General features: G+C 55.9%; 62 protein-coding genes and 1 riboswitch (2 of these 63 running past the window's edge). Of the genes, 26 read left to right on the top strand and 36 right to left on the bottom strand.

The genetic code is table 11. The features are described 5' to 3' along the window. The 3 genes in view from MY069_RS07365 to MY069_RS07355 are tightly spaced (at most 5 nt apart) and all read right to left on the bottom strand, a layout consistent with a single transcriptional unit that may run on beyond the window. Positions 1–155, bottom strand: partial view of a DUF58 domain-containing protein gene (locus tag MY069_RS07365; RefSeq protein WP_482796425.1) — the start only. Its footprint begins 709 nt before the window's first position; only the first 155 of its 864 coding nucleotides appear in the window; it begins with the start codon at positions 153–155; its stop codon lies beyond the left edge, outside the window. 1 nt (position 156) lies between these two features. Continuing rightward, positions 157–549 (bottom strand): hypothetical protein, encoded by a 393-nt coding sequence (locus MY069_RS07360; RefSeq protein WP_482796424.1) that lies wholly within the window; start codon positions 547–549, stop codon positions 157–159. 5 nt (positions 550–554) lie between these two features. Beyond that, positions 555–1,544: an AAA family ATPase gene (locus MY069_RS07355; RefSeq protein WP_482796423.1), complete on the bottom strand. Its 990-nt coding sequence runs from the start codon at positions 1,542–1,544 to the stop codon at positions 555–557. Between the two features lie 67 nt (positions 1,545–1,611). Between MY069_RS07355 and MY069_RS07350 the strand changes: the two genes are divergently transcribed. The 4 genes from MY069_RS07350 to MY069_RS07335 are packed head-to-tail and all read left to right on the top strand — an operon-like array spanning position 1,612 to position 4,413. After that, entirely contained in the window at positions 1,612–2,196 is a 585-nt protein-coding gene (locus tag MY069_RS07350) for a DUF1285 domain-containing protein (protein ID WP_482796422.1), read from the top strand. Next, on the top strand, positions 2,196–2,816 hold the full coding sequence (locus tag MY069_RS07345) for a CoA pyrophosphatase (RefSeq protein WP_482796421.1): 621 nt from the start codon (positions 2,196–2,198) through the stop codon (positions 2,814–2,816). Before MY069_RS07350 ends, MY069_RS07345 begins: the two co-directional genes overlap by 1 nt. 12 nt (positions 2,817–2,828) lie before the next feature. Beyond that, positions 2,829–3,236: a hypothetical protein gene (locus tag MY069_RS07340; protein ID WP_482796420.1), complete on the top strand. Its 408-nt coding sequence runs from the start codon at positions 2,829–2,831 to the stop codon at positions 3,234–3,236. Continuing rightward, entirely contained in the window at positions 3,199–4,413 is a 1,215-nt protein-coding gene (locus tag MY069_RS07335; protein WP_482796419.1) for a CCA tRNA nucleotidyltransferase, read from the top strand. The genes MY069_RS07340 and MY069_RS07335 overlap by 38 nt, the downstream gene beginning before the upstream one ends. Here the strand turns inward: MY069_RS07335 and MY069_RS07330 are convergent. After that, positions 4,390–4,827 (bottom strand): TspO/MBR family protein, encoded by a 438-nt coding sequence (locus tag MY069_RS07330; protein ID WP_482796418.1) that lies wholly within the window; start codon positions 4,825–4,827, stop codon positions 4,390–4,392. The genes MY069_RS07335 and MY069_RS07330 overlap by 24 nt on opposite strands. Positions 4,828–4,952: 125 nt before the next feature. Here MY069_RS07330 and MY069_RS07325 point away from each other — a divergent pair, with 125 nt between their 5' ends. After that, positions 4,953–5,180 carry an AbrB/MazE/SpoVT family DNA-binding domain-containing protein gene (locus tag MY069_RS07325; RefSeq protein WP_482796417.1) on the top strand — a complete coding sequence of 76 codons (228 nt, stop codon included), beginning with the start codon at positions 4,953–4,955 and terminating at the stop codon, positions 5,178–5,180. Further along, positions 5,177–5,563, top strand: a complete 387-nt coding sequence (locus MY069_RS07320; RefSeq protein WP_482796416.1) for a type II toxin-antitoxin system death-on-curing family toxin — start codon at positions 5,177–5,179, stop codon at positions 5,561–5,563. Before MY069_RS07325 ends, MY069_RS07320 begins: the two co-directional genes overlap by 4 nt. On the opposite strand, the gene hemF is transcribed toward MY069_RS07320, so the two are convergent. Beyond that, positions 5,560–6,438, bottom strand: coding sequence for an oxygen-dependent coproporphyrinogen oxidase (hemF, locus tag MY069_RS07315; RefSeq protein ID WP_482796415.1), 879 nt, complete (start codon positions 6,436–6,438; stop codon positions 5,560–5,562). The two genes, MY069_RS07320 and hemF, sit on opposite strands and share 4 nt — an antisense overlap. A gap of 248 nt (positions 6,439–6,686) precedes the next feature. On the opposite strand from hemF, the gene petA reads away from it, so the two are divergent. The 5 genes from petA to MY069_RS07290 all read left to right on the top strand — a co-directional run bounded on the left by petA (position 6,687) and on the right by MY069_RS07290 (position 11,674). Further along, a complete protein-coding gene (gene petA, locus MY069_RS07310) occupies positions 6,687–7,256 on the top strand; it encodes a ubiquinol-cytochrome c reductase iron-sulfur subunit (protein WP_482796414.1) in 570 nt (189 codons plus the stop codon). 18 nt (positions 7,257–7,274) lie between these two features. Then, positions 7,275–8,717 (top strand): cytochrome b, encoded by a 1,443-nt coding sequence (locus MY069_RS07305; protein WP_482796413.1) that lies wholly within the window; start codon positions 7,275–7,277, stop codon positions 8,715–8,717. 13 nt (positions 8,718–8,730) lie between these two features. Beyond that, positions 8,731–9,672: a cytochrome c1 gene (locus tag MY069_RS07300; RefSeq protein WP_482796412.1), complete on the top strand. Its 942-nt coding sequence runs from the start codon at positions 8,731–8,733 to the stop codon at positions 9,670–9,672. Between the two features lie 80 nt (positions 9,673–9,752). Beyond that, a complete protein-coding gene (locus MY069_RS07295; protein WP_482796411.1) occupies positions 9,753–10,631 on the top strand; it encodes an S-methyl-5'-thioadenosine phosphorylase in 879 nt (292 codons plus the stop codon). Between the two features lie 110 nt (positions 10,632–10,741). Next, positions 10,742–11,674: a ribose-phosphate pyrophosphokinase gene (locus MY069_RS07290; protein WP_482796410.1), complete on the top strand. Its 933-nt coding sequence runs from the start codon at positions 10,742–10,744 to the stop codon at positions 11,672–11,674. Here MY069_RS07290 and MY069_RS07285 read toward each other — a convergent pair. From MY069_RS07285 to MY069_RS07275, 3 genes are all read right to left on the bottom strand, one after another. Continuing rightward, positions 11,671–12,189, bottom strand: a complete 519-nt coding sequence (locus tag MY069_RS07285) for a M23 family metallopeptidase (protein WP_482796409.1) — start codon at positions 12,187–12,189, stop codon at positions 11,671–11,673. The genes MY069_RS07290 and MY069_RS07285 overlap by 4 nt on opposite strands. 116 nt (positions 12,190–12,305) lie before the next feature. Then, entirely contained in the window at positions 12,306–13,688 is a 1,383-nt protein-coding gene (locus MY069_RS07280; protein WP_482796408.1) for a peptidoglycan DD-metalloendopeptidase family protein, read from the bottom strand. Between the two features lie 3 nt (positions 13,689–13,691). Beyond that, the gene (locus MY069_RS07275; protein WP_482796407.1) at positions 13,692–14,072 is read right to left on the bottom strand and encodes a BlaI/MecI/CopY family transcriptional regulator; all 381 of its coding nucleotides are present in this window, start codon (positions 14,070–14,072) and stop codon (positions 13,692–13,694) included. Between the two features lie 213 nt (positions 14,073–14,285). Between MY069_RS07275 and MY069_RS07270 the strand changes: the two genes are divergently transcribed. Continuing rightward, positions 14,286–14,939, top strand: coding sequence for a 50S ribosomal protein L25/general stress protein Ctc (locus MY069_RS07270; protein WP_482796406.1), 654 nt, complete (start codon positions 14,286–14,288; stop codon positions 14,937–14,939). A 95-nt stretch (positions 14,940–15,034) separates the two neighbouring features. Beyond that, the gene (gene pth, locus MY069_RS07265; protein WP_482796690.1) at positions 15,035–15,628 is read left to right on the top strand and encodes an aminoacyl-tRNA hydrolase; all 594 of its coding nucleotides are present in this window, start codon (positions 15,035–15,037) and stop codon (positions 15,626–15,628) included. A 54-nt stretch (positions 15,629–15,682) separates the two neighbouring features. Here pth and MY069_RS07260 read toward each other — a convergent pair whose 3' ends face one another. After that, complete coding sequence (locus tag MY069_RS07260) at positions 15,683–16,567, bottom strand: hypothetical protein (protein WP_482796405.1); 885 nt, start codon at positions 16,565–16,567, stop codon at positions 15,683–15,685. A 139-nt stretch (positions 16,568–16,706) separates the two neighbouring features. Between MY069_RS07260 and ychF the strand changes: the two genes are divergently transcribed. Both ychF and MY069_RS07250 read left to right on the top strand, forming a co-directional pair. Next, the gene (gene ychF, locus MY069_RS07255; RefSeq protein WP_482796404.1) at positions 16,707–17,804 is read left to right on the top strand and encodes a redox-regulated ATPase YchF; all 1,098 of its coding nucleotides are present in this window, start codon (positions 16,707–16,709) and stop codon (positions 17,802–17,804) included. 94 nt (positions 17,805–17,898) lie between these two features. Then, positions 17,899–19,215, top strand: coding sequence for a DNA recombination protein RmuC (locus MY069_RS07250; protein WP_482796403.1), 1,317 nt, complete (start codon positions 17,899–17,901; stop codon positions 19,213–19,215). A 410-nt stretch (positions 19,216–19,625) separates the two neighbouring features. Here the strand turns inward: MY069_RS07250 and MY069_RS07245 are convergent, their stop codons facing one another. Continuing rightward, positions 19,626–20,045 carry a DoxX family protein gene (locus MY069_RS07245; RefSeq protein WP_482796402.1) on the bottom strand — a complete coding sequence of 140 codons (420 nt, stop codon included), beginning with the start codon at positions 20,043–20,045 and terminating at the stop codon, positions 19,626–19,628. Between the two features lie 177 nt (positions 20,046–20,222). On the opposite strand from MY069_RS07245, the gene def reads away from it, so the two are divergent. The 5 genes from def to MY069_RS07220 all read left to right on the top strand — a co-directional run bounded on the left by def (position 20,223) and on the right by MY069_RS07220 (position 24,098). Beyond that, a complete protein-coding gene (gene def, locus MY069_RS07240) occupies positions 20,223–20,747 on the top strand; it encodes a peptide deformylase (RefSeq protein ID WP_482796401.1) in 525 nt (174 codons plus the stop codon). Between the two features lie 48 nt (positions 20,748–20,795). Then, positions 20,796–21,749: a methionyl-tRNA formyltransferase gene (gene fmt, locus MY069_RS07235; protein WP_482796400.1), complete on the top strand. Its 954-nt coding sequence runs from the start codon at positions 20,796–20,798 to the stop codon at positions 21,747–21,749. Next, positions 21,746–22,237 (top strand): GNAT family N-acetyltransferase, encoded by a 492-nt coding sequence (locus MY069_RS07230; RefSeq protein WP_482796399.1) that lies wholly within the window; start codon positions 21,746–21,748, stop codon positions 22,235–22,237. Before fmt ends, MY069_RS07230 begins: the two co-directional genes overlap by 4 nt. Before the next feature lie 3 nt (positions 22,238–22,240). Continuing rightward, positions 22,241–22,984, top strand: coding sequence for a tRNA pseudouridine(38-40) synthase TruA (truA, locus tag MY069_RS07225; protein ID WP_482796398.1), 744 nt, complete (start codon positions 22,241–22,243; stop codon positions 22,982–22,984). Between the two features lie 109 nt (positions 22,985–23,093). Beyond that, complete coding sequence (locus MY069_RS07220; protein WP_482796397.1) at positions 23,094–24,098, top strand: SDR family oxidoreductase; 1,005 nt, start codon at positions 23,094–23,096, stop codon at positions 24,096–24,098. On the opposite strand, the gene MY069_RS07215 is transcribed toward MY069_RS07220, so the two are convergent. The 5 genes from MY069_RS07215 to MY069_RS07195 all read right to left on the bottom strand — a co-directional run bounded on the left by MY069_RS07215 (position 24,095) and on the right by MY069_RS07195 (position 28,433). Then, positions 24,095–25,174: a glutathione S-transferase family protein gene (locus tag MY069_RS07215; protein WP_482796396.1), complete on the bottom strand. Its 1,080-nt coding sequence runs from the start codon at positions 25,172–25,174 to the stop codon at positions 24,095–24,097. The two genes, MY069_RS07220 and MY069_RS07215, sit on opposite strands and share 4 nt — an antisense overlap. A gap of 51 nt (positions 25,175–25,225) precedes the next feature. Continuing rightward, positions 25,226–26,254, bottom strand: coding sequence for a Holliday junction branch migration DNA helicase RuvB (gene ruvB, locus MY069_RS07210; RefSeq protein ID WP_482796395.1), 1,029 nt, complete (start codon positions 26,252–26,254; stop codon positions 25,226–25,228). Beyond that, positions 26,251–26,874 (bottom strand): Holliday junction branch migration protein RuvA, encoded by a 624-nt coding sequence (gene ruvA, locus MY069_RS07205; RefSeq protein WP_482796394.1) that lies wholly within the window; start codon positions 26,872–26,874, stop codon positions 26,251–26,253. Before ruvA ends, ruvB begins: the two co-directional genes overlap by 4 nt. Next, the gene (gene ruvC / locus MY069_RS07200) at positions 26,871–27,377 is read right to left on the bottom strand and encodes a crossover junction endodeoxyribonuclease RuvC (RefSeq protein ID WP_482796393.1); all 507 of its coding nucleotides are present in this window, start codon (positions 27,375–27,377) and stop codon (positions 26,871–26,873) included. Before ruvC ends, ruvA begins: the two co-directional genes overlap by 4 nt. 66 nt (positions 27,378–27,443) lie before the next feature. Then, a complete protein-coding gene (locus MY069_RS07195; RefSeq protein ID WP_482796392.1) occupies positions 27,444–28,433 on the bottom strand; it encodes a LysR family transcriptional regulator in 990 nt (329 codons plus the stop codon). A gap of 167 nt (positions 28,434–28,600) precedes the next feature. Here MY069_RS07195 and MY069_RS07190 point away from each other — a divergent pair, with 167 nt between their 5' ends. Continuing rightward, a complete protein-coding gene (locus MY069_RS07190) occupies positions 28,601–28,804 on the top strand; it encodes a hypothetical protein (RefSeq protein WP_482796391.1) in 204 nt (67 codons plus the stop codon). Positions 28,805–28,810: 6 nt separating this feature from the next. Here MY069_RS07190 and MY069_RS07185 read toward each other — a convergent pair whose 3' ends face one another. From MY069_RS07185 to MY069_RS07175, 3 genes are all read right to left on the bottom strand, one after another. Beyond that, on the bottom strand, positions 28,811–29,221 hold the full coding sequence (locus MY069_RS07185; protein WP_482796390.1) for a Ros/MucR family transcriptional regulator: 411 nt from the start codon (positions 29,219–29,221) through the stop codon (positions 28,811–28,813). Between the two features lie 167 nt (positions 29,222–29,388). Beyond that, on the bottom strand, positions 29,389–30,240 hold the full coding sequence (locus MY069_RS07180; protein ID WP_482796389.1) for an enoyl-CoA hydratase-related protein: 852 nt from the start codon (positions 30,238–30,240) through the stop codon (positions 29,389–29,391). 17 nt (positions 30,241–30,257) lie between these two features. Next, positions 30,258–32,051 carry a flavin-containing monooxygenase gene (locus tag MY069_RS07175; protein WP_482796388.1) on the bottom strand — a complete coding sequence of 598 codons (1,794 nt, stop codon included), beginning with the start codon at positions 32,049–32,051 and terminating at the stop codon, positions 30,258–30,260. A gap of 188 nt (positions 32,052–32,239) precedes the next feature. On the opposite strand from MY069_RS07175, the gene MY069_RS07170 reads away from it, so the two are divergent. Then, complete coding sequence (locus MY069_RS07170; RefSeq protein ID WP_482796387.1) at positions 32,240–33,469, top strand: cytochrome P450; 1,230 nt, start codon at positions 32,240–32,242, stop codon at positions 33,467–33,469. Here the strand turns inward: MY069_RS07170 and MY069_RS07165 are convergent. From MY069_RS07165 to MY069_RS07145, 5 genes are all read right to left on the bottom strand, one after another. After that, complete coding sequence (locus tag MY069_RS07165; RefSeq protein WP_482796386.1) at positions 33,466–34,044, bottom strand: GNAT family N-acetyltransferase; 579 nt, start codon at positions 34,042–34,044, stop codon at positions 33,466–33,468. The two genes, MY069_RS07170 and MY069_RS07165, sit on opposite strands and share 4 nt — an antisense overlap. 82 nt (positions 34,045–34,126) lie before the next feature. Then, positions 34,127–35,287, bottom strand: coding sequence for an acyl-CoA dehydrogenase family protein (locus MY069_RS07160; RefSeq protein WP_482796385.1), 1,161 nt, complete (start codon positions 35,285–35,287; stop codon positions 34,127–34,129). Beyond that, positions 35,284–35,706: a bleomycin resistance protein gene (locus MY069_RS07155; RefSeq protein WP_482796384.1), complete on the bottom strand. Its 423-nt coding sequence runs from the start codon at positions 35,704–35,706 to the stop codon at positions 35,284–35,286. The genes MY069_RS07160 and MY069_RS07155 overlap by 4 nt, the downstream gene beginning before the upstream one ends. 10 nt (positions 35,707–35,716) lie before the next feature. After that, the gene (locus MY069_RS07150; protein ID WP_482796383.1) at positions 35,717–36,262 is read right to left on the bottom strand and encodes a GNAT family N-acetyltransferase; all 546 of its coding nucleotides are present in this window, start codon (positions 36,260–36,262) and stop codon (positions 35,717–35,719) included. 8 nt (positions 36,263–36,270) lie between these two features. Then, complete coding sequence (locus tag MY069_RS07145; protein ID WP_482796382.1) at positions 36,271–37,188, bottom strand: homoserine O-succinyltransferase; 918 nt, start codon at positions 37,186–37,188, stop codon at positions 36,271–36,273. Positions 37,189–37,245: 57 nt separating this feature from the next. Next, positions 37,246–37,323: riboswitch (SAM riboswitch) on the bottom strand. Positions 37,324–37,491: 168 nt separating this feature from the next. On the opposite strand from MY069_RS07145, the gene MY069_RS07140 reads away from it, so the two are divergent. Beyond that, the gene (locus MY069_RS07140) at positions 37,492–37,815 is read left to right on the top strand and encodes a UrcA family protein (RefSeq protein ID WP_482796381.1); all 324 of its coding nucleotides are present in this window, start codon (positions 37,492–37,494) and stop codon (positions 37,813–37,815) included. A 58-nt stretch (positions 37,816–37,873) separates the two neighbouring features. Here MY069_RS07140 and MY069_RS07135 read toward each other — a convergent pair whose 3' ends face one another. From MY069_RS07135 to MY069_RS07120, 4 genes are read right to left on the bottom strand one after another with little or no spacing between them, the layout of a single operon-like run. Then, positions 37,874–38,635, bottom strand: coding sequence for a crotonase/enoyl-CoA hydratase family protein (locus MY069_RS07135; RefSeq protein WP_482796380.1), 762 nt, complete (start codon positions 38,633–38,635; stop codon positions 37,874–37,876). A 3-nt stretch (positions 38,636–38,638) separates the two neighbouring features. Further along, complete coding sequence (locus MY069_RS07130; protein WP_482796379.1) at positions 38,639–39,451, bottom strand: enoyl-CoA hydratase/isomerase family protein; 813 nt, start codon at positions 39,449–39,451, stop codon at positions 38,639–38,641. A 2-nt stretch (positions 39,452–39,453) separates the two neighbouring features. Continuing rightward, positions 39,454–41,493 (bottom strand): alpha/beta fold hydrolase, encoded by a 2,040-nt coding sequence (locus tag MY069_RS07125; protein ID WP_482796378.1) that lies wholly within the window; start codon positions 41,491–41,493, stop codon positions 39,454–39,456. Positions 41,494–41,532: 39 nt separating this feature from the next. Next, complete coding sequence (locus tag MY069_RS07120; RefSeq protein ID WP_482796377.1) at positions 41,533–42,561, bottom strand: NADP-dependent oxidoreductase; 1,029 nt, start codon at positions 42,559–42,561, stop codon at positions 41,533–41,535. 186 nt (positions 42,562–42,747) lie between these two features. Here MY069_RS07120 and cysD point away from each other — a divergent pair, with 186 nt between their 5' ends. Both cysD and cysN read left to right on the top strand, forming a co-directional pair. Continuing rightward, on the top strand, positions 42,748–43,650 hold the full coding sequence (gene cysD / locus MY069_RS07115; protein ID WP_482796376.1) for a sulfate adenylyltransferase subunit CysD: 903 nt from the start codon (positions 42,748–42,750) through the stop codon (positions 43,648–43,650). Between the two features lies 1 nt (position 43,651). Beyond that, a complete protein-coding gene (gene cysN / locus MY069_RS07110; RefSeq protein WP_482796375.1) occupies positions 43,652–45,559 on the top strand; it encodes a sulfate adenylyltransferase subunit CysN in 1,908 nt (635 codons plus the stop codon). A gap of 12 nt (positions 45,560–45,571) precedes the next feature. Here the strand turns inward: cysN and MY069_RS07105 are convergent, their stop codons facing one another. From MY069_RS07105 to MY069_RS07095, 3 genes are all read right to left on the bottom strand, one after another. Then, positions 45,572–46,936: an alpha/beta hydrolase gene (locus MY069_RS07105; RefSeq protein ID WP_482796374.1), complete on the bottom strand. Its 1,365-nt coding sequence runs from the start codon at positions 46,934–46,936 to the stop codon at positions 45,572–45,574. Positions 46,937–47,136: 200 nt separating this feature from the next. Further along, on the bottom strand, positions 47,137–48,918 hold the full coding sequence (locus MY069_RS07100) for an ABC-F family ATP-binding cassette domain-containing protein (protein WP_482796689.1): 1,782 nt from the start codon (positions 48,916–48,918) through the stop codon (positions 47,137–47,139). Positions 48,919–48,943: 25 nt separating this feature from the next. After that, complete coding sequence (locus MY069_RS07095; RefSeq protein ID WP_482796373.1) at positions 48,944–49,777, bottom strand: ABC transporter permease; 834 nt, start codon at positions 49,775–49,777, stop codon at positions 48,944–48,946. Positions 49,778–49,981: 204 nt separating this feature from the next. Here MY069_RS07095 and MY069_RS07090 point away from each other — a divergent pair, with 204 nt between their 5' ends. Continuing rightward, positions 49,982–50,509, top strand: a complete 528-nt coding sequence (locus tag MY069_RS07090) for a GcrA family cell cycle regulator (RefSeq protein WP_482796372.1) — start codon at positions 49,982–49,984, stop codon at positions 50,507–50,509. A gap of 179 nt (positions 50,510–50,688) precedes the next feature. On the opposite strand, the gene MY069_RS07085 is transcribed toward MY069_RS07090, so the two are convergent. From MY069_RS07085 to MY069_RS07060, 6 genes are all read right to left on the bottom strand, one after another. Beyond that, entirely contained in the window at positions 50,689–51,357 is a 669-nt protein-coding gene (locus MY069_RS07085; RefSeq protein WP_482796371.1) for a TorF family putative porin, read from the bottom strand. 276 nt (positions 51,358–51,633) lie between these two features. Further along, the gene (gene egtD / locus MY069_RS07080; protein ID WP_482796370.1) at positions 51,634–52,587 is read right to left on the bottom strand and encodes an L-histidine N(alpha)-methyltransferase; all 954 of its coding nucleotides are present in this window, start codon (positions 52,585–52,587) and stop codon (positions 51,634–51,636) included. Between the two features lie 2 nt (positions 52,588–52,589). Further along, positions 52,590–53,849, bottom strand: a complete 1,260-nt coding sequence (gene egtB, locus MY069_RS07075) for an ergothioneine biosynthesis protein EgtB (RefSeq protein WP_482796369.1) — start codon at positions 53,847–53,849, stop codon at positions 52,590–52,592. A gap of 56 nt (positions 53,850–53,905) precedes the next feature. After that, positions 53,906–54,451, bottom strand: a complete 546-nt coding sequence (gene thpR / locus MY069_RS07070; RefSeq protein WP_482796368.1) for an RNA 2',3'-cyclic phosphodiesterase — start codon at positions 54,449–54,451, stop codon at positions 53,906–53,908. A gap of 89 nt (positions 54,452–54,540) precedes the next feature. Continuing rightward, positions 54,541–54,873, bottom strand: a complete 333-nt coding sequence (locus MY069_RS07065; RefSeq protein WP_482796367.1) for a DUF2853 family protein — start codon at positions 54,871–54,873, stop codon at positions 54,541–54,543. 104 nt (positions 54,874–54,977) lie between these two features. Continuing rightward, positions 54,978–55,536: the 3' portion of an aldo/keto reductase gene (locus MY069_RS07060; protein WP_482796688.1), read on the bottom strand. It continues 491 nt past the right edge of the window; the window shows 559 of its 1,050 coding nt (coding positions 492–1,050); its start codon lies off the right edge, out of view — the gene reads right to left on this strand; it ends in the stop codon at positions 54,978–54,980.

Here is a 55,536-nt window from a genome sequence, read left to right as displayed (position 1 = left end):
CGTCGATATTGCCAGAATTGCTCTCCAGAGCCTGCGCGTTTTCGGCCGGCAGCGCCAGGATGGATGACATCCGCGGCGGCAGCTTGCAGCGATAAGCCCGGCAATTGGCGGACCAGCGCCTCAGCATCCGCGCGCAAGGTGGAGAGCGAGATCATGTCAGCTCTGACCCTCGAAATCGCAATTTCGTCCAAGCTCTAGCGTTTCCATCATAATTTGCTTGGCCTCGGGGTCCTGGTCAGGCGCGCGTAGCGCCGCTTCAATCTTTTGCAGCCGATGATTGATGTCATATTCTAGAAATGCGTCATCCATGCGGCCAGAATACCGAGCTTCCAGCTGTTTGCGGGCGGCTTGGATTTGAGCGTCCGGGATGTCGGCGAGCTCGTCAGGCGAGGCGCCATTCTCAGTGCCGTCACGAATGGCCTCAGTGATCGCGATCACGGTCTGAGAGGCGAGGCAATCAATGTCGGCTCGTTCTGCATCTGAGATCGGATCCACGGGGCTACACGCCGCGGTCAATGCCAAGAGTGAGGCAACAAAAGCGAGACGCATCGAGACTAGGCGGCCTTTTTGACAAGATCGTCGATCAGGTGCTGTAGGCCTGGCGCTTCGCCGGTTGGGTCATACCGCATGCCCATCCGGTGGGCGAGACATGGTTCGGCCAAGGCCTCGACGTCTTCTAGGCTGGGTGCGAGGCGGCCTCGGAGCAGGGCGCGGGCGCGGCAAGCGAGCATCAAGGCTTGGCCAGCGCGCGGGCTTGGTCCCCAATCGACGAAACGGCGAACCCGCTCATCGCCGGTCTGTTCAGGTCGGGCATCGCGAACTAGGCTGAGGATGGCATTGAGTACGCTCTCACCGACTGGCATTTTGCGGACGAGAGCCTGCAGGCCCATAAGGTCTTCTGCTGATAGGGCGGTCTGAACCACCTGTTCGTCACCGCCTGTTGTTTCGACGAGGATTTTCCGTTCGGTGTCGAGATCAGGATAGGTCACATCCACTTTCAACAAGAACCGGTCAAGCTGGGCTTCTGGCAGCGGATAGGTGCCTTCTTGCTCAATCGGGTTTTGGGTCGCGAGCACGTGGAATGGGGCAGGGAGGTCGTAGCGAACCCCGGCCACGGTGACATGTTTTTCCTGCATCGCTTGTAAGAGCGCAGATTGGGTGCGCGGTGAGGCGCGGTTGATTTCATCTGCCATCAGGAGCGAGGTAAAGATCGGGCCTTTGATGAAGCGAAACGCGCGGCTGCCATCGGCGCCTTCATCCAAGACTTCTGAGCCGAGAATATCGCCCGGCATCAGGTCTGGCGTGAACTGAATACGCGCATTATCGAGCCCAAGCGCGGTGCCAATCGCTTCGACCAATCGGGTCTTTGCCAGCCCCGGCGCGCCGATCAAAAGCGCGTGTCCGCCAGCTAAAATCGCAGACAAAGCGAGTTCGATCACGCGCTCTTGTCCAAACACTGCTTTTGCGATCTCAGATTTTACTTTTTCGAGCGTGTCGCCAGCGGCTTCTGCCTGCGCCACAATGGCCGGATTATCGGCTGCCATGAGCTCTCCATCTTCACTATCTACATCAGTCGCACTAGGTCTAGGCGAGAACAAGGCGGAGTGCCACATGAAAACAGATGGAAATTCTGTCATTTCCTTGGAGCAGGTCTTAGCGGCCATCGCCCCTGATGGGATTGATGGGCCTTTGCCGCCTGTTCATCTATGGAATCCGCAAAATTGCGGCGATATTCAAATGGAAATTCGCAGCGATGGCAGCTGGTGGTATGAAGGCTCAAAAATCAAGCGCGACCGTTTGGTGAAGCTGTTCTCGCGGATCCTGCGCAAAGATCCGGATGGCGAGATTTATCTGGTCACGCCCTACGAAAAAGTCATCGTCCATGTTGAAGACGCCCCGTTCACGGCGGTGCGGGTCGATCGGGTCGGCGCGCCGGGGCGAGATCAGACATTGGCCTTCACTACCAATCTTGGCGATGTGGCTTTAGCCGGACCTGAACTGCCGCTGCGGGTTGAGACCGATGCAGATACGCTCGAACCCAGCCCATACGTGTTGGTACGCGGCGGCTTGGAAGCGAAGCTTTCACGTCCGGTATTCTATGAGCTTGCAGAGATGGCCGAAGCCTATGAAGGCTGCGCGGGACAGCTGGGTGTCTGGTCGCAAGGCCAGTTTTTTGCGTTGGGGCCTGCCGCCTGATGAGTTTTTCGACTTTAGATGATTTCCTGCAACGGGCGACGGATCGCCTCGATCCAATCAGCGGTGATGGCCAGCTGGGTGAGGTTGGCGATCTGGATTTTGTCGATGAGGATCATATTGAACTGATCCGCCCGGCCGCCGTTTTGATTCCAGTGATCCCGCGAATAGAAGGCCCAACCGCGCTTTTGACCCGCCGCCCAGACACTATGGCGTCGCATCCTGGGCAAGTCGCGTTTCCAGGCGGAAAGGTCGATCCGGTCGATGCCGATGAGGTCGCCGCAGCTTTGCGTGAGGCCGAAGAAGAAGTTGGCGTGGTCCCCGACACAGTCGAGCTGGTTGCCCGATCTGCGCCTTATGTCACCGGAACCGCGTTTCGGATTACGCCTGTGATCGGCGTGCTACCATATGATTTTCAGGCGCAACCAGATCCAACCGAGGTCGCGGATGTGTTTGAGGCCCCGCTAGATTTTCTATTCAATGCCGCCAATCACCAAACCGGCACCGCCTTTTATAAAGGCAAGCACCGATCTTTCACAGAAATGCCTTGGCAGGGCTTTCGGATCTGGGGTGTGACGGCGGGCATCATTCGTGATCTATACGCAAACCTATATGAGACTTGAGGAGATTGCCGCGTGGCACCCCGTATTTTCGTCCAACTTGTCCTCTTTGCGCTGCCATTCATCCTGTTCGCGCTGTATCGGATGGCGATCACTGAAGCCGAACAGGAAGGTCGCAAACCGTGGCCGATCCGGCTGCTATTTGGCGCTGGTTTGGTCTTAGCCGTTGGCTCTTGGCTTATTCTGATCCTTCTCGATCGCGGTGGGCGCGAAGAATGCTACCGCCCGAGCCAAATCGTCGATGGTGTGCTTGTGCCGGGAGAAACTTATCCTTGTGAGAAAGATCTTGGGTCCATCGGGCTGCCGCGCGCGGAAGACCCGGGCGGGACCGCAGAAGGGGTCGGCGAACCGCGCAATTTTGACGGAACGCCGATTGAGATTGACGATGACACGGCAGAAACCCTTGAAGATCCTGAACGCTGATTGGCTGACCGCTGAACCGACTCGAAACGTCATAGCTGCGCTCGAGGCTGAACGGTCCGGCTGCGCAAGGTTCGTGGGCGGCTGCGTGCGCAATACCATCATGGCCAGGCCTGTGGACGATATTGATATCGCTACCCAACTTGAGCCCGAACAGACACTCAAAGCGCTTGAAACCGCAGGTATACGCGCCATCCCCACCGGTATCGACCATGGCACAGTGACAGCGGTGGTGGAGCATCAGCCATTTGAGATCACCAGTCTTCGCCGCGATGTCGAAACCGATGGCCGCCGAGCTGTGGTGGCGTTCACCGAAGATTGGGAAGAAGACGCGCAACGCCGCGACTTCCGGCTCAATGCGCTTTATGCCACCCCGGATGGTGAAGTGTTTGACCCGGTTGGTGGCGGTTATGATGATGCGCTGGCGGGCCGGGTGATCTTTATCGGTGATGCCGATCAGCGCCTGCGCGAGGATTATTTGCGCATCCTGCGCTTCTTCCGCTTCAATGCGTGGTATGGCGCCGGGATCGATGCTGACGGCCTCGCCGCCTGCGAGCGGCAGAGCGAGGGCCTATCAAAAATCGCGGCTGAGCGGATTTGGAAAGAGTTCAAGAAACTCCTGGCCGCTGAGATGCCGCGAGCTGCGGTGATCGCGATGAGCAAAAGCGGCGTGCTGGATGAAGTGTTACCTGAGCATAAGGGCGCGGATGGTCTGCATGATTTGGAGCTGACTGAGCAACTGACCGGCGTTCAACCCGATCCCATGCTGCGATTAATGGCGCTGCTGCCGCGCTCGGCGCTGGCCGTGCAGCAGACCGGACAGGCTTTGCGCCTGTCAAATGACGAGACAGCGAGACTGACCATGTGGGCGGCTGATAATCTGCCAGAACCGGTTGGGATGAAGTCCAAGGAATTGCGGGCGACGCTATACTGGCATGGCAAACAGGCGGTGGTGGACCGGGCGATGCTGGCAGGTGCAGATGTCCGAGACCTGTTGGCCGCGGCGCGGGCTTGGCGCCGACCCGAGTTTCCAATCAATGGCGATGATGCCTTATCGGCAGGCCTCAAAGGCCGCGCGATTGGCGAGGCGCTGAGCCGGGTGGCGAAAGTCTGGGTCGAGAGCGATTTCGATTTGGATCGAGATGCGCTGCTGCCGCTATTGATTGAGCAACAGAATTGAGCCGTTCAAATAGCCGGCGAAACTGATCCACAATAAGTATGGCACTTGCAGGATTGCGGCGGCTTTAGAGTGATTTGCAAACGCGCGGATCATCGCGAAGATCAGGATCCAAAGGGCAACCAGCACGATCATCGCGATCAGGACTTGGTGGAAGCCGAAAAAGAGCCAGCTCCAAGACAGGTTTAACGCGAGCTGGGTGAAATAGAGCCCCAGCGCGGCTGAACTTGCGGCAAAACTCCCGGCTTTGATCCTCACTAGGATCGCGCCAAACGCCATGAGCACGAACAGGATAGGCCACACCACAGCGAACATGATATCGGGCGGGGTTAAGCCCGGTTTTTCCAGCGCGAAATACCAAACATCCTCGCTGCCCCCTGAAACAGCGGCGCCTAATCCGGCGGTCGCGGCGGTCATAATCGCGATGAGGATAGTAATAAGAGTCGCCGGACGGGATTGAGTCATGCCCGAGGCGTAACAGAGCCCGTTTCCATCGTCACCTGAAATGTGTTATAACTTTTGTTGTAACAGTGGAGTAAGGTATGTCAGACCGACTCAAAGTCAGAAAAATCGGCAACTCTTTAGGCGTTGTGATCCCTTCAGAAGCTTTGTCCCGGTTCAAAGTTGGCGAGGGCGATGAGCTCCTCCTCACGCTGACGCCGAATGGGTATAAGCTTGATGTCTATGATCCGGAGGTTTCTGAACAAGTCAAAGCGGGACGGGAAATGGCGAAGCGTTATCGCAACACTTTGCGAGAACTTTCCAAATGACGGCCAAATGGCTCAAACTAGAAACGCTTCTGATCCTTCATTCTGAATGCCTCGCTGAACATGGCGGACCTGAGGGTGTCCGCGATTTGGGATTGCTCGAAAGTGCGCTCGAGCGCCCGGTCAATCGGGCGAATTATGGCGACGGCGACTTATTTGATTTTGCTGCTGAGTATGCGTTCGGGATCGTTCGCAATCATCCTTTCGTGGACGGAAACAAGCGAACTGGCTTTTTGTCAGCAGCGACGTTCCTACTGATCAATGGCCAGATGCTGGTGGCCAGCGAAGCTGAAGCAACTCTTAAAGTGTTGGCATTAGCTTCCGGCGAAATTGATCAAACCGATTTTGCGGAGTGGCTCCGCGAGCATGTCGAGCCGCTCGCTTAAGGCCATTTCACCACGGGCGGCATTGAGGACAGAATGCTGGTCACATTGCCGCCCGTCTTGAGGCCGAATGTTGTGCCGCGGTCATAGAGTAGGTTGAACTCAACATAGCGGCCGCGGCGGATCAGTTGTTCGTCGCGCTCGGCTTCGGTCCAACCTTCATTCATGCGGCGGCGGGCGAGTTTCGAGTATATTTCGGCGAATTGTCTGCCGACATCTTGTGTGAAGGCGAAGTCGCGTTCCCAATCGCCTGTATTGTGGCGGTCGTAGAAGATGCCGCCAGTGCCGCGCGGTTCGTCGCGATGGGCGAGGTGGAAATACTCATCGCAGCGCTGCTTGAAGTCTGGATACCAGCTTTCATCATAAGGATCGCAGGCCGCTTTCATCGCTTGGTGGAAATCCACTGTATCCGGAAAATCGGGCTTGCGTTGATAGTCTAGCAAAGGGGTAAGGTCGCCGCCGCCGCCAAACCAACTCTCAGACGTGACCAGCATGCGGGTATTCATGTGTACCGCTGGAACACGCGGATTATGCAGGTGTGCGATCAGCGAGACCCCTGCCGCCCAGAACTGGCCATCTGATTCGTCAGCGCCCGGGATTTGCGCGCGAAACGCTTCGGAGAATGAGCCATAGACCTCTGAAAAGTGGACACCGACTTTTTCGAAGAACTTACCGCGCATAATCGCCATGCGGCCGCCGCCCAGGTCTTCGCCACCATCGCCGCGGGTCCATTCGGTTTTCTCAAACCGGCCAGGAGTACCAGAATAAAGCGGACGTCCCGCTTCGTCCTCTAAGGCTTCGAATCGTGAAATGATGTCGTCTTGCAGGCTCTTAAACCAAGTGGCAGCGCGGTGCTTTTGGGTCTCAAGGTCCGTCATGAGGGGTCTCTACTCTTAAATCTGCGGCAGCGCTAAAACTCTGTTGGGCCCAACCCTATCGGTAAAGTCCCGTATCAGGGGTGGAAATTGTGTCGCATCCTGTGCGGTTTCAACCGCTTGAAAACATTTGCGAGGCAGGCTAGGCGGGCAGAGTTAATGGGGAGGAAGCTTGCGGCGCTGCGCCGCAATGATGCTTTTCCCCAATCTGTGTATTTAGGCTGCAAAGTTATGCCGAAGGAAGAGAAGACGTGAGCGCATCTGATACGACGGCCCCGGAACAGGTAGATGAAGAACGCCGGGATTTCATCCACATCGCAACAATTGCGGCGACTGTCGGCGGGGCAGGGCTCGTTGCCTATCCATTCATCGACCAAATGAATGCTGCGGGCGACACCAAAGCGGCCTCAAGCTTGGAAGTCGATATTTCAAAAATCCCCATGGGCGGCGAGATTCGCGTATTGATCGGCGGTAAGCCCTTCTTCCTGCGCCACCGCACCCCGGAAGAGGTAGCTGCAGCGGTAAATACCGACGTGGCCAAACTTCCAGATCCAGAAACCGATGAAGAGCGCTTGGTTGAGCTTCCCGACGGGACTTATAATCCGGCGATCCTGATCACCTCTGGTGCCTGTACCCACCTTGGTTGTGTGCCGGTTGGTCCAGCGCAAGGCAGTGTCGGCGACTATGGCGGTTGGTACTGCCCGTGCCACGGCTCGCACTATGATACATCCGGCCGTATTCGGAAGGGCCCAGCTCCTTCGAACCTGCCAGTTCCAGATTATGAGTGGGTTTCGCCCACGCTCGTAAAGATTTCACTCTAAAGGAAGGACAAGAGACCGATGAGCGGACACGAGTCCACCTATAAGCCAAATACTGGCATCGAAAAATGGCTTGATGATCGCCTGCCGATCATCCGCCTGGCGCATGACAGCTTTGTCGATTTTCCAACACCAAAGAACCTGAACTATTGGTACACATTCGGCGGCATCTTGGCCGTCTGTTTGGCGGTCCAGATCATTACCGGCGTGGTCTTGGCCATGCACTATACCGCAACCGTCGATCAGGCCTTTGGCTCGGTTGAGCGGATTATGCGCGATGTGCCATTTGGCTGGCTGATCCGAAACATTCACATGGTCGGCGCGTCGATGTTCTTCCTCGCCGTCTATGTCCACATGTTCCGCGGCCTCTATTATGGCTCTTACAAAGCCCCGCGCGAAGTCTTGTGGCTTCTCGGGTGCGTGATCTTCCTGCTGATGATGGCGACAGCCTTCCTCGGCTATATGCTGCCATGGGGACAAATGTCGCTGCACGGCGCGAACGTGATCATCAACCTGTTCGGCGCTATTCCGCTGGTTGGTGAAGGCATTCAAAGCTGGCTGATGGGTGGTCCGTCTGTAGGCAACCAAACCTTGCAGCGTTTCTTCTCGCTGCACTATTTGCTGCCCTTTATGATTGCGGGTGTTGTGATCCTACACATCTGGGCGCTGCACGTACCTGGTAACAATAACCCAACCGGTAAAGAAGTTCAGGACGTCGAGAAAGACACGATCCCGTTCCACCCTTATTACACGGTGAAAGACGGGTTTGCGATTGTCGTTTTCCTGATCATTTTCGCGGCTTTTGTCTTCTACGCACCAAACGTTCTTGGCCACGCAGACAACTATATCGAAGCGAACCCGCTGGTGACCCCAGCGCACATTGTGCCGGAATGGTATCTCTTGCCGTTCTACGCGATCCTGCGGGCGATCACGTTTAATATCGGTCCAATCGAAGCGAAGCTTTTGGGCGTGATCTTCATGTTCGGCTCGATTGCGGTTCTGTTCCTGCTGCCTTGGCTCGACACGTCTAAAGTGAAGTCGATGCGTTATCGCCCAGTGGCGAAACAGTTCTTCCTTGGCTTTGTCGTGGCCTGTTTGCTGCTCAGCTGGTGCGGCGCGTCAAACCCGGATGACCCGGTCATCTCAATGGGTGAAGACAAGCTCGTGGTCAGCTATACAGATGCTTCAGGTGTCGAAGGCACGCGGGTTTTCGAAGCCTATGAAGCGGCGGCTCAATTCCGCGATGAGCAAAATGCTGCGGGTGCAACCGCGTCGCTCGGCATTCAGCCAGCACCGGCCTTCCGCTTCTTGCACTTGTCGCAAATCATGACGGCTTACTATTTCGCCTACTTCTTGTTGATCCTGCCAATCCTGGGTCTCAGAGAGCGTCCGAAAGGCGAGCCAGATTCCATTCACCAGTCCATTCTTGGACATGACGCGCCGGCGGCGGCGCCAGCCGAATAAGGATATCACGGATATGAAACTCTTCCGTCCTCTCCTCTTAGGTCTTGGCGCGATGGCTCTGGGACTAACCGCTTCCGCGGCAGGTGGATCCAAGCACGCGCACGCGCCTGAAGAAGGCTGGCCTTTTGCGAAAGTGCCTGCTGGTCAGGTCGACAAAGAAAGCGTTCAGCGCGGCTTCCAGGTCTATCAAGAAGTCTGTTCGTCTTGCCACGGCATGAAGCTTCTCTCTTACCGTAATCTCGGTGAGAAAGGCGGGCCGTTCTATAGCGACGAGTATAAGAACGCGAACGACAATCCGCTCGTCAAAGCGATCGCCGCCGAGATTGAAGTTCTCGATCCAAATCCTGATGATGCTGGTGATCCAGTCTATCGTCCCGCCATCCCAGCCGACACATTCCGGTCACCGTATCCGAATGACCAAGCGGCGATGGCGGCAAATGGTGGCGCCTTGCCGCCAGATCTTTCGGTGATCACCAAAGCGCGCGGACATGGCGCTGAAGGTGAAGGCGCGTCTTACGTTTACTCGCTGATGACCGGCTATAAGGACGACAAAATCAAAACCAAAGTCGGCGAAGATGGTCTCAACGTGAACTATCTCGAGTTCGACGAAGGCGAGACAGTCGGCACCCTCACCCAGCCGACAGGTCTTTACTACAATCCGTACTTTGCCGGTGACGCGACCCCGCAATGGGATGGTGACCCCCGTCACGTGCCGTATGGCGGTTTCCTCGCTATGGCACCGCAGCTGCCGGATGGCCGCGTCGAGTATATCGACGGCACAGAGGCAACCACGGCTCAAATGGCCTATGATGTCGCGCAATTCCTGCACTGGGCAGGTGATCCAAAACAAAGTCAGCGTAAGTCTCTGGCGCTGCCAGTGATGCTGTACCTGGTGCTGCTATCGATCCTGCTTTGGTTCTCATACAAGCGAATTTGGCGAAACGTAGAGCACTAGTCTGCAACACGGCCACGTGAATTGACGACCCCGCCCTGGATTGCTCCAAGGGCGGGGTTTTCACATCAAGGAGTTACACGATGTCAAAATGGCGGATCGGGGTGATTGGGGGGTCAGGCCTCTACGAAATTGATGGGCTTGAGGGCGCTGAAGAGGTCCGTGTCGACACGCCGTGGGGCGCACCATCTGATGCTTTGATCCAAGGACATGTCGGCGAGGTTGAGTTCGTCTTTCTGCCCCGACACGGCAAAGGCCATCGTTTGACGCCGACCACGGTGCCGTATCGCGCCAATATTGATGCGCTCAAACGTTTGGGGTGTACCGATGTGCTGTCGATCTCGGCGTGCGGATCTTTGCAGGAGCAATATGCCCCTGGGCAGTTTGTTATGGTCGATCAGTTCATCGACCGCACTTTTGCTCGCGAGAAGAGCTTTTTTGGCCCCGGCATGGTCGCGCACGTCTCTGTGGCGGATCCGATTTGCGCGCGGCTCTCCGGTCTTGCCGGAGATGCCGCGACAGCAACTGGCGCGACGGTTCATTCAGGCGGGACCTACCTCGCCATGGAAGGCCCGCAATTCTCATCGCGTGCCGAAAGCCATATGTATCGCGCGTGGGGCTGTGATGTGATCGGCATGACCAATATGCCAGAGGCCAAGCTCGCGCGGGAAGCTGAATTGCCTTATGCGACGATCGCCATGGTCACCGATTATGATTGTTGGCGCGCCGACGAAGCGCATGTTGAGGTCACGAATGTGCTCGAAGTGATGGCGGCCAATACCGCGAAAGCCAAACAGACCGTGGCCCAGCTCGCGGCCAATCTACAGGGCGTGGCCCGGACCCCGTCACCCCACGGGATTGAGACCTGTCTTGATTACGCGATGATTACTTCGCCGGATGCGCGCGATCCCGCTATGCTGGCCAAGCTCGACGCGGTTGCAGGGCGGATTCTCGGCGACTAAGCCACACCGGCTGCGAAAAGCGGGTACTTCAATCAAGAGTCATCTTGCGACTCAGCGGGCCTTCGTCTTTAAGCCAGAGACAGGTGATGTCGGGCAAAGGTGGCAATCGAATGAAACTCATTTCCTGTAATGCAAATCGTCCACTCTCTGAGGCGATTGCGGACCATCTCGATTGCCCTCTGACAGATGCCGAGGTAAAAAATTTCGCCGACAATGAAATCTTCGTCCGGATTAATGAGAATGTCCGCGGCGAAGACGTGTTCGTGATCCAATCAACCTCGCGACCGGCGAATGACAATTTGATGGAATTGCTGATATGTATCGATGCGTTGCGTCGCGCGTCAGCGGCGCGGATCACTGCGGTGATCCCGTATTTTGGTTATGCTCGTCAGGATCGTAAGACCGATGGCCGCACGCCGATTTCGGCCAAGCTGGTTGCCAATCTGATCTCGGCCTCGGGCACCGACCGGGTGCTGACCATGGACCTGCATGCCGGTCAGATCCAAGGCTTCTTTGATATCCCAACCGACAATATGATCGCGCTGCCGGTCATGGTGGATGACATCCAGCGGCGCATGGGGGCGGACAAATTAATGGTCGTTTCGCCGGATGTTGGCGGTGTGGTTCGAGCGCGATCTTTTGCCAAACGGATTGGCGCTGATCTTGCCATTGTCGACAAACGTCGCCCTGAAGCGGGCAAGTCAGAAGTAATGAACATTATCGGCGATGTTGAAGGCCGCAAATGTATCTTGGTTGATGATATTTGCGATTCCGGCGGCACGCTTTGCAACGCGGCTGCGGCGCTAAAGGAAAAAGGCGCAACTGCGGTGAGCGCATATATCACTCATGGCGTCTTATCAAATAATGCGGTTGGCCGGATCGAGAAGTCGGTCATGGACGAGTTGGTGATCTGCAATACGATCCAACCCGAAGCGGCCGATCTTAAATCCAAGAAATTGCGCGTTCTCTCTGTCGCTCCGCTCCTGGGCGAAGCGATCCGCCGGATTGCCAATAATGAAAGTGTGTCGAAACTGTTCGACTAGCCGCCGCGCTGCTTCTCGATCGCGTAGAATTGCAAGTTCCGCAAATCCGCTGGATTGTATTGTTTGTCATCAAATCGTGCTTCGAAGTGGAGATGCGGGCCTGATGATCGCCCGTTGCTACCAACGTATCCCAAAACAGTGCCAGACTCTATCAGATCACCGGACTCGACGTTGACGGATTTCAAATGCGCAAAGCGAAGAATCCAGCCGTCTGAAATTTTCAGATCTACCATTGTGCCATAGCCAGCTTTCTTCCCTGCGAAGACGACTTCGCCCTTTGAGGGGGCAAAAATATCGGCATCCCAGGCCGCGCCCAAATCCATGCCGCCATGCCACCCCGGGCGCTGGGTGAACGGATCCTTGCGCATGCCAAACTTTGCGGTGATGCGGGCTTCTTGCAACACCGGATGCTCAAATGAAATTCCCTCAGTGGAGGGAACCTCTTTTGCGCTCACGGATTGCGGGACGAGGCTTGTCGCGAGCGACAGTGCGAGGACAGATAGTGTGCGTGACATGAAAAACCCTCTTATGCTTAATAAGGATCAAGCATAAGAGGGGCATATTCTGAAGTGAGAATAATTTAAACTTCTCAATTAAGGTCTTGTTAGCGAGTTTTGCGCGCTGGGCGTGATCAAGACTTGTAGAATACCAGGCCTTTGACCTTTTCAGGGTTCACATGTTCGCCGTCTTTATAGACTTCGAGATGCAGGTGCGGGCCGGTTGCGTTTGATGCGGTCTTCCCGACTTTACCGATCGTGTCGCCGGCTTTGAGTTTCTGGCCTTTCTTTACCAAAATCTTAGACAGCGAGGAGAAACGAAGTTTCCGGCCATCTTCGATCATGATGTCGACGGTATAACCGAACCCGTCTTTCTTCCCGGCCCATAAGACTTTCGCATGAGCTGGGGCGTAAATGGCCGTCCCTTTTTTGGCTTTCAGATCGACGCCATAATGCCAGATTTTTTGATCTTCCCACTCATAATAGACCTCGCCAAACGGCGCCGTGATTTTAGATGAGGTCATCAGGATCGGGTGGGTGAAGACAGAGCTGTTCACGATGCTGGTCGCTTGCGCCAGCGAGAGCGGCGCTAGAACCAGGCCTGCGGCGAGCGCCATGATTGCCATGCGCTGACGCGGTTTCCGGGCATCTCGCTCGAGAAGCTGGGTCAGCCGTTTCTTTAGCGTCTCGTGGCGCGGTAGAATGAAGGCCGCCACAGGCAGGGCCTGCGTGGGTTGCGGGCGCGTGACGCGGGCGGTGTTGGCGAGAGCGCGAGCATAAGCGAAATTATCCCCGGTCAGCGCCGCGGTTTGCTCATCGCAGGCCGCTTCGCGCCAATAATCGAGCTCGCGCCGTATCATCCATGCAAAGGGCGAGAACCAAAACACGTCCGCTACCAAACGCTCGAACGGACGAGTGATCAGATCTCCGCGCGAGATATGGGTGCATTCATGCGCCAAAATAATGTCGGCATCGCGTTGGTCAGAGATTGCTTCGGGCAGATAGATTGTCCGTTGGCGAATACCCGCAAGGAAAGGGGACCCTTGCGGAATACTCGCCGTGGCTGGGGTCTGCCGAAGACCCAGCTTTTTGGCCCAGATTTGAGCGCTAACCTTATCATTGGCGCTGGCCATGCCTTTTATGTTCTGCAACCGGATCTGACAGAGTGCATTATAGCCAATCCGCCCGAGCCAACCGGCAATCAGCAGCGCGATCAAGATAATGGAGATAATCGGTGCCGCAGACGACTCGGTGGCCGCTTGCATGGCTGCATTGGTTGAAAGGGCCTCAGCGGCGCCGCCAATATAAGGCAGGTCTGGAATTGGCGTTGCCATCGGATCTGGCAAGAGCGCATAGGCGCCGTAAATGATCCAAGGCAGAAACGCTAAAAACGCCGCGCCGCGCCAAATCGTGTGGGCAAAACGGGCTGGCACGGGTTCGCGGCTCAAGACCTGAGCGCCCCCCGTCAAAAGCCCGGTCCAAATCAGCGAGAACGCAATGAACCAGAGGGCTGACATACTTTACTCTCCGTTTTCTTTCGCTTCTGCAGCGTTGATAATGGTATCCAATTCGTCGAGCTCATTGTCCGACAGGTGCGGGCTTTCCGCGAACATGGTGGCTGGGATCGGGCCGTCCATATCGAGCACTTTACGGGCCAAATGCCGGACCAGACTTCCGAGGGTTTCAACCCGGTCGAGCAGGGGTTCGAAGGTTACTGGATCAACGTCGCCATTGCGTTGAACCCAGCCTTTTGCTTCCATCCGCCCAAGCACGGTGCGTGTGGTGGACAATTGCCAATCTTGAGATGGTCCGACAGCCTCGTGTAATTGACGCGCTGTCTTCGCGCCGCTGTTCCAGAGAAATTTCAGAATAACCAGTTCAGACGGGTTTGGATTAGCCATGGCATTCCCTCTTTTGAGACCCAGATCGCACTACACTTGTAAAACTACGCGTGTAAAGCACACAGAGTCAAGTTACATGAAACTCAGGTGTTGCCGCGTCGAAGCCTTTCCCGTATAGGCAGCGCCTTAATGAAAGGACGGCGCGAGGCCGTACCTGTCAGGCTGTCACTCCAGGATAAGATTGGAGCGGACTTCAGGGCGAAAGGAAAAGATATGTCTTCTGATATTACGTTTAACGTGAGCGTGCGCGAGCGCACTGGTAAAGGTGGCGCGCGTGAAGCCCGGCGTTTGGGCTTGGTGCCTGGTGTACTTTACGGCGGCGGTGAGGATCCAGTTGCGATCAACCTCAAGCAAAATGAGGTGGTTAAGGCGATCAATACAGGTCAGTTCCTGTCATCTACCGCGACTTTGGTTCATGACGGCAAAAAGCAAATGGTGATCCCACAAGCGATCCAGATGCACCCTGTGAGCGACCAGCCTCAGCATGTCGATCTGTTCCGGGTTAAGAAAGACCAGATCATTACCGTTGAAGTGACCGTGAACTTCCTCAATGAAGAAGAGTCTCCAGGTCTCAAAAAGGGCGGCGCGCTGAACGTTGTGCGTTTTGCGGTTGAGCTGAACGTCCGTGCGGACAGCATTCCAGATTCTCTCGACGCTGACCTGACCGGTCTCGATATTGGTGACAATGTCAAAATCTCTGACATCAATCTGCCAGGTGGCGCGGAGCCAACGATTACCGATCGTGACTTCACCATCGCCTCGATTGTTGGCCGCGGTATTGCTGCCGATACTGAGGAAGAGACAGAAGCGCCAGAGGCTGATGAAGTCGAAGCGACGAAACAAGCTGGCGACGACGCCGAAGAATAGGCGTGATCAGAACGCTTTTAAAATCAATGGCGGGATGGCTTCGCGGCCGTTCCGCCATTATTGATTCTGATGGGCCAAATAAAGAGGATCCCGTGATGCACATCTTGGTGGGGCAGGGCAATCCAGACGCGAAATATTTGCGCAATCGGCACAATTTTGGATTCCAAGTTCTGGACACGATTGCGGCCGATCATAGCTTTGGGCCCTGGCGCGGAAAGTTTCAAAGCCAAGTCTGTGAGGGCCGGGTCGGCGGCGAAAAAGTGCTCTTGATGAAACCAGAGACCTATTACAATGAAACCGGCCGCGCGGCCCAAGCCGCGATCAAATTTTACAAGCTGAGCGCCGAAGACGTCACCATCTTCCACGATGAAATCGATCTGGCGCCTGGGCGCCTGAGAGTGAAGCGCGGCGGTGGGCATTCGGGCAATAATGGCATCCGTTCCATGATCGCACATGTAGGCGCAGAGGTCCGGCGTATCCGGATGGGTGTCGGCCATCCCGGCGATAAATCTCGGGTCATGCCGTATGTTCTGTCTGACTTTTCAAAAGCAGACGAAGCCTGGCGCGACGCCATGATCGAAGCCTGCTCACGCGCGTTGCCGCTTTTGTTTGAACATGGCGACGAGCGGTTTCAGACCGAAGTGATGCGTCTAGCGCCTGCCCCGAAAAACGATCCGAAACAGGTTTAGGTAAAACCTAAGCAGCCCTCATCCTTCGACGTCGCTCACGACAAGGCAAAAGGGTTATTCGGTATCGTCGATAATCGGGCCGGGCTCGAGAACGGGCGGATTTTCCTCATCCAATAAATAAGATGGGATCTGCCCTTCCGGACACTGCGCGACCAATGTTGGCACATTTGTGCCAGCGATTGCTGGCAGGCCTGCTTTGGTCCGCATCGCCGCGCTCATGATCAGCATGGCAATCAGGACAAGTCCGACGGCTGCGAGCATGATGGGCCCCAGCACATCCTCGGTTTGTTTCGGCACAGTTGGCGGCGTCATCTCGAGGGGCGGAGCTTTCTGCCTTGGCGCAGTGGTTTGCGCCGGTGTGGTGGCGATGTCAGCTTGCGGGTCGACAATCGCTGCGACCGGTTTGGGTTTCGCCGCGGTTTTGGATTTCGGCGCCTGCGAAAGCGGATCGGTAGGGTGGTTGTCTTTCCAGGCTGCTTTGCCGTCTTTGTCGCTGGCTTTAAGCTCGATCCAGGCGCGCAAATCCTTGCGGCCATCCCGGCGACCCAATTCTTCGACCAGATCGAAATAGCCATTCACCAATTTGCGTGGCCCCATGCCGCTTAAGGCATAGCGCTTATCCTCGCTAAACGGCTCGTCAGGGACGGTTTTGTCCAAACCTACTTGCAGCAATACGCCAGGCTTAGATCGCGCATGATGGGCGATCGCATGCACCCAATCACTGTCGCTCTGATCGGTATCACAGGCCTCTTTCGACCATAAAACGAGAACAGACTGAGAATTATCAGCGTCGCGATAGTCTTTGGGGGTCGGGGTTGTGTGCTCGCGCTTCTTGTCATGGCGTACTTTGAATTTCAGTGCGCGTAAGCGGCGAACGATCAGATCAGCTTTGTCCTGATCAGCCAGGGCATTTACCAGAAATACGTCATAGCGGGCCATAGGTCGTCCTTGATGTTTCACGCAATTTCATCATCTCCGTAGCCGTTTGGCCAGTGGATTCCAGTTAAAGGCGAGAAAACCCTCTAGTCTTCGCCCCAAAATACGGTAAGCCGCGCCAAACACTTTTGTGGAGGCACAAATGGGCTTCAAATGCGGAATCGTTGGACTGCCAAATGTCGGCAAGTCGACTTTGTTTAATGCGCTGACCCAAACGGCAGCCGCACAGGCAGCAAACTATCCGTTCTGTACGATTGAACCGAATGTTGGCGAAGTGGCGGTGCCAGAGCCGCGCCTTGGCAAACTGGCAGAGATTGCGGGCTCCAAAGAAGTTATCCCGGCGCGGATGAATTTTGTCGATATTGCCGGCCTGGTTGAAGGTGCTTCAAAGGGCGAAGGACTGGGCAACCAATTCCTAGCCAATATTCGCGAAACCGATGCGATCATCTATGTGCTGCGCTGCTTCGAAGATGACGACATTACGCACGTCTCTGGCAAGGTTGATCCGATCGCCGATTTGGCCGTGGTCGAAACCGAGCTCATGCTGGCGGACCTCGAGAGCCTTGAAAAACGCAAAGTGAACTGGGTCAAAAAGGCGAACTCCGGCGAGAAAGAAGCGAAAGCGCAAGTGGCGCTGATCGATAAAGCGCTGGCCGAATTGAATGAAGGTCGCCCCGCGCGCCGCGCCGATGTCGATGATGACGAGCGCAAAGCCTGGAACATGTTGCAGCTTCTCACTGCAAAGCCTGTCCTCTATGTCGCGAATGTCGATGAAGACAGCGCAGCGGACGGTAATGACTATTCCAAACGCGTGCTCGACTATGCAGCTGAGGAAGGCGCTCAAGCAGTGGCGATTTCAGCGCAGATTGAAGCTGAGATTTCGCAATTAGAAGACGAAGAGCAAACCGAGTTTCTCGAGACCCTCGGGCTCGAAGAGCCGGGCCTCAACCGCCTGATCCATGCCGGCTATGCGCTGCTTGGTCTGCAAACCTATTTCACCGCGGGGCCCAAAGAGTCGCGCGCTTGGACCATCCGCCAAGGCTGGACGGCGCCGCAAGCTGCGGGCGTCATCCATGGCGACTTTGAAAAAGGTTTTATTCGCGCGGAGACCATCGCGTTCGAAGACTATGTCGCAAATGGCGGCGAGACCGGCGCCAAAGATGCCGGCAAAATGCGCGCTGAAGGCAAGGATTATGTGGTCCAAGATGGCGACGTCATGTTGTTCCGGTTCAACGTTTAATCCTGCTCAGGCGCCGCGTGGCCAGGAATTAATTGGTCTCACTCTCGACAAAGTTCTGTATATGTTCTAGCCCGAATCGGGTACAGGATAGTGTATGAAACCCATCATTTTTATCGGCGAGACCGGGCTCGACTTCATTCACCTGATTGCGATTGTGCTCGCATTGGGTCTTGGGGCGGCGTGTTACAAGTTTCGAGAGTTGCTGATCCAAGAGCGCACGACGCGCGAAGAGGCTGAAGTCGATCTCGCGCATGCCCAGCAAGATTTGCAGACCCAGCGCGCCCTCGCCGATGAAAGCAAACTTCAATTGGCGGAGCTGCGCGGCCAGACTGCAAAACAAAAAGAAGCGTTTGGCGAGATTGCGCGCGGGGTCATGCAACAGACCCAACAACATTTCATCGCCATGGCGGATGAGACTTTCAAAAAACACCAGGCGGGCGCCAAAGGTGAGTTGAGAGAACTGATCAAACCGATCGGAGAGAACTTCACTGAGTTCAAAAAGCGCGTCGCGGATATCGAAAAAGTCCGCGCGGAAGACAAATCCGCGATCCAGGAACAAGTCAAAGCGATCGGGGAAAGCCTGCACCGCAACACCGCCGAGACGGGCAAACTGGTGAATGCGCTGACCGCCCCGAAAGGCGGAGGGCGCTGGGGCGAGATGACACTCCGCAATGTTATGGAACAGGCGGGTCTTTCCGGGCATTGCGATTTCAATGAGCAAGTGAATGATCAAACCGAAGAGGGACATCAGCGCCCGGATGCGGTGATCCATTTGCCGGGCGGGCGCCAAATTGTGGTCGATTCGAAAGTTTCGCTCGAAGCCTATATGGCCGCTGCTTCTGCTGAGGACCCGACCCAGCGAAATGTCCATTTGAAAAGCCATGCAACGAATGTTCAACGCCATGTCGATACGCTGGCCTCAAAACGCTATCAGGCGAATTTGGATGAGCGAGTGGATTTCGTCGCGATGTTCATTCCTGGCGAAAACTTCTTCGCCGCAGCGCTTGAGTCAGCTCCAGATTTGCTGGAACGCGCCTATTCCAAAAATGTCATTGTCACCACGCCTTCGACTTTGATCGGCTTGGCGAAAACCGTGGCCTATGTTTGGCGCCAAGAGAAAATGACCCAAAACGCTCGCGAAGCCGCCCAATTGGGCCAGCAGCTCTATGAGCGGATCGCCACGATGGCGAGCCATATCGAAAAGCTTGGCAAATCGCTCAACACGTCCGTGAGCCACTTTAATGCGATGAACAGCTCGCTCGACAAACGCGTCATGCCGACCATGAAGAAATTCCAAGAGCTCTCCATCGCCCCACCCGATAAGCCGATGCCGGACCCGAAGCGGATCGAAGTCACCGCAGACGCGGGCAGCGGCGCGCAATTGGAACTGATCAAGAAAGCGAAGGCTTAGAGGAGCGCGGGAGCGGGCTGCTTGTGTCGGCGTCGGAGCGTATACCAGGAGTAACGCGTCATCCTCGACCGCGTAGCGGTCTGAGGATCCAACTCCTAAATTTGCATCGCGCGGATCGTTCCGAAGATGGGCCCTCAGACAGCCTGTGGCTGTCGAGGGTGACGCACGTCGCAAGAACATCTCGATCAGCCTCATCCTGAGCGAAGGCCTGCCCTGGCGTAGGCCCAGGGTCGAAGGACGAGGCGGGCTCACGATAAAGTCCGGGGTAGCACAGCCCTTTATCCTTCGACTTCGCTCAGGATGAGGGCCTAATGATGTTATACCCGCCATCTTCAGCGATCATCTTCGGTATTTGGCTCGCAATCCTAACCTGCCTGCTTCAAAAGCCTGGTGCTGGAATGATCAAGCGCTCAGGTGCTTGCGAAAAATCTGTCAATCGCGTGCGTGCCCGCGCCGCGCGTCACAAAATGCAGATTCACAAATATCAACGCCAAGACCGGAAACATGCCGCGAAAATCATCGCCAAGGTGGACCATGATCAATGCGACAATGAAATTGAACACCATGATCAATGCGGCCCACCGTGTCAGCAAACCCAAGACCAAAAGCAATCCGCAGATAAATTGAGCGCCTACGCTCAGCCATGCCATCGCGACGGGCGCAACGAATCCATTTGCGGTTAGGAAGGTCACAAATTCTGCCATATCATCGGGATGCAGCAGGTTGTCCGAGACCCCCCATACGAGAAAGCTTCCAACACATATCCGCAATGCAAGCAGGCTGAGATCGTCGAAGGCTTGGAGCTGATTTAGGTTCAGAAAGGACGGCATCTTTTTGTTCGCGGTTTTGTGAGGCAACAGAGCTAACATGATAAAGAGCAAGAACCTAGACGATGGGAGATGCGCCATAAGCGGTGACTGAGCCAAACATCGAACCGCCTGCCCATTCAGAATTTCTATGCCTGCTTAAATATTGACGTTCGGGCTTTGCGCTCATACTTGAGGGCCATGGCTTTACGAGAGATCATCACAGTGCCCGATGCGCGGCTGAAACAGGTGTCAGATCCTGTTGAGGGCGGCGTGACCGACGAGATCCGTGCGCTCATGGATGACATGTTGGAAACCATGTATGACGCGCCGGGCATTGGCCTTGCTGCCATCCAGGTCGGGGTGCCTCTGAGAGTGATCGTAATGGATCTGCAAGAGGACGAGGAAAAGAATCCGCGTTTCTTTGTGAATCCAGAGATTTTGCCGCTGACAGAAGATCTCGCGCCGTACGAAGAAGGCTGCCTCTCTGTACCGGATGTGTTTGACGAGGTTGAGCGGCCCACCGAATGCCGCGTGCGTTATCTCGATTATGATGGCAATCAAGTTGAAGAGGTCGCGACCGGCCTATTCGCGGTCTGCATTCAGCATGAGATGGATCATCTCGAGGGTACGCTGTTTATTGACCACCTCTCGCGTCTGAAACGTCAGCGCGCGGTCGACAAAGTGAAAAAAGCCAAACGCCTTAAAGAAAAGAATGCGGCCTAAGGCGCCGCGCCTCTTTATCCGCGTCACATCACAGGCTACAGCCCGCTCATGACGAACCCGCTCCGCATTGCCTTTATGGGCAGTCCCGATTTTGCAGTTCCTGTGCTTGCGGCCTTGGCGGACGCGGGACATGAGATTGCCTGTGTCTATTCGCAGCCGCCGCGACCGGCGGGGCGCGGGAAAAAGCTCCGCCCGACGCCGGTGCATCAATGGGCTGAGACACGCGGTCTCGATGTGCGCACTCCGCGCTCGCTCAAAAAGGCACCTGAGCAGGAAGCGTTTGCCGCGCTTAAGCTCGATGCAGCAATTGTCGTCGCCTATGGGCTGATCCTGCCGCAAGCGGTGCTCGATGCGCCGCGTTTGGGATGTCTGAATATGCATGCCTCTTTGCTGCCGCGTTGGCGCGGAGCGGCGCCGATCCACCGGGCGATTATTGCAGGCGATGAGAGGACCGGCGTGCAGGCGATGATGATGGAAGCTGGGCTTGATACCGGCCCTGTCCTGGCGACTGAAGAAACGCGTATCCTTCCGTCCGACACGACCGGCAGTGTACATGATCGCTTGGCGGGTCTTGCCGCACCGCTCGCGGTGGCATCGCTTGCAGGCCTCGCCGATGGCAGTCTTGTCCCGCAGGAGCAGTCTGAAGAAGGCGTCACTTACGCTCATAAGATTACAGCTGAAGATCAGCGCATCGATTGGACCAAGCCTGCGAAAGAGGTGGATTGTCTGATCCGCGGCCTGTCGCCTTTCCCAAGCGCTTGGTTCTATTACACCCCAGATGGCGAGAGCGAGCCGCTGCGCATGAAGGCGTTGATGAGCAGCCTTGAATCCGGCCAGCCCGATGCGGCGCCGGGTGAAGTGCTCGATGAGTCTTTGTTAGTTCAATGCGGAGACGGCCAAGCGGTGCGCCTGTTGCGGGCGCAGAAGCCGGGATCAAAAGCGATGGATGCGGCGGATTTGTTGCGCGGTCTACCCGTCCCAAGCGGAGCGCGTTTCGAATGAACAATCTCTGGATCCGCCCCGCGACACCCGACGATGCTGAAACGATCACCGAACTCACCGATGCCGCCTTCGGTACGCCGGAAGAAGCGCAGATTATCACCCAACTGGCGGCCGATGGAGATAGTCTAGCTTCCTTGGTCGCGCATAATGACCGAGAGATTCTTGGCCATATTCAATTCTTCAAAGTGTGGGTCGATGGCGAAGATATCGCCTGCGGTTTGGGGCCGGTTTCTGCGCGGCCAGATGTCCAGCGCCGCGGCATTGGCGCGGGTCTCATACGCTTTGGCCTCACGCTGATGGAAGGGGCCGAGCGATCACATTGCTTCTTGCTTGGACACAAAGAATACTATCCCCGATTTGGATTCTCTGCCGAGCTCGCTGCGCAGTTTAGCGGCCCATGGTCTGGACCCCATTTCATGGCCAAGTCTCTAACCGCAACCGGACCAAGTGGAGGCGCGCTGACCTATCCGGCGGCGTTCGGGGCGTGATCCATGCAGCGCTATAAGATCACGCTCGAATATGATGGCCGGCCGTATTTTGGCTGGCAGCGCCAAGACGGGCAGCCATCGGTTCAACAAGCCCTGGAAGAGGCGGCGGCAGTTCTCGACAATGCACCGGTGCTGATGCAAGGCGCTGGGCGGACCGATCGCGGCGTGCATGCGACCGGGCAAGTGGCGCATTTCGACTTGCAGAAACCGCGCCCCATTCACAAGATCGCTGACGCGCTCAACTATCATTTACGGCCCGAACCTGTGGCCGTTCTCAACGCTGAAGAAGTGGCGCCAGATTGGAGCGCACGGTTCAACGCCACTTTGCGCGCCTATCGCTATGTGATCCTCAATCGCCGAGCCGATCTGACCATCGATAAAGGCCTTGCCTGGCGTGTGCCGTTTAAGCTCGATGCCAGCGCCATGGACCGCGCTGCCAAAGCCCTGATTGGCCAGCATGACTTCTCGACCTTTCGCGATGCCGAATGCCAAGCCAGGCATCCGATCCGCACGCTCGATAAGATTGATGTCGCCCGCTATGGCGACGGTTTAGAGATTACCGTTGAGGCGAAAAGCTTCCTGCACCGGCAGGTGCGCTCCATTGTCGGCTCCTTGGTTGAAGTTGGCCGCGGCGCACGAAACGCAGACTGGATGAGCGAAATCCTTGAGGCCCGTGATCGCGCTGCCTGCGGCCCGGTGGCCCCGCCGGATGGTCTATTCTTGGAGCGGGTTGAGTACGCGCTCTAAGTTTCGGTTGACCCGGCGACCTCTTGATAAAAGATCATTTCGAGTTGGACTTGTGGGCCAGGGTCCACCATTTATTCCATCAGAGATGAGATAAAACCGGAGACCCGCCATGTCAGACACACCCAAGATTGATCGCCGCCAAGCCTTAGCGCTCGGTGTCGGAGCTGCTGCGCTGGCGGGACAGGCCGCTTATGCGGAGCCAACTGCCGGGCCAGTTGTAGGACCTGATCTCAGCGGAAAATCGATCCTGGTTACAGGCGCATCTTCAGGCTTTGGGCGCCTTGGGGTGGAGTATTATGCCCATCTTGGCGCCAAAGTGTTTGCCACGATGCGAAATGTCCCGCGGCAAGAAGCGGATGATCTAAAGGCGATCGCGGGAGCAGAAAATCTCGACATCAGCGTGATCGAAATTGATGTCACCTCAGATGAACAAGTCGAGGCCGGGGTCGCTCAAGCGCTTGCCGCGAATGATGGCAAACTCGACGTTCTGATCAATAATGCGGGCATCTCTGTTGGTGGCCCGGTTGAAGTTCAGGATATGGCGGCGACCGAGCTGATCTTCGACACGAACGTCTATGGCTGTCATCGCATGGCCCGCGCTGTGTTGCCGAGCATGCGCGTCAATGGCGGTGGGCATATTTTCAATATCTCTTCCCAACTTGGGCGCGTGATCATTCCTGGTTTTGGGCTCTATTCGGCGTCGAAATTCGCCGTTGAAGCGATGAGTGAGCAAATGGCTTATGAGCTTGTGCCGCATGGCGTGGATGTCACCATCATTCAGCCCGGCGGTTATCCGACCCGGATCTGGGCGAACAATAATGCCAATTCAGCCCCGCTCAAAGAACGCACCAGCGAAGAGCTGCTCGGCGCCTATCCCGAACTGACCGCGGGCATGGGCGAGCGCACAGGTGGCGGCTCCACCGATCCAATGGATATTCCGCGTAACATTGCAGAGATCATTGCGATGCCAAAAGGCACAGCCCCGCTGCGCCGCGCCGTGCACCCGGTTGCGCGGCCGCAAGAGGCGATCAATGAGGTTTCGTCGCAAACGCAGCTTGCGGTCTTGGGCGAGTCGCAACTCGGGCCTTGGGTGAAAGACGTGCAGGAGCGCTAGGGCGTGCCCTCGCCATAGACATTGATCGCGGACCCATAAGGTAGGTGGCGATCGGCGTTATAGGTTGAAGGCGCGATGTCCGTATCTGACCATAAGATGTCAGCGCCCTCGAAAGGGAGCGCCTGTTTCACATCGGCTTGCTGCTCGGCGGTCAGGGCAGCGAAGGCGGCGCGTAATTCCTCAAGACAATAGACCCGGTAACGCGAGACGGGCATGCCGGTATAGTGACAGCCTTGAACCGTCATCTCAAACGAAGAGGCTTGGCGCGTACAGGCATCCGCATTGGCGCGGAGCTGGACGAGATGAGTCTCGCACGCCTCGCGCAGGAGCGGCTCCAGGCTGGAATCTACCGCTTGGATGAATGTGCCGGAAGGATTGGGCTTGGTGCGCCACATCCGGGCAACCCATTCATAGACCAAAGGCGCCTCATTGCGCATGATCTCTTCGGGTTCTGGGTCCTGGCTGAAATGCCGGAACATTGGCGCCATCAAGCCGAAATCGGCGAGTGAGGGCTGGTCGCCAAGCAAGAAGGGTCTTGTCTCGAGGACGGCGCTCATCGCCTGCAAGGCTTGCAAATATCCCTGTTCCACGTGATCGCGGGTTCGCGCATTGACGCCATCGCGCGTGGTGAAGAATTTGATCTGACGCCGCCGGATCATACGTCGAACAATGAAGCGCGGGAACGGCATGGGCGTTGAGATCTCGTCGACCAAAATGTTCGAGATCAGCTCGCGGCCATAAGGAAAGCTCCAACGATAATGCATGGCCGCGCGCCACAGCCATTCATCGCCATAATCCTCGATCAGCCGCGCGATAAAGGCCATGACCGGGTCTGCGGGCAAGATTGGTGCGTTAGGTTGTTCTTTTTCCAGCTCCATCAAGATCGGCGTCGTGTCCGACATCCATCGCCCATCCTCACGATCGACGATCGGCATTTGGATGGCGCCGACTTTCGCTTTCAGCATTTTGGCTTTGTCATACGGCATGCCAAGCAGCGTGTAGGGGACGCTTTTATAACGCAGATAGGCTTCGAGCTTGCCGGTATAATAGGATACCCGAGATCCATAGACTTTCATCAACCCCTCCCAATCTGTTTGACCCATGTAAAGGTCTGACGGGGCGTGCGTCTACTCGTCTAAGAAAAGACCGCCTTGCAAACCGTCTTGCGGCGCGGGCAGGCCGAGGCGCTTATAGGCGAGCGGGGCGGCCACCCGGCCCCGCGGCGTGCGGGCGACATAGCCCTTTTGCATCAGGTAAGGTTCGATCACGTCTTCGACCGCATCGCGGGCTTCGGACAGCGCGGCCGCCAAAGTATCTGCACCCACTGGGCCGCCAGCATAAGTCTTGACCAAAGCGTCGAGATAGCGCCGGTCGAGCATGTCCAGTCCATCATCATCGATCTGAAGGCGGGCGAGGGCGCTGGACGCGGCCGCCTGGTCTATATTATTGCCATCGGCTTCGGCAAAATCGCGGACACGGCGCAAAAGGCGCAGCGCAATCCGCGGCGTGCCGCGGGCGCGTTTGGCGATCTCAACGGCGCCGTCTTCGGTGATCGGCGCGGATAGCTTGCGCGCCGCCGCCATGACAATCGTCGCCAAGGTTTCAGGCGTATAGAAATCAAGCCGCAGCGGGATACCGAACCGGTCCCTAAGCGGTGTGGCAAGCAGCCCAGCGCGGGTCGTCGCGCCAACTAGCGTAAACGGACTGAGGTCCAAGCGCACTGAACGCGCTGCGGGGCCTTCGCCGATCACGATGTCGACGGCATAATCTTCCATCGCGGGATAGAGCACTTCCTCAACCGCCGCGGGCAGGCGGTGGATCTCGTCAATGAAGAGGACATCATTTGGCTCAAGATTGGTTAGGATCGCGACCAAATCTCCGGCTTTGGCAATCACCGGGCCTGAGGTGGCGCGAAAGCCGACGCCCAATTCCTTGGCGAGGATTTGCGCGAGCGTGGTCTTGCCGAGGCCGGGAGGGCCAAAGAGAAGGGTGTGGTCGAGCGCTTCGCCGCGCCGCCGAGCGGCATCGACATAGACGCGCAGATTGGCTTTTAACTCATCTTGGCCGACATAATCGTCAAAGCTTTGCGGCCGCAATGCCCGATCGAGCGCCTCGCCGGTCTGCATTTCAGGGTCGGTTAGCGTGCCGTCTCTCATGCTGGGCTAAGCTCTTTCAATGCCGCTTTGATCAGCGTGCCTGTGTCTGCATCAGGCGCATCGCGGGCGCTCGCAGCAACTGCGCGGGCCGCTTCAGACTGGGAATATCCAAGGTTAATCAAAGCCGACACCGCTTCGCTGCGTGCGCCGGTTTTAAGCTCCGCAGCGGCGGCAACGCTTCCGGTTGGATCGGTGGTAAATTTGCCGAACCGGCCCATTGGCGGCGGCTTGCCCGAGAGCTCGCCGACAATCCGCTCGGCGAGTTTTTTCCCGACGCCCTTGGCGCGGGTGATCGTGGCGGTGTCACCCAGCGCGAGCGCATCCATCAATTCGGTCGCGCTAATCGCATCCATAATCGCCATGGCAGATTTACCGGCGACGCCTGGCACATCTTGCAGACGCACAAACCAGGCGCGTTCATCATCGCTGGCAAAGGCGAACAGGGTGATGGAGCTTTCGGTCACGCGGGTTTCGATGAAGATCTCGGCCTCGGCGCCAACCGTAAGTTTTGAGAGGAGGCGCGTGCCCGCCAGAGCGACATAGCCGACGCCGTTAACATCCACCATCACGGAATCTGTGCCCAGCGCCGCAATCGTGCCGCGCAACCTGCCAATGATCATGCTGCGGCTCCTTTAAGCTGTTTGGGCGGGAGATTGTGCGCGGTGCAGATCGCGCAAGCCAGCGCATCGGCGGCGTCTGCTTTCATCTCGCCTGCGCGCGGTAGCAATCGAGCGACCATGAACTGGACCTGCTCCTTGTCGGCTTTACCGGTGCCGACAATCGCGCGCTTGATTGCGGTTGGCGCAAACTCCGACACTTCGAGGCCATGAAACGAAAGCGCGGTCATTGCCGCGCCGCGCGCCTGGCCGAGCTTCAGCGCGGAGCGGGGATTGGCATTGACGATCGTCTCTTCACAGCCGCTATGGTCAGGGGCGTGGGTTTTGACCAGCTCGCCAATCGCGTAGAAAATACCAGCAAGACGATCGGCCATTGGTAGATCGGGATCGACATTGATCACGCCGTGCCCGACATGGCTTAGCCGGGATCCGACCAAATCAATCACGCCCCATCCGGTATGCCGCAGCCCCGGATCTATCCCCAGAATTCGAATCGCTTCGCTCATACGCTCTGTATTAGCGCGTATGGTTAAGAAGGTCTTGTTGTTTTCGTGCTTTGTTCACGTCGCCGATCACATCAATTGCGATACTGACTCCGGCAATGCAAATGAGGGGGCTTCTGAATTTGCGCTTGGCAAATCTTTCGGCGCGATGAACCGGTCTCCGAAACACGGATAATTGGATCCGTGAAAGATCGATAGCATCCATTCCAGCGCGGCCATGCCTGCAGGGTTGCGGCGAACCCGTTCGGTATAAGTGATCCAGAATTGGATCGGGGCAGCCGACGGCAAATCCAGCGCGACAAGATTGGTCCCGAGCAGAGAGACATAGCTCGGCATTAAAGCGATCCCGCCGCCATATTCGCAAAGTGTTTTGAGCGCCGTGCTTGAATTTGTGATGGTCGAATAGTCGATGAAGTCTTTGACTTGTTTGATGTTTTCAGACCAGCGTTCGACTTGATGCACATAGTCTGTGTGCATCAGCAATTTGTGGTCTTTAAATTCGTAAAGATTGCTCGGCTGCCCGTTCTTTTCGATATATTCTTCCGACGCATAGCAAACATAATGCAGCGTTCCGAGCCGTTGAGAGATGATTTCGGGGTGACTGGGCTGTTCAAAGACAATTGCCAAATCAGCTTCGCGGTCGACGACTTCATGTTTTGAAAGGCCAATGTCTAAGTCGATCTGTACATTTGGTAGGTCGAGATGGAATTGCGGAAGATGCTGGGCAATCCAATACGGACCAATACCATCACTGGCTCTGAGCTTGACCGCGCCTTGTGCGGATTTGTCATCAAACGCGACTTGAGTGCCGACATCATCCACCAGACTTTGCATCTGTAAGACCAGGTCTCGTAGGCGTTTTCCGGCGGCGGTCAGCTCGACGCCGCGTTTCGAACGGAGAAACAGTTTGGTTCCGAGATCGCGCTCTAAATCATTTATACGGCGACTAACCGTTGGGGTGGACTCGCCAAGCGCGCGGGCAGCACTGGTCATGCTTTTGGCATCAGCAACCAATCGAAAAACCCGCAGCCGGTCCCAGTTAAATCGCTCGGAAAGCAACTTGTCTTAACCCCTTACTAAATTATTAAGGCAAAGTGTTGCTCAGGTTTCCGGGATAATCCAGTCAATAACTGTATTTGGCTGGTCCTGATCAGATCAATCAACTCTATTAAACTTTTCGACACGTCTCTCTGTTTTTTACAGGCAAAACGGAGCGGGCGAACAGAATGATGAAACGGGCTGGCGAATCCAAGCAATTGGATCGAATTCTCATGATAATGAAATTGCTGCAAAGTCACCTCGAAGAGGCGAACTTTGACATTACTGAGTTCGAAGAGGTCGAAATCTTCTTAGACTTAGCAATTGCAGCTGGTGAAAAGCAGGCCGGACCGGCGCTTGCTTTGGTCGGCGATGAGCTGTTGGCGCGCTGATCGCTTTTAGCTGGCAGACTTACCGAGACCGATCTTTTTCGCAAAATCTGACCGGCGACGCGCATATTCAGGCGCAACCATCGGATAGTCAGCGGGCAAGCCCCAGCGCTTGCGATATTCGTCCGGTGTAAGATTGTAGCGCGTTCGCAAGTAACGCTTGAGCATTTTCAACTTCGCGCCGTCTTCGAGACAAATGATATGGTGATCGGTGACAGACTTTTTGATGGGTACCGCCGGTTCTAGCGCTTCCGGTTCTTTCGCATCCGTCGCCAGTTCTTCTAGCTTGGTGTGAACCGTTTTCAGCAGATCCGGCAGATCTGTCGCGCTGATCGCATTATTACTGACATAAGCAGTAACAATATCGGTTGCTTGAGAAAGTAAGTTTAGTTTGGAAATAGGTTGCGCTGTATCTGTCATAATGACTAAGACGTAGCGATTGAGGTCGCTTTTTGTCCATTTGATTACACAGTAAAATCCTTGGATTTCAAATATTTTGAGTTCTACACTTCATCGTTTCAAAATATATGTAACGAATACTCAAATCTGAAGGGAAATCATTTGCGCCAGGCGGGGTGTACGGAGTTTTACTCCGGTTTTGATCCGTCGTGAGCGTTAGGTTTAGCGGGCCATTTGGGAAGTCGTTTCTCTAGAAACGCTTTGATGGCTTCTTTATATGCCGGTTGTTTGACCATTTCCGACAAAAGTTGATTCGCCTCTTCAACGGAGCTGCCAATATCGCGATGATAATCGAGATAGGTTTGCCGTTTTGACTGATGCAAGGCCTCGGGTGAGACGCGCGCGATCATGTCTTTCACATAAGAACGCGTTTCATCCAGGAGTTGGGATGGCTCAACCAATTGATGCACCAAACCCATTTCATGGGCTTCGTCGGTCAAAAATTTGCGGCTCGATAGAAGCAGCTCAATTGCGCGGGCGCCGCCAATTAGGCGCGGCAGCAGCCAAGACAAACCATACTCTGCTGGCAAGTTTAGCGGCCCGTGGGCTGTGGTGAGTTTCACGCCTGGGACGGCGAAGCGAATGTCAGCATAGCAAGCCATTACAAGGCCAACGCCCGCGGCGGCGCCATTGATGGCAGCAATCACCGGTTTTGATAGCGCGAAATGATAGGCAAAGTCGGCGCGAAAACTGGCAAAGCTTGGATCGCCAGGTGTGACGAGATCAGGTGCGGTGCCGGCATCATAGGATCCGGCCTTTGAGTGTCCCTCAAGCGCCTGGGAATCCCCGCCGACACAGAACCGGTCGCCTGCACCGGTGACGATGATCGCGCGAACGTTTGGATCTTTGTCGGCTTGATCGAGCAAATAGCGGTACTCGGTGTGCATTCGCCCGGTCCAGGCATTGCCGCGATGGGGCCGGTTTAAGACAATCGTTGCGATCTGGTCCGCCATCTCGTAGCGGGTGGCTTTAAGCTCCATCTTCGCATCACCACGTGTCACGAGAAGTCGAGACCTGTGAATGCGCCGCTGTCTCGCCAGGCAGCGATGTGCGCGAAGAAGGCTTTGGCGCCGCCCGGGTGACCAAGGCCATGCCGGTTTTTCTCTGTCAGGCCAGCGCCCTCATTATTGTAATAGCCCGGGGTGCATTCGGTACTGCCGATCAGCATACCTTGCCCACTCAGCACCATTTCAACCCACGCATCTTGCGCCGCTTTGCCGGGTTCAACCCTAGAGAATTCATTCTTCTCAGCGTGCGCCACAACCGTGCTGATCGTATCGGCATGATCGACGATATTATGCGGCACATTTGAAATCAGATTGGCCGCTTGGCTCGGTTGGACAATGAAGGCGTTCGGAAAGCCGTGTACGTGCACCCCATGCAAGGTTTGCATACCGTTCTCCCAGGCCTCCGACAGGGCCAACCCATCGCGGCCGATCGGGTCAAAGCCTGCGCGTTCTGTGTATTCAGACCCAACTTCAAAGCCGGAGGCGTAGACGATACAATCGACTTCGAACTCTTTGCCATTCGCGATCAGGCCTGACTCCGTGATCCGCTCTACGCCTTTGCCATCCGTGTGCACCAGCTGCGTGCCGGGTTCGTTAAACGCCTGCAGATACTGATCATGAAAGCAAGGGCGTTTGCAGAGCTGACGATACCAAGCTTTTAGTTCTTCGGCGGTTTTCTCATCCTCAACTACGGCTTCGCAGCGCGCTCGGATTTCTTCCATCTTTTCGAAATCGGCATCTTCAAAGGCCTGCAAGAGCGATTCAGGCGTCCATTCGGTAGGCGGCATTTGCCGGACTTTCTCTCGGATGCGGCGAGACAGTTCGGTCCAGCCGTCCATGACGAAATCTTCTTCGGGGAAGCCTTGGGATTGGTTCTCGACAAAATTGTCGTACCACCGTTTCTGCCAGCCTGGCGTCGCGATGGAGTTGAACCATTCTGAATCGATTGGTTCGTTATTGCGGACATCGATTGAAGACGGGGTGCGCTGGAAGACCAACAATTCTTTGGTTGCTTTGGCAAGATGTGGCACCGCTTGAACCGCGGTTGCACCGGTGCCAATAATCGCCACGCGCTTATCGCCTAGTTTGTCCATTGGCGCGCCGTCCGGGCTGCCCCCTGTATAATCATAATCCCAGCGGCTGGTATGGAAGGACTTGCCTTTGAATGTTTCAATGCCGGCGATGCCCGGCAGTTTCGCAACGTGCAGCGGGCCGGTGCCCATGCCAATATATTTGGCCGTGAACGCATCGCCGCGTGAGGTTTTGACCAGCCAACGCGCGGTGTCTTCTTGCCATTCGAGTCCCGTGACTTCGGTATGGAAGAGCGCGTCCTTATAGAGGTCAAATTGGGTGCCGATCCGGCCGCAATGCGCACGAATTTCCGGGGCATGGGCATATTTTTCGGTCGGCATATGGCCGGTTTCTTCAAGCAGCGGCAGATAAATCATCGAGGCCGTATCGCACTGCGCGCCGGGATATCTGTTCCAATACCAAGTGCCGCCAAAATCCCCGCCTTTTTCGACAATCCGTACACTGTCAATGCCAGCTTCTTTGAGGCGCGCGCCAACAACCAGGCCCGCAAAGCCGCCGCCAATGAATGCGAATGTGACGTGATCTGTTACCGGCGCGCGGTCCTTCCACGGCGTATAGGGGTCCGCCGCGAGATCTTCGAAACGCCCCTCGAGCCGAACATATTGATCATTGCCGTCAGCGCGAAGGCGTTTGTCGCGCTCTTCCGCATACTTCTTTTTCAGAGCGTCTTTATCGAGCGTTTTTACGGTCATGTTTTCCTCCGGAACGGTCCTTCTCTTCCAATGCTTACGGCAGGGAAGCCAAGCCAAAACCGGTCATCCAAAGGAGCTGACCTAGCGACAGCCTGTGCTGGTGGATGTTTTTTCGGTACATTACCAAGGCCCGCGGTCACCAAAACAAACAAAAATCCCGCGGCGATATTAGGTCCTGGGAGGACAAGATGAGTGTTTCCGATGAGGGCAAAAAAGCCCCGCGCTCGATTATGGAAATCTCGGCCTTAGACGCCGAAGCGCGCGACAACCCACATCCCAAGCTCAAACAATTACGCGAGACCCATCCGGTTCTACGCGACGAGCCATTAAAGACGTGGCTCCTCTCGCGGTATGAGGATGTGCGCGCGACGGTGAATGATCGCAGCTTTGATCGTCACCCGACCAATGCTGAACCTGGCTCAATGATGAGCATGCTTGTCGATCCCGAAGACCCAGAAGGCAGGCGGTCCAGCATTCTATTTCTGGATGACCCCGACCATGCCCGCAATCGCTTGCCTTTGGTCAAAGCCTTCTATGCGCGGATCAAGAAAATGGAGCCGGACATCGAAGCGATCATTGATCGCATTATTGATGCGGCGCCTGCTTCAGGCCGGTTCGATCTCATGGAACACATCGCTGTGCCGCTGCCGATTGCGATTATCGCGCACATTCTTGGTGTGGATGAGACTCGGTTGGAAGAGTTCCGGCACTGGTCTGAAGGCGTGATCTTGGGCCTCAACCCGCTTCGATCAGACGAAGAAACGGCCTATTTGATCGACAGCGCCGAAAAACTGAATGCCTATTTCACCGAGCAGATGGCGGCGCGCCGCGTCGAACCGAAAGACGATTTGATCAGCGACATGGTTCAAGCCCAAGCCGCCGGCGGCGACTTTGATGATGAAGAGTTGCGCACCAATTTGCAGGCGCTCCTGGTCGGCGGCAATCTCACCACGACTGATCTGATTGGCAATGGCGTGTGGTTATTCCTCACCCATCCGGAGCAGTTGGAAGCGTTGAAGGCTAATCCTGATTTGGCGAGCCAAGCGGTTGAAGAAGTGCTGCGCTATGAAGCGCCAGTTCAAGCCACCTCGCGTGTGGTTTCGGAAAATCGAGAGGTCGCCGGATGCCCCATGAAAAAGAGTCAGCCGGTCTTCATGTCGCTCGCGGCGGCCAATCGAGATCCAGAAAAATTTGTGGCGCCAGAGAGGTTTGACATCACCGAGAAACGGGCCTCGCACATCTCATTTGGCGGCGGTGCGCATATTTGCATTGGGGCACCATTGGCGCGGATCGAAGCGCGGCGCGTCTATCAAAAACTGTTTGAGCGCTATCCCAACATGACCTTGCCCGATCAGGATCTCACTTGGCGCAGCTTGCCTTTCTTCCGCGGCATCGAGCGTTTAGACGTAGAGGTTTAAACCGGCAGGGTCTGTCTTAACCGGGTCATCACTTCGACCATTTCAGGTCGGGTCAATGAGAACACGATTTTGTCGACCCAGGCGCCGTCTGCATTTCGCTCATAGTTTCGATAGACCGCTTCTTGGGTGGGGCGGATCGCCGACAGGCCGTCCAAAATATAATTGTTTCGCGAATTGACCTGCCATTCAATTCGCTTGGCTTTCCATGCATGAGCGCGCTCAATCATCGCGAGTTGTCCCGCAAGATAGAGTTCTTGCGAGGTCAGCGAAGGTGGGTGCCAGGTCAGAGCGTTGCGGACGCGGCGATGGATTTTATTGATCTCGCTGAATCCGGTGACGCCTACGAACATGCCATCGCTTTGCCGGAACAAAACAAAGGTCGCGGCTGCTCCGGACTTTTGCAGATCCAAGATGAGTTTGAAATAGTTTTTAAGCGTGCTGCCACCGCGCAGGGCGGGCATCCATTTCCAAATCGAATCCTCCATTTCGGAATCAAAGATCACGTCCCGATGTGCTTCTGTGATCGGGTCCAAGCGAACCATCGCGTTCTGTAGTCCAGGCGCTGAGAGTTCCATGACTATCTCATTGAAGTGAATTTTAGTTCAGCACGCAGAAATTGTACCCGCAAGGGATTCGTCCCCAATCTTCCAAAAAAACCTAGAGGCGCAACAGGCTGGCGAGATTGTTTTTCTGCATATCTGAAGACCCGCCGACAATTGGCATGCCGAGCAAATCGCGGACATGGCGCTCCATGTCATAGGCGTCCGACATGGCGTACGCGCCCATGACTTGCTGGCATGTGGTGGCGATTTCGACCGCTGTGTCGGCCACAAATAATTTCGCCATCGAGGTTTCAACGCTGCAAGGTTGACCTGTCTGCGCGAGATAAGCGCCGTGATAGAGCATGTGTTTGGCGGCTTGCAGTTTCGTGCGTGCGGTGACCAGCTTGTGTCGGATCGCTTGGTGCTGCGAGATTGGCTTGCCGAACTGCTCGCGTTCTTGCGCATATTGCCAGGCCTCTTCAACGGCGGCGCGCGCGATGCCATAGGCGACCGCTGTAATCTCGATTTTCTCGACATCAAGCGCGCGGCCGGCCAGCAATTTCCAGCCTTTATTCCAATTGTCTTCGCCGCCGACAATCGCTGACTTTGGCAAACGGACATTGTCGAAATAGACGTCCATGGATTTGGTGTAGCGCAGGTTGGAATGCTCAATGGCTTGCATCGAGACGCCTGGCGCATCGGTGGGAATCAGCAAGAAAGTCAGGTTCTTGTAGCGGTTTTCAGGCGGACCGGATCGAGTCAAACAATAGATATAGTCCGACCAATCCGCGCCCGTGCACCAGCGCTTGGCGCCATTGATGACAATCTCATCACCGTCCATCGCGCTGCGCGTTTCAACGCTAGCGAGATCGCCGCCAACATTTGGTTCGGACAGGCCATAACAGAGGAACATCTCGCCGCGCGCAAGCTTCGGGAGGAGCTCCGCTTTCTGTTCCTCCGAGCCGTTTTCAGACAAGTTCATCCCGCCATAGAAGGCGGCGTGAATATAAGGTCCGGCGAGGAATGCGCCCGCTTGGCAAAGCTCATCAATCACCGCCGTCGCGCCGATAATGTCTTGGCCCATGCCGCCATATTCTTCTGGAATGGTGAGACCGATGAGGCCCATTTCCGCGATTTGTTTGAACGTGTTCCGCGGCCAAGTGGATTGGCGATCCCAGTCCCGTCTTTTGTCGCGCGGGGCATGCTCGGCGACAAAGCGCTGCAACTGGCGGCGGATTTCAGTGATATGGTCAGGTTCAGTCGCGAAATAGCTCATTCTTCGGTCTCTTTTGGTTCAGACGCGCGAATTTCCGCAAGCCTGATCAGGTAACCGTCTGGGTCTTGCACAACAAATTGGGTCTGGGAAACCGTGTCGTCGCGTCGCCGGTAGGCTTTGGTTTCGAGCGGTTGAATGATGCGGACCGGAGTACGCTCGCAAGCCGCATAAAGGGCCCGCACATCCTCGACCACGATCTGTAAATTGATGCCGCGCCCATAGGGCGCCTCAAGCGGCGCCGCGAGCCAAGTTCGCCCGATCGGTTCCTCCAACATCAAAGCAGCGGTCCCGCGCTTCAGAAAGGCAAACCGGTCCTCGGGGCGGGCATAGTCAATCGCGAAGCCAAGCGTGTCGCAATAAAATGCGACGCTGACTCGCAGGTTCGAGACATAGAGTTCGGGGACGAGCGCCGGAGACATTCTTTCGTCCTTAGCCGATGCTGAGGACGGCTGAAACCGGTTGGATCGGAGCAGGTGGCGCTTGCGGCTCGGCCAAAGGTATGGCCCACCAAGTCGTGTCGCGCCAAGCGCCATCCTTGTAGCCAACGTTTTTGTAAGTCCCAACCTGCTCAAAGCCGACCGATCTGTGCAAACCAATTGAGGCTTCGTTCGGCATTGCGATCCCGCCAAAAGCCATGACATAGTTTTGCGCGGTCAGGACCTCGATAAGTTTTTTGTAGAGCGCCTTACCAACCCCTTTCCCGCGCGCGGCGGCCGCGCAATAGATGGCGGTATCAACGGAGGTTTGATAGGCGAGCCGCGACCGGTGCGGTGAGGCATAAGCGTAAGCGAGCGGTTTTCTGTCTTCGGCGATCAGCCACGGATATTGATCGCCCGCGGCATCCATTCGTGCGCTGATCGTCTCGGCGCTTGGCGGCGTCAATTCAAACGAAGCCCAATGGTCTTCAACAAAAGGCCGATAGGTTTCGGCAATGAAATCGGCATCTTTGAAAGTCGCGCGTCGGATTTGGATCATGCCAGATCCTAACGACCGATCGCCTCGCTGTCATACGGGACGGTTTGATAGACCTGATTAATCCAATTGCCGAACAAAAGATGGGCATGACTGCGCCAACGGTTTTGAGGCATGATGGTGACATCATCGCCGGGGAAATAACCATGCGGCGGCTTAATCGGTTTGCCGGCGGCGATGTCGCGATCATACTCCTCTTTTAGCGACGTGGAATCATATTCAATATGGTTGAAGCAATAGAGGCTTCGCGCCTTGGCGTCTGATAGCAAGCAAGGGCCGGTAAAATCGCTGTCCATCAAGATTTGTAGATCAGGCGCTTTGGCGATGTCGGCGGCGCGCACTTCTGTCCAGCGTGAGACCGGGATTTGGAAATCATCGCTGAACCCTGACAAGTAAGGCGAGGTGGATGCCAGATTGCGGTGGCGATAAACCCCAAACGCCTTGTCAGCGAGCTGATGTTTCGGAACGCCGTGGAAGTGATAAGCGGCGGCCATCGCGCCCCAGCAAATGAAGAAGTTTGAGTGCACATGCGTGCGCGTCCATTCGAAGATTTGCGTCAGCTCATCCCAATAGGTCACGTCCTCGAAGGGCAGCGTTTCAATCGGTGCGCCGGTGATGATGAAACCGTCAAATTTGCGATGTTTCACCGCGTCCCAGTTTTGATAAAAACTGATCAGATGTTCCTGGCTGGTATTCTTGGGCGTGTGTCCACCGACCATGATCAGCGTCATTTCAATTTGCAGGGGACTGGCGCCAATCAAACGAGCGATTTGCGTCTCGGTGCGGATCTTGTTCGGCATCAAATTGAGCAAGCCGATTTGTAGCGGACGGATATCCTGACGGATCGCATCAGAGTCGGACAGGACCGCAACGCCTTCATCAATCAGCGTATCGCGCGCGGGCAACGTATCTGGAATTTTGATCGGCATCTGCCTCTCCAGTGATAATCTTTCGCTGTCAGGAAGGCGGTCGAGGGCATATCCCCTGTCGAGATCCGCACGGCCTTTTAGCGACTTGTTTAACGTGGCTGCAAGCCGACCGGCCAAATCACCACAATGACGGTCACATAGGTGAGAATATTGATCAGGTCAAATCCTCATCAGTTCTGAAAAAGACGTCTCAATTTCAAAAAAGCGCTGTCATTTTCGCGATTGCGGAGCGTTTGCCGCGAAATTTTGGTGTTCTGAATTCGCAGCAACGACCTGCATCAATCTAATAAAGGAACAACAAACATGCGTACTCCCAGAATTCTTGCCGCCCTCGCTCTTGGTCTCACTGGGTTAGCAGCCACTCCGGCACTCGCTGATGAGAAGTCGGTCCCGGAAACCGTAAAAATCACGGTCGATTTGGACGCGTCCGCAGACGAGATCTATGCCAGTATCCGTAGTCAGGTCTGGGAGGCTTGTAAGCCGGAACGTAGTAGTCACCATATGGCGGCTCGTATGAAAGCTCGGCGCAAGTGTCAGAAAGCGATGATCTCGGACGTGGTTGAAGCGCTTGAGGCGCCAGAAGTTACCCGTCTCGCGGAAGCTGACCGTATGTGCCTTCCAAGCTAAGACGCTTTCCTCCCACAAGGACGCGCGGCCACACGGTCGCGCGTTTTTTTGTTCGTTCTTAGATGTTTCCGAAATCACCGCCGCGGCCTTTGCCGCTTGCGAACCGGGCGGCCCCTGAACTGGCCCCCGCACGCAGGGAGTCGCGACCGATTTCAGCTTCGAAACTCAGAGCATCTGTGAGGGGAAGCGACCATTGCTGCATCGCGCTCAGCCGATCATTGCGCATACAGGTTTGCGGGAACGCAGCGATCTGCTCAGCGAGAGCGATCGCTTCGGTAAGGGCAGAGCCTTCTGATACGACTCGATTGGCGAGGCCAAAAGACAAAGCCTCTGCAGCGCCTACGCCGCGGCCGGTTAGGATCATGTCCATGGCGCGCGATTGCCCAATCAAGCGAGGCAAACGAATGGTGCCACCATCAATCAAAGGCACGCCCCAGCGCCGGCAATAGACCCCAAAAGTAGCTGCTTCGCTGGCAACGCGCAGATCGCACATGATCGCGAGCTCTAACCCGCCAGCAACAGCATTGCCTTCCACCGCAGCGATGGACGGCTTTTTGAGGTCGAGCCAGGTCGGCCCCATGGGGGCTTCGCGTTCGAATCGTTCCTGTTTTGCCACCGCTTTGAGGTCAGCGCCTGCGCAAAAATGCCCGTCAGCGCCGGTCAGAATATGGACCAGAACCTCATCGTCCGCTTCGCCCGCCACGAACGCGGCGCGCAGCTGCGCGGCGGTCTCAGGGTTCACCGCATTGCGGGCCTCAGGGCGGTTGATCGTGATGATCTGAACCGGCCCGTGGCGATCGATCAGCACCAATTCGGCCATCTCTTAGTTCCCGGTTAGTTTTGGATCACGCTTCTCGCGGAACGCATCTACGGCCTCTTTGCGGTCATCCATATAGTTCGAGACGCTTTCCCAACCGACGCTGGCATCCATCATTTGCGCGGCGAGGGCGCGAAGCGGGATATTAGCAACGGTCTTGGTCCACCGCACTGCCCATTTCGGATTGCCCTGCAGCTTGGCCACGAGCTCTGCGACTTTGGCGTCGAGTTCTGCGGTTGGCACTGCATAATTAATCAGGCCGAGGTCTTTGGCTTCAGATGCGGTGAGAAGGTCGCCCGTCATCAAGAGCTCTTTGGCTTTGGCAAAGCCGATCAATTGCGGCCAGATCACCGCGCCGCCATCCCCGGCGACCAGGCCGACTTTCACATGCGGGTCGCCAATCAAGGCTTTGTCGTCCGAGATGATTATATCGCAGAGCAGCGCAATGGTCGCGCCAAGCCCAGCCGCAGCACCATTCAGGCGGCAAATCATCGGCTTTTCCATATCCAAGATCGAGGTCACGATCCGTTTGGCTTCCCAGGCGATATCGCGGAACTTGCTCGGGTCAGAGATTTGCTCATCGAACCAATCAAAATCGCCGCCTGCACAAAAGGCTCGGCCTTTGCCAGTTAGGATAATGATATCGCTTCCGCTGTCGCGCTGGAGATCGGTAAACACCCGTCCCAGCTCTTCATGCATGGCCGCGTCAACGCCATTGACCGGATGATCGGAAGTGATCGCGGCGGTCAGCACACGGCCATCCCGTTCAAAAGTGAAACGCGAATACTGGGCGCTGGTAATATCAAAAGGGCTGGTCACGGTTAGAAGGGTCCTATGCCAAGAGAAAACAGGAAGATGAGGATGCCGAGCGCGGACAGGCAGGTCACCACCAGTCCGATTGATGCGCCCAATTGGCGCCGCCCGAACCCGTCGCTCGTCAGGCCGCGATAGAGTGCAAAAGCGGTCAGCGCAAAGCCAAGCAGGCCGAGCCAAAAGCCGTAACCGGTGGAGGGCAGTACACCAATCGGCAGCGCCATCGGGTGTGTGGTCGCGGTCGCCAGGATTTGTTTGATCGTCCAACCTAAGCCACCAAGTGCGAGCAGCGCGCCGCCCCATGTGATCGCACGGGCATAGTTGAGACTTGGCCCACCTGCGCCTTGAACTTTGCGGGCGATCCAGCCGATCGGGAACATAATCACGCTGATCAGAAGCAAGCCGGCGGCGAGGATGACGCCATAAGGATATTGCCCGGATTGGAGCCCCCGCGCGAAATGATACGGCGCTTTGGTCTCAATCACGCGGGTGAGGAAATTCGGGGCCGCGACCTCGGAAAGACAGGACATGTCGAGGGGCGCGTTCGGGTCTTTGACGAAAGCGAGCCAGATCTCTTGGCCGCATCCCGGAGAATTGCTGAACAAAGCGCCATGACCGGTATGTGGGAACTCAATGTATTGCCCATTGGCGAGGCCAGACATGATGGATTGGCTATAATTGGGCGGTGTAATCGGATCGACGGACCCAGCGGCGACCAAAATAGGTATGTCGGTGACAACGCGTTTCACCGTCGGGTCGGGGTTCATTTGATAGACGGCAGCACAGACTTCATCCCATTCCACAGTGTCGGTCCACCGAGAGAGTTGGGGTTCGGCCCGGCGCATGGTTTCGAATTGTTCGTCACTGACCGCGATCGCGCCGCGGCAATTGGCAACCAGTTCCAGACCGTTTCCGGCGCTGTGATCGATAGGACGGCCAAGGACTTCAAAACAGGCCTGTATGGCCTCTAAATCACGGTTTTCAAGGGCGGTAAGCAGGCTTGGAAAATCGGCATAGAGCTGGTTTGAATAGAGCGCCTGAAACACCGCGCCGCCGACCAGATCTCCATCGATGACCACGGTGCCATTAAGGACTGAACCATGGTCCATCGTGTCCATAATGATTGGATCTTCGTCATAGGCTTCAAAGGTTGCGATCAACCGCTCCCGGAAACTACCGATATCGCGCGCGCAGGCAGGACTCTTAGCGCAGTCTGCATCAAGCGCGTTAAGCGCTGAGCTAAATCCATAGGCGGTCGCTTCCCAGCCGCCAGTCTCAAGCGGTTCAGCGGGCACGACGCTATCCAAGATCGCGGCGCGGACGCCGTCTTCATCGACTTGCAAGATCGCTTGGCCGAGCGAGGTGCCGTAAGAGACCCCAAACAAGGTCCACTGGTCATAGCCGAGCGCTTTGCGAATATCGCGAACATCGAGCGCGTTCTGCCAAGTCGAATAGCCATCTACTTCGATGCCGCGCGCCCGGGCTTCACGGAGGCATTTTTCGAAGGCGGCTTTGGACTTCTCAACGCCCTCTTCAATTGAAACGCCAAATTGGAAGTTACGCGGCACAGCGCGGCAGAAATGGCCTTCTGAATAACCAATGCCGCGCTGGTCGAAGAAGATTAAATCCGCGGCTTCACGGTAGCCCTTTGTGTTCGGGCCTTGATAAGCACGGATGCGTCCGGCGCCGAGCGAGGGTCCACCTGGGCCGCCCGTCAGCCGCATGACGGCGCGCCGCTCCGGATTTTCAGAGGTAGATTTTATCTTCAGAACGGACAGTTGGATCAACCGGCTGTCGGGCTTGGTTCGATCTTCCGGCACCAGCACATAGCCGCAGCGGAATTCTTCCGGATCATATTCTGGAGCCGCAGCATGAAACGGGCATACATAGGGCGTGAATTCCGGCTCAAAATCGAGCCAGTTGGCATGCACGCGGTCCGGATCAAGCACAGGCAGAGCAGGAAGGTCGGGGTCGTCTTGAGCAAGTGCCAATGGCGTCAACAAGACCGTGAACAATGCTAAGACGACCGCTTTAAGATGACCCATCATAACCCGCTCCCACTGCGATTGGTTTGTCTTCCCAGGACCCTAAGCTTCGACGCCGACTTGCACAACGCGGCGGCCAAAATTCTCACCGCGGAACAGGCCGCAAAATGCTTCCGGCATTTTATCGATGCCTTCAAAGCGCTCTTCTTTGAGCTTCAGCTCGCCATTGCCAATTAGTGTCGCCATTTCGTTCAAAGCGACCGGGAACTCGCGGGCAAAGTCAAACACAACCAGACCCTGCATTAGGACGCGATGGGTGATGAAGGGTTTGGTGTTGACGATGCCAGGGGTTTCCTCTGGCGAGAGATTGTAGTCGGCGACTTGGCCGGAGATGCAGATGCGGCCGTTGAGGCGCATTTTTGGTAAGACGCGATTGACCATCGCATTGCCGACATTGTCGAACAGAAGATCTACGCCTTTGGGCATCGCCTCACTGATCGCGGCATCGAGATCGGGCGTGGTCTTGTAATTGATCGCGTGATCAAACCCAGCTTCTTCGACCAGCCATTGGCATTTGGTGTCGCTGCCGGCGATGCCAATCACTTGTTCAGCCCCGCCTGCTTTGGCGAGCTGGCCCGCGGTTGCGCCAACCGGGCCGGCTGCGGAGGTGACAAGCACGCGGTCACCGGCTTGAAATTTGGCAACCGATTTGAGACCGAACCAGGCAGTGAGGCCGGGGACACCGAGCACGCCGATCCAAAGCGAGAGCGGCAGCGGAACGCCGTCCGGCACTTGGCCAATAAAGCCTTTGCCGTTTTGGATCGTGTGGGTGCGCCATCCGCCAGCGCAAAAGACTTTGGTGCCGACCGGATAGGCCTCGTTTTCACTGGCATCCACAATACCTACGCTAAACCCATCAATTGGCTTTCCAAGCGGTAAAGCGGCGGCATAAGAGTCTCCACCTGACAGGCGAGAGCGGGTGCCTGGATCGACGGAATTCCAAATATGGCGGACCCGAAATTGGCCTTCATTGGGAATTGGCAATTCTTTGCTGACAAGGTCGAAATCGCTGGGCTTTGGGGCACCCTCGCAATATTGTTTCAAGACGATTTGCTGCATATGATCACTCAAGTGGAACTCTCCGCATTTTTTGCCTATGGACCACTTTCAAGCGCGAAAGACCAGTAAGGACGTTGCGGCAACATGGTTTGCGAAAGATCGTTGAGTGATGCTAACGATTGGGCGCAGTTGTCCGTAAGCAGCGGCGCACCTAGGTGGAGCGCTGAATTCATGTCAGATTTTAAATAGGCAAGTTTAGTGACCTCCTTGACCCATCTTGATCGGCTTGAGGCCGAGGCGATTCATATCATTCGCGAAGTCGCCGCCGTCGCCGAGAACCCGGTAATGCTGTACTCAGTTGGTAAAGACAGTGCGGTGATGCTGCACCTTGCGATGAAGGCATTCTATCCGAGCGTTCCGCCTTTTCCGCTGATGCATGTCGATACGACCTGGAAATTCCGTGAAATGATCGAGTTTCGCGATCGCAAAGCCAAAGAGCTTGGCATGGATCTGATCGTGCATTCCAACCAAGAGGGCATCGATGCCGGGATTGGCCCGTTCTCGCATGGCTCGTCCGTTCATACTGATATTATGAAGACCCAAGCGCTGAAACAGGCCTTGGACAAATATAAGTTCGATGTCGCTTTTGGCGGGGCGCGTCGAGACGAAGAAAAATCTCGCGCTAAAGAGCGCGTCTTCTCGTTCCGCACTTCAGAGCATCGCTGGGATCCGAAGAACCAACGGCCTGAGCTTTGGAACCTCTATAATGCGCGGATCCATAAAGGGGAGAGCATTCGCTGCTTCCCGATCTCGAATTGGACCGAGCTTGATATTTGGCAATATATCCGCCGCGAGCAGATTGAGATTGTACCGCTTTACTATGCTGCTGAGCGCCCTGTCGTAGCCTGGGAAGGCTCACAAATCATGGTCGATGATGAGCGGATGCCGAAAGAGCTGCGCGACCAAGCGGTAATGAAATCTGTCCGCTTCCGGACGCTGGGCTGCTACCCGCTGACCGGCGCGGTCGAAAGCACGGCAGACACGCTTGAAGACATTATCCAGGAAATGCTGCTGACCACCTCGTCTGAGCGCCAAGGCCGGACGATTGACCGGGATCAGTCGGCCTCGATGGAGAAAAAGAAACAAGAGGGGTATTTCTAAAATGTCTCATATTGATGCCCTGATCTCTGAAGATATTTCCGCTTATCTCGAAGCGCACGAGAATAAATCGCTGCTCCGCTTCATCACGTGCGGCAGCGTTGATGACGGCAAGTCCACCCTGATTGGGCGTTTGCTCTACGATTCCAAAATGATCTTTGAAGATCAGCTCGATGCGCTTGAGAGCGACTCCAAAAAGCATGGGACGCAAGGCGAGAATATCGATTTCGCGCTCTTGGTCGATGGCCTTTCAGCCGAGCGCGAGCAAGGCATTACGATTGATGTCGCCTATCGGTTCTTCTCGACCGATCGCCGGAAGTTCATTGTCGCCGATACGCCTGGTCACGAACAGTATACCCGCAATATGGCGACTGGCGCGTCGACCGCAGATCTCGCCATTCTGATGATTGATGCGCGCAAAGGCATCCTGACCCAAACGCGCCGCCATAGCTTTATCGCAAGCTCGCTCGGGATCCGAAAACTCGTGCTGGCGATCAATAAGATGGATCTCGTTGATTATGACGAGGCGGTCTACAATCGGATCGAGCAAGACTTCCTCGAATTTGCGCAAGAATTATCGGCTGGCATTGAGATCCAAGCGATCCCGATGTCGGCCCTGGCAGGGGATAATATCACCGCCAATTCCGACAATATGCCGTGGTATCAAGGCCCGCCTTTGATGGAATATCTTGAGACCGTCCCGGTGGATGATGAGCGCACCAATGCGCCCTTCCGGATGCCGGTCCAATGGGTCAATCGCCCGAATTTGGACTTTCGCGGCTTCTCGGGCCAAGTCGCATCCGGCCGGATCAAACCAGGCGACAAAGTCAAAACGCTGCCAAGTGCGAAGGAGACCACGATCGAACGGATTGTGGTTCATGGCGGCGACTTAAAAGAGGCGGTGGCCGGACAGTCAGTGACGCTGACCTTTGCCGACGAAGTCGATACCTCCCGCGGCGACGTGATTTGCGCCGCCGGGGCGCCCGCCGAGGTTGCGGATCAATTTCAAGCGCGCGTGCTTTGGATGGCAGATAGCGAGATGCTGCCCGGGCGGCGCTATTTGCTCAAAATCGGCGCCAAGACCGTCACCGCGACCGTACTCGACCTGAAGTTCGGGATCGATGTGAACACGATCCAAGACAAGCCGGCGAAAACGCTGGGGCTGAATGATTTCGGTGTGATCACTTTGGCGCTCGACCAACCCATTGCGTTTGATCCTTATGACCAAAACCGCGAGACGGGCGGCTTCATTCTGATCGACCGGCTGAGCAATAATACGGTCGGGCTCGGCTTGATTGATTTTGCGCTGCGTCGAGCCGGGAACATTCATTGGCAAGCTTTGGATGTCGATCGCGTTGCCTTGGCCCAACAAAAAGAGCAAAAGCCTGCAGTGCTTTGGTTTACCGGCCTATCAGGCTCAGGAAAATCGACCATTGCTAATGCGCTTCAGCAGAAACTGTTCGCCATGGGCAAGCACACTTTTGTGCTCGATGGCGATAATGTCCGGCATGGCCTCAACCAAGATCTCGGCTTCACCGATGCCGATCGTGTGGAAAATATTCGCCGGGTCTCGAATGTCTCGAAATTGATGAGTGATGCGGGCCTGATCACACTGGTCAGCTTCATCTCACCGTTCCGGTCGGAGCGGCGTATGGCGCGCAATCTGATGGCCGAGGGCGAGTTCGTCGAGATCTTTGTCGACACCCCGCTCTCTGTCGCGGAAGAGCGCGATGTCAAAGGGCTCTACAAACGCGCCCGGGCCGGCGAGATCAAGAATTTCACGGGTCTCGACAGCCCTTATGAGGCGCCGGAAGATCCAGAGATCGTGATCAATACCGTCGAGCAAAGCGCAGAAGAGGCCGCCGACAATATCATCAAATGGATGCGCGATCGCGGCTGGTTTGAGGTTTAAACAGCCGCCCGCCTAACTCGAACCAGGGCAGTTTTTGGCGCGATATCTGGCGGCTTTCTTGTCCGACATATAGGTCCAATGATCGTCTTCCGGACACAGGCGTTTGAGCCGTGGAGACCGTTCGCTTGGGTCACTGAAGGGGTGATCAAATAGATAGCGGATATCGTCTGTAATGGCTTTTGACTCGGCATAAACCGAGTGGCGCACTTTAAACAGGAAGCTCGTCTTTGCCGCTGCTGAGATATCGATCGTTTTGGCCACTTGTTGACCCGCCTCAGACGGCAAGTCGAACGTCGAAGGCGACGATTTCTTTTCGTAGAATCCGATCCGCGTTTTCACGTCATTATTGGCGCCCCAAAACGCCAACTTGCGCGACAGATTGCGCAGCCAGCCGCTAAACCCAACCGCGCGATCTTGGCGGGAGGTGTAAAGCGTAACGCCATCATAAAGGCGAGCTGAGGCGCCCATCCATTCTTCGAACAGATTGGTGTCCAAATCCCCCGCGGCGAATATTACGTGGCCGAAACTCGGGCTGTCTTCAAAATCGCTAAGCCTGGCAAGCGCTTGGGCGGTGACGCGGGTTCCCATGGAATGGGCAATGATGTGCAGCTTCACCGGCTTCTCGGGATCTGCGTTAACAGTGCTATGGGTAAAGCGCAGGAAGCGAACCAGCGCATCAACGCTCAGATCAGCGTCTTCCTGATCGCTCAAATAGTCGAGCAAGGCGCCATTTGAGGGCCAGGAAAAGACAAAGGCGGGACCATCAAAATCCATGTCATATTTGAGCTGAGCGGTTCGAAAGACCGCGCTCCGAAACGGCACATTAAAGCCATGGATGAAGACAAAAGCATGTCCTTCAGCATCGGATGATTGGGCTAGAATTTGCTCGACGCGCCTCTGAAACCCGATCGGATCTCCATCAAAAGAGCGGTGATCAAAAAGCGTGAAAAATTTCGAGGCCGATCGTGCTGAAATTTTGCTGCGCGAAGAGGCCGCGCGATAGACGCCGCCGCCGCGATCGAGCTTTTTATCGCGCCGGGCGGGGATCGAGACGACCACTTCGCCGAGATGGCAAACGTCCTGGCGTGTCCGGGTTTCCGCCCATGCAATCGCATTGGGCTCGCAATTTTCGCGGCTGTCAGGGCGAATGCTGAACAAGTCGCCTTGGTCATAGAAATTGCGTTTGCGCTCGGTCTTATCAGATTGAATCACATCTGGGCGGTCATCCGACAGTGTTCGATTGGTGCCGTATAAGACGCTCACGCAGGTCATTTTGTCGGCGCCATCGGCCTCGGCAAACAAGTCGCAATTGGTTTTTGGGGTGGGCGCCGATGCCGCCGTAATGACAAGACTACGTGACTGGCTGGCGCCAGCCAAAGGCGGTTCCTCTTCGACTGATACGACCGGCGACGGCGGCGGAGGAGGGGGTGGAGGCGGCGGCGGAGGGGGCTCCGCTGTGGCGCAGCCAACCAATACGAAAAGGGCGAATAATTGTAATCGTCTCATGTCGCGTCCCTGTCTTCCCAAACAAGGACGCTAGCAGATTGTCGAACAAGCTCAACGTTCTCGTGACTTGGCTAAGTGGCGAGCGCTTCTTTCTTCTCTTCGATCTCCATCCAATCCATCTCGGCCTGTTCGAGGTCGGCGCGGGCGGCTTCTAAGCGTTTATTGATGCGATTGAATTCATCGGGATTGGTATTGAAGAGGGCGGGATCAGAGAGTTCGATTTCGAGCTTTGCGATCTCTGCCTCGAGGCGCGGCATCTCGGTCTCAACCTCTTTGAGGCGATGCTGGTCTTTAAAGCTGAGCTTGGTTTGCTTCTTGGGTTCGGCCGGTTTTTGTTTGTCGGCCTTCGGTTTTTTATCCGCTTGCGACGCTTTGCCGGGTTTGCCTTTGATCTGAGACTGTGCGTCGGTCCAGCCGCCAGCAGTTTCAACCCAAGCACCATCGCCAAGCGGGACCAGGCAAGAAGTCACCGTCGCATCCAGGAAGGCGCGATCATGGCTGACCAGGATCAATGTGCCCTCAAAGTTGAGCAACATGTCCTCAAGCAGGTCGAGCGTCTGCATGTCGAGATCATTGGTTGGCTCGTCGAGCACAAGAACATCGGTTGATTGAGCCAGCGCGATGGCCAGGGTTAAGCGGTTGCGTTCCCCACCAGAGAGGGCCGACACGGCCTGGCGCAGCTGTTCCGGTTTGAACAGAAAGTCTTTCGCATAGGCCGCAACGTGGCGCTGTTTGCCTTGCACCATGATGCTGTCGCCCCCTTGCGGGGCGAGCGCTTCCCACAACGTGTCTTTCGGGCGCAGCGTATCACGGGTCTGGTCGAGATAGGTGATCCGCAAAGCTGGGTTGAGTTTCACATTGCCGCTATCGCGCTCAAGCTCGCCGAGCAGGAGTTTGAGCAGCGTGGTTTTACCAACGCCATTCGGGCCGATGAAACCAAGCCGGTCGCCGCGCAAGATCTTAAAGTCCAATCCCTCGACGATTTTCAGATCGCCATAAGCTTTGGTGAGGCCGAATGCCTCGATGACTTTTCGTGACTGAGAGCCCGCCTCTTCAGCGCTGATCCCGGCTTTGGCTTTTTGCGCAATTATCGCCGCTTTGCGCCGGGCCGCTTCGGCGCGCATGGCTTTCAGCTTGTGCAAGCGACCCATATTGCGCGCGCGTCGCCCGGTGACGCCGCGCTGTAGCCAGTGTTCTTCGGCTTTGAGTTGGGTTTTAATTTTCTGGAGCTGCCGGATTTCGGCTTCTTCTACTTCTTCCGCCCAGCGCTCAAAGTCGCCATAGCCTTTCTGGCTTTTCAGGACGATCCCATCGCGCAGCCACAGCGTGTTGGTTGTCACATTCTCCATGAAGCGGCGATCATGGCTGACCAAAAGCACGGCGCCATTGAAGCCGATCAGGCGTGATTCAAGCGTCTCAATCATCGGCACGTCGAGATGGTTGGTCGGCTCGTCGAGAAGCAAGACATCCGGATCATAAGCAAACGCCTTAGCGAGCGCGGCTCGCCGAGTTTGCCCTCCAGACAGAATGTTCGGATTAACATTTGGGTCGACGCCAAAATGACCGAGCTCTGCCTCAGCCCGCCAGGCTTCTGCGCCGCCTGAGGTGGCATAGTCGAGCACCGTTTCAAACGCCGACAGATCTGGTTCTTGCTCGACGGTGGTGATCATCGTGCCGGGATGGATCCAGAGCTCGCCATCATCCGGCTCATGCCGGCCTGTGATCAAGCGCATGAGGGTCGACTTGCCGGCGCCGTTTCTGCCGACCAACGCAGCGCGCTCGCCCTTGGCCAAGGTAAACGAGACGCCCTCAAATAGCGGCTTGCCGCCAAAGGCCAGCCGCACATCGGTCATGGTCAGGATTGGAAGGGACACGACCTCAGGCTTTTAATTTATAGCCGGTGCGTATCATCCACCAGACGCCTGCTGACGCCAAGAACGCAGCGCCGCCGCTGACCAGCATACCGGTCATGACATTCGAGTTCGCAGCGTCCAGGAAGCCGTAGCGGAAGCCGTCGATCAGGAAGAAAATCGGATCGAAATAGGCCAGGCTTTTGAACGGCTCAACCAAGACATTGATGTCGTAAAACGTCCCGGACAAGAAAGTCAGTGGGACGATGACAAAGTTAGACACGGCGGCCAAGTGATCGAATTTATCCGCCCAGATTCCGCCCATGGCGCCGATGGCAGCAAGGAAGATTGTCGCCATTAGCCCAAACCAGAGCACGGGCCAGACATGCGCTACTGAGAGATCGGCAAGACCGCTAAAATGAATCCCAATCGCCGCAATTGCGCCCACCATAATGCCGCGCGTTACAGCGCCAAAAATGAAGCCAATCGTCAACTCGACGGGCGACAGTGGCGGCATCAAGAAATCGACCTGACTGCCTTGGACTTTCGCAATGGTCAGCGACGAGGATGAGTTCTGGAATGCGTTCTGTAGCATCGCCATGACGATCAAGCCGGGCGCCAGGAAACTGTTATAGTCGAGCCCAGCGAAATCTCCGCTTAGCTCGCCGCGATTGCCAAAGGCCAGTTTGAACACGGTCATGAACAAAAGCGTGGATATGACAGGCGCTAGCAGCGTTTGCATCCAAACCTTCATAAAACGGCCAACTTCGCGCTTATACAGCGTCCACAAGCCTAACCAATTGACCGCGCCATAAGTGCGCGGTTCGGGGGGTGAGAGCAGAGATGAGGATGTATCAGGCATGACCCGACACTTAAGAGCTGACTCGGGATTTGGCGATAGGGGAAATCTATCCACAATGACTACTATATGTTGATTGCCTGTGGACAGAAAGAATCAGCATCTTGTGTTTAGTTTCGCTCCTGATACGATATATAGCGTTGGAGCGGGGCTGGTGGCATCGCTCTTATCTATATCTAGGGGCTGCCAAGGAGCGGGGTAAAACGCATGGCTTGGACTGAAGATCGCGTAGAAGTATTGAAAAAGCTATGGGCAGAGGGCCATTCGGCGAGCCAAATAGCCAAAGAATTAGGAGGGGTCACTCGCAATGCCGTTATCGGCAAAGTGCATCGTCTCGGCCTTTCTGGTCGCGCAACACCATCACGCCCTGTAAAACGCCCGCCGCGGCTCGCGCATCCAAAGCCGCGCATCCGGCCGGATGGCGCAGTGGTTACACCAAAACCGCAGCGGGAGGTTGCTGAAACCCAGCTCAAGCCGACCGAAAAAACGGCAATGCTCGAGGCGCTGACGCCGCAGCCTTTATCTGATGGCGAGGCCGCTACTATTCTCACTCTGCGCGACAGCATGTGCAAATGGCCGATCGGCGACCCTGCGGATCCAAAATTTGCCTTTTGCGGACGCAAAGCGACCAGCGGCCCTTACTGCGCTGAGCACGCGAAAGTCGCGTTCCAGCCCGCTAAAAAGCGCGAGAAGAAAAAAGCGGAATATGATTATGTCCGCAAAATCGCAGGCTAAATTTAGCGCACATTTTCTATGATCTATAAAAAGGCGGTTTGGGATTTTCCAGGCCGCCTTTTTCGCGGGGCGAGCACCCAAAAGAAAAGGCCGCTGCGCTCCGAACTATCGGAAAAGCAGCGGCCAGTCAGACCCGCCCTAGACAGGAGGGCAAAAGGCGGGTGAGCGCTCAGTAGAGCTTAGAGGGAACGGCTAACCGTCAGAACGACACGCTCATCGCCGACATCGCCAAGTCCGTCAGAGTCGGTGCCCCAGAAGCGAAGATCGAAGTCGACATATTCTGTCGCGAGCGTCGCGCCGATGGAGTAATTTGTGTATTCTTCGATGAAGCCGTCTCCGCCATCAGCATAGGTGCCGACTGAGGCGTCGAACCCGAGCACATCGCTGGCTGCGAAGCCTGCCGTGAAGTCGAGATAAACGGTCTCATTGTCTGGATCGATATACGCGTATCCGCCGAGATCGACGAGCCCGAGTGAGACGCCGAGGCCGCCATAGACTTCAAGGAAGTCTAGATCGTCCGCGTCTGGATAAACGTATCCGATAACGCCAACATCCCAAGCGAGGCCGGCTTCGGTTTCACCGGCAAATCCGCCATACAGGTCGAGTTCCATATTGGCGCCGCCAAAATCGACGATTGAGGCCCAAGTGCCAGCATAGAAAGCGCCATTTGCGAAATCAAAGCCGCCTTGGATGGCTGGGTTTTCGCTGTTCTGCGAAACGCCGCGCCAGACATAGTCAGTGGTCAAGGCAACATTGCCTGAGAACTCACTTTCAGAGAGGGCGGTAGGTGCGGTAAAAGCGCCAGCGACCATTGCGAGTGCGAGACCTCGTGAAATCATTTTCCCCATCAATCTGCTCCTTCCAGAAATTGCGATTGGTGAGGCCTAAAGAGCGGACTGCTCAGGTTTTAGCCACTTAGTATGCCTGAACCGGGTGAATTTTATCCGCACGCGCTCGAAAATCGAGCAAATAGCGGTTTTCGCGCCTCCAAACCCGTCGATGAAGGACAATTGCAGCGATATGAGGGGGCGATGGCCAGCGCGTGATGCAAAAGACACCGAGATTCCAAGCTGCCCCGCCAGTGACAGCGTTTCAGGCGCCTGCTCCGCTAAGTTTATACCGTTTTACTGCGCTTCGAGCATCAAAACCGCAAAGAAATTGCGCTCGTCGCCCCATTTCTTACGCAGCGCCCACCCGGTTGGGCTAATGAGAGAAACGAACTGCGTGAGGTCGAACTTGCGCGAGTTTTCGGTGTGGATGGTTTCGCCCTGAGCAAATTGGACGCGCATATCACCGATTGAAACGGTTTGCGCGATTTTACTGCGCAAGTGCATCTCAATGCGCGAAGCATCATCATTCCAAATTGCCTCGTGTTGGAATGTGTCGAGGTCGATATCCGCGCCGAGCTCGCGATTAATACGCTGAAGCAAGTTGAGATTGAACGCTGCGGTTACGCCTTGCGCGTCATCATAGGCTGGGACCAGAATGTCTGGCGATTTGCGCAAATCCAAGCCGATGACGAACTTACTATCATCTCCCAGCAAGGTCCGTGCGGCACGCAGGAAACGATCAATTTCGCTGTCATCGAGGTTTCCGATGGTTGAGCCCGGAAAAAACCCAACGGGCGTGCCCTCGACATCTTCTGGAAGGCCAAGCTCGACCATAAAGTCCGCAGCAATCGGCCGGACCGCCAAGTCTGGATATTCCGATTTCAATGCGGCGGCGGTCTGCAGCAAGAACTCCTCAGAGACATCAATCGGCACATATCCGGCAGGCGCGATCAAGGCGTCCAATAGAATGCGCGTTTTGGTCGAAGCACCCGCACCATATTCAACCAGAAGCGTATTTGGACCCAATGCCTCGGCGATCGTTTTTGCATTCTCCGTAAGAATGCCGATCTCAGTCCGGGTCGGGTAATATTCGGGCAGCTCTGTGATCTGCTCAAATAGGTTAGAGCCCACCTCATCATAGAAATACTGACACGGCAGCGTTTTCTGAGGCTGAGATAAGCCCTCAATGACATCTTTTAAAAATCGCTCAGTCTGAGCGGCGGCCGCTGGGTCGAAAGCATCGTCCATACTTAAATATCTCGCGCCAAGCGCAATCCAGAGAATTGCCAGCGTTTGTCGGGGTGGAAGAAGTTGCGATAGGTGGCGCGGATATGCTCATCCGGGGTCGCGCACGAGCCGCCGCGCAGCACCATCTGACCGCTCATGAATTTGCCATTATACTCGCCGACCGCGCCGTCTGCGACGACGAAGCCGGGATAAGGCGTGAATGGGCTCGCCGTCCATTCCCAAACATCGCCGAAATAGTAGCGTTGCGCATGGCTGGTTTGGACTTGCGGCTGCAAATAGCCGGACCCTGCGAAACAGCCATCGAGGGGCGCATCGTGGGCGGCCATCTCCCATTCCTGCTCGGTGGGTAGCCGGGCATCTGCCCAGGTTGCGTAGGCATCTGCTTCATAGAAGCTGATATGGGTGACTGGCGCCTCTAAGTTCAAGCGGCGCGCGCCAGACAAGGTCATTGTGTGCCAGCCATCCTCGTTTCGACGCCAGTAAAGCGGGGCGATCCAGCCTTCAGCTTGGGCGGTCGCAAATCCATCTGAGAGCCAATATTTAGGGCTCGTATATCCGCCATCATTTATGAAGGCGAGCCATTCGCGATTGGTCACGGTCCGAGAGGCGAGCTCAAACGGACGGACGATGACATCGTGGCGCGGTGTTTCGCAATCAAACGCAAAATCTTCGCCCTGATGACCGATGGCGCGAACGCCGCCCTCAAACCGGTCCCAAGTGAGCGGTGCGGCTTCGAGATTGGCGGTTTGTAAATTCACGTCTGGCTTCAGAGCTGGCTGAAGCGGGTTTTGCGCGAACAGGTGCAATATGTCGGTGAGTAGAAGCTCTTGGTGTTGTTGCTCATGGGCCAAGCCGAGGGCGAGCAAATCGCAGGCCTCGGGGCGGGTATTGATCAGCTCGGTCATCTTAGCATCGACATGCGCGCGATAGGCGTAGACGTCGTCGAGGGAGGGCCGAGTTAATAGACCGCGCATGGGTCGAGCATGACGATCGCCGACGGCATCATAGTAAGAGTTAAACAAATAACTGAAGCTGGGATGATAGCGGACGGTATCGCCAAAGACCGGCGCCAGCATAAATTCTTCGAAGAACCAGCTTGTATGAGCCAGGTGCCATTTCGCTGGGCTGGCATCTGGCATTGATTGGGCGGTCGCATCTGCATCGCTGAGGGTTTTGGTGAGCGCCTCAGACTGCTGACGAACGGCAAGATAGCGCTGAAGATTAGATTGGGAGGAAGCGCGCAGTTTTTTTGGTTGTGCCATAGGTGTTTGTTTCGCTTTTGGCGTGTACCGTCAACTCGGCCTGCTGACACTTAAGGTCAGGAGGCGCCGATCAATGGATAATCTGCCTGCGCGACATACTGGCTTTGGCGCCCATGTCCCGTGAAACTCTCATAAAGATGGAACTGGTCGACCAAAACCGGCTCGCTTTTCAGGATCTGAAAATCCTCGCTCCAGGCTCTTACCGCGTCCAAAGGCGATTGATTGCAATAAGCGACGGTGATGTGGGGCGCGAATGGGTCTTGCCCGAGTTTCAAGTTGAACCGCCGCGCGACTTTACGGCAATCTGCTGCGAGGGTTGAAAGCGCTTCATTCGGGGCGATCCGCGCATAGAGTGCCCGCGGTTCGCGACGCCCAAACCAGCCAACGCCAGACAGTTCAAGATCAATCGCAGGCGCACGCACCTGTTCGAGCGCATCGGCCAGTTCATTCGCGACCTCGCCATCCACCTGGCCATAAAAGCAGAGCGTGACATGATAATGGTGCCGTTTACGCCAGCGCGCGCCATGGATCTCGACACTTAGTGGTTCGAGCCGATCTGCCAATTCATCAGGGACGGGGAGGGCGGCGAAGAGGCGGTACATTAGGATCTCATCTTAGCGGGGGAGGGGCATTTGAAAGAAAGAAGCCCGACCATTGGCCGGGCTTCCAATTCCAAAATAGTCGTGCGGGACTAGCCTGCAAGATCATCCAGCTTGCCGAAATGCTCGGCCAGCAAATAATAGAAGGTCACGCGAGACTTGTTTCCGCCTTCAGGCTTCAAAGTTTCGCAGATCGCGCCGATCGCGGCGTCGAGATCGTCATTGCTTTGTGCCAGAGCGAGTTTGCCGCGGCACCATTTTTCCCGCACGCGGCCAAGCTCGGTATCGTCTGAACAAGATACGAGCGAGCTATCGCGATTGCGGAGCGCAATTCCGAGATGTCCCACAATTTTCTCAGCCGCGGCTTGATTATAGCCCTTGGCGTATTTCTTGATATTGTCTTCGTACTTTGAGGCGTCTGCCATTTAGTTTCCCCTTTGATTTGCTGCGATCTGTAACGATCTATGCAGCCGCCAAGAATTTGCCCTTACGGGTACGGAAAGTCAAACCCCGCCAAGATGATCATTGGTTAAGGACACGGAGACGGTTGGGCCGCGTGTCGTTCATTGACGGCCGTTTCAAGCTCATCGGTCCAGTCCAAATCAAACGCATCAATACAGATTTTCAGCTGATCCATATTCGTCGCCCCAATGATGGTTGAGCCCATGAACGGGCGGCTGTCGCAGAATTTCAGCGCGAGTTGAGCGGGATCCAAGTCAAACTGTTCGGCCAAGACCAGATAGGACTCGATGGCGCTAAGCGCTTGTGGGCTTTCATAGCGTTGCAGGCGTTGAAATAACTGCTTGCGCGAGCCTTCAGGCAGGGCGCCATTGCGATATTTGCCGGTCAAATAACCTTGTCCAAGCGGTGAATAAGCCAGCAGGCTGACTTTTTCCCGAACACAGACCTCTTCCAAGCCGCCATCCTCAAAAGAGCGATTGACGAGATTATAGGCGTTCTGGATCGAAGCCATGCGCGGCAGATTGCGGGCATTGCTTTCCGCCAGAAAGCGCATCACGCCGAATGGCGTTTCGTTGGAGACGCCAATGTGCCGAATGCGACCCGCTTTCACATGCGCTTCGAGGTGG

Source organism: Hyphomonas sp. ske169 (assembly GCF_056850855.1).
This window is presented reverse-complemented; position numbering and strand designations above follow the sequence as displayed.

Coding starts and splice junctions, on each gene's coding strand:
- MY069_RS07360 (WP_482796424.1), bottom strand. CDS start 549: ATGCGTCTCGCTTTTGTTGCCTCACTCTTGGCATTGACCGCGGCGTGT.
- MY069_RS07355 (WP_482796423.1), bottom strand. CDS start 1,544: ATGGCAGCCGATAATCCGGCCATTGTGGCGCAGGCAGAAGCCGCTGGC.
- MY069_RS07350 (WP_482796422.1), top strand. CDS start 1,612: ATGAAAACAGATGGAAATTCTGTCATTTCCTTGGAGCAGGTCTTAGCG.
- MY069_RS07345 (WP_482796421.1), top strand. CDS start 2,196: ATGAGTTTTTCGACTTTAGATGATTTCCTGCAACGGGCGACGGATCGC.
- MY069_RS07335 (WP_482796419.1), top strand. CDS start 3,199: ATGACACGGCAGAAACCCTTGAAGATCCTGAACGCTGATTGGCTGACC.
- MY069_RS07330 (WP_482796418.1), bottom strand. CDS start 4,827: ATGACCGCCGCGACCGCCGGATTAGGCGCCGCTGTTTCAGGGGGCAGC.
- MY069_RS07325 (WP_482796417.1), top strand. CDS start 4,953: ATGTCAGACCGACTCAAAGTCAGAAAAATCGGCAACTCTTTAGGCGTT.
- MY069_RS07320 (WP_482796416.1), top strand. CDS start 5,177: ATGACGGCCAAATGGCTCAAACTAGAAACGCTTCTGATCCTTCATTCT.
- hemF (WP_482796415.1), bottom strand. CDS start 6,438: ATGACGGACCTTGAGACCCAAAAGCACCGCGCTGCCACTTGGTTTAAG.
- MY069_RS07305 (WP_482796413.1), top strand. CDS start 7,275: ATGAGCGGACACGAGTCCACCTATAAGCCAAATACTGGCATCGAAAAA.
- MY069_RS07300 (WP_482796412.1), top strand. CDS start 8,731: ATGAAACTCTTCCGTCCTCTCCTCTTAGGTCTTGGCGCGATGGCTCTG.
- MY069_RS07295 (WP_482796411.1), top strand. CDS start 9,753: ATGTCAAAATGGCGGATCGGGGTGATTGGGGGGTCAGGCCTCTACGAA.
- MY069_RS07290 (WP_482796410.1), top strand. CDS start 10,742: ATGAAACTCATTTCCTGTAATGCAAATCGTCCACTCTCTGAGGCGATT.
- MY069_RS07285 (WP_482796409.1), bottom strand. CDS start 12,189: ATGTCACGCACACTATCTGTCCTCGCACTGTCGCTCGCGACAAGCCTC.
- MY069_RS07280 (WP_482796408.1), bottom strand. CDS start 13,688: ATGTCAGCCCTCTGGTTCATTGCGTTCTCGCTGATTTGGACCGGGCTT.
- MY069_RS07275 (WP_482796407.1), bottom strand. CDS start 14,072: ATGGCTAATCCAAACCCGTCTGAACTGGTTATTCTGAAATTTCTCTGG.
- MY069_RS07270 (WP_482796406.1), top strand. CDS start 14,286: ATGTCTTCTGATATTACGTTTAACGTGAGCGTGCGCGAGCGCACTGGT.
- pth (WP_482796690.1), top strand. CDS start 15,035: ATGCACATCTTGGTGGGGCAGGGCAATCCAGACGCGAAATATTTGCGC.
- MY069_RS07260 (WP_482796405.1), bottom strand. CDS start 16,567: ATGGCCCGCTATGACGTATTTCTGGTAAATGCCCTGGCTGATCAGGAC.
- ychF (WP_482796404.1), top strand. CDS start 16,707: ATGGGCTTCAAATGCGGAATCGTTGGACTGCCAAATGTCGGCAAGTCG.
- MY069_RS07250 (WP_482796403.1), top strand. CDS start 17,899: ATGAAACCCATCATTTTTATCGGCGAGACCGGGCTCGACTTCATTCAC.
- MY069_RS07245 (WP_482796402.1), bottom strand. CDS start 20,045: ATGCCGTCCTTTCTGAACCTAAATCAGCTCCAAGCCTTCGACGATCTC.
- def (WP_482796401.1), top strand. CDS start 20,223: ATGGCTTTACGAGAGATCATCACAGTGCCCGATGCGCGGCTGAAACAG.
- fmt (WP_482796400.1), top strand. CDS start 20,796: ATGACGAACCCGCTCCGCATTGCCTTTATGGGCAGTCCCGATTTTGCA.
- MY069_RS07230 (WP_482796399.1), top strand. CDS start 21,746: ATGAACAATCTCTGGATCCGCCCCGCGACACCCGACGATGCTGAAACG.
- truA (WP_482796398.1), top strand. CDS start 22,241: ATGCAGCGCTATAAGATCACGCTCGAATATGATGGCCGGCCGTATTTT.
- MY069_RS07220 (WP_482796397.1), top strand. CDS start 23,094: ATGTCAGACACACCCAAGATTGATCGCCGCCAAGCCTTAGCGCTCGGT.
- MY069_RS07215 (WP_482796396.1), bottom strand. CDS start 25,174: ATGAAAGTCTATGGATCTCGGGTATCCTATTATACCGGCAAGCTCGAA.
- ruvB (WP_482796395.1), bottom strand. CDS start 26,254: ATGAGAGACGGCACGCTAACCGACCCTGAAATGCAGACCGGCGAGGCG.
- ruvA (WP_482796394.1), bottom strand. CDS start 26,874: ATGATCATTGGCAGGTTGCGCGGCACGATTGCGGCGCTGGGCACAGAT.
- ruvC (WP_482796393.1), bottom strand. CDS start 27,377: ATGAGCGAAGCGATTCGAATTCTGGGGATAGATCCGGGGCTGCGGCAT.
- MY069_RS07190 (WP_482796391.1), top strand. CDS start 28,601: ATGATGAAACGGGCTGGCGAATCCAAGCAATTGGATCGAATTCTCATG.
- MY069_RS07185 (WP_482796390.1), bottom strand. CDS start 29,221: ATGACAGATACAGCGCAACCTATTTCCAAACTAAACTTACTTTCTCAA.
- MY069_RS07180 (WP_482796389.1), bottom strand. CDS start 30,240: ATGGAGCTTAAAGCCACCCGCTACGAGATGGCGGACCAGATCGCAACG.
- MY069_RS07175 (WP_482796388.1), bottom strand. CDS start 32,051: ATGACCGTAAAAACGCTCGATAAAGACGCTCTGAAAAAGAAGTATGCG.
- MY069_RS07170 (WP_482796387.1), top strand. CDS start 32,240: ATGAGTGTTTCCGATGAGGGCAAAAAAGCCCCGCGCTCGATTATGGAA.
- MY069_RS07165 (WP_482796386.1), bottom strand. CDS start 34,044: ATGGAACTCTCAGCGCCTGGACTACAGAACGCGATGGTTCGCTTGGAC.
- MY069_RS07160 (WP_482796385.1), bottom strand. CDS start 35,287: ATGAGCTATTTCGCGACTGAACCTGACCATATCACTGAAATCCGCCGC.
- MY069_RS07155 (WP_482796384.1), bottom strand. CDS start 35,706: ATGTCTCCGGCGCTCGTCCCCGAACTCTATGTCTCGAACCTGCGAGTC.
- MY069_RS07150 (WP_482796383.1), bottom strand. CDS start 36,262: ATGATCCAAATCCGACGCGCGACTTTCAAAGATGCCGATTTCATTGCC.
- MY069_RS07145 (WP_482796382.1), bottom strand. CDS start 37,188: ATGCCGATCAAAATTCCAGATACGTTGCCCGCGCGCGATACGCTGATT.
- MY069_RS07140 (WP_482796381.1), top strand. CDS start 37,492: ATGCGTACTCCCAGAATTCTTGCCGCCCTCGCTCTTGGTCTCACTGGG.
- MY069_RS07135 (WP_482796380.1), bottom strand. CDS start 38,635: ATGGCCGAATTGGTGCTGATCGATCGCCACGGGCCGGTTCAGATCATC.
- MY069_RS07125 (WP_482796378.1), bottom strand. CDS start 41,493: ATGATGGGTCATCTTAAAGCGGTCGTCTTAGCATTGTTCACGGTCTTG.
- cysN (WP_482796375.1), top strand. CDS start 43,652: ATGTCTCATATTGATGCCCTGATCTCTGAAGATATTTCCGCTTATCTC.
- MY069_RS07100 (WP_482796689.1), bottom strand. CDS start 48,918: ATGACCGATGTGCGGCTGGCCTTTGGCGGCAAGCCGCTATTTGAGGGC.
- MY069_RS07095 (WP_482796373.1), bottom strand. CDS start 49,777: ATGCCTGATACATCCTCATCTCTGCTCTCACCCCCCGAACCGCGCACT.
- MY069_RS07090 (WP_482796372.1), top strand. CDS start 49,982: ATGGCTTGGACTGAAGATCGCGTAGAAGTATTGAAAAAGCTATGGGCA.
- MY069_RS07085 (WP_482796371.1), bottom strand. CDS start 51,357: ATGGGGAAAATGATTTCACGAGGTCTCGCACTCGCAATGGTCGCTGGC.
- egtD (WP_482796370.1), bottom strand. CDS start 52,587: ATGGACGATGCTTTCGACCCAGCGGCCGCCGCTCAGACTGAGCGATTT.
- egtB (WP_482796369.1), bottom strand. CDS start 53,849: ATGGCACAACCAAAAAAACTGCGCGCTTCCTCCCAATCTAATCTTCAG.
- thpR (WP_482796368.1), bottom strand. CDS start 54,451: ATGTACCGCCTCTTCGCCGCCCTCCCCGTCCCTGATGAATTGGCAGAT.
- MY069_RS07065 (WP_482796367.1), bottom strand. CDS start 54,873: ATGGCAGACGCCTCAAAGTACGAAGACAATATCAAGAAATACGCCAAG.